This window comes from Streptomyces sp. NPDC088746, from assembly GCF_044751065.1.
Taxonomy (GTDB): domain Bacteria; phylum Actinomycetota; class Actinomycetes; order Streptomycetales; family Streptomycetaceae; genus Streptomyces.
In genome coordinates this window covers 181,707-239,377 of record NZ_JBIVLA010000005.1, presented here as the reverse complement: position 1 = coordinate 239,377, position 57,671 = coordinate 181,707, and the positions used below count along the sequence as shown (strand labels likewise).

Sequence of the window (57,671 nt, the reverse complement as noted above, 5' to 3'; positions counted from 1 at the left end):
AGGGGTCGGCCACCTGGCGCGCCCTGTGGGACCTGCGCGCGGTGCTGGAGAACTGACGGATGAGCGAGCCGACCACCCCCGAGACGCGGACCACCGCCGAGGCACGGACCACCCCCGAGACGCGGACCACCGCCGAGGCACGGACCACCCCCGAGACGCGGACCACCGCCGAGACGCGGACGGCACCCGAGACGTGGTCCACCCCCGAGGTGTCGCCCACCGCCGGTGCGCCGGCCGCTTCCCCGGCGCAGGGCCCGGCGGCCGGGGGCACCACCCCGGAAGCCGCGGTGGCGGCCCTCGCGGCGACCGGGCCCGGGTCACCGTTCCTGATCGGGGTGCGTCACCACGCGCCTTCGCTGGCGGCCGCCCTCCCGGCACTGCTGGACGCGGCGGCCCCCGACGTCCTCCTCGTCGAACTGCCCGCCGAGTTCCAGCCCTGGCTGGGCTGGCTCGCCCACGAGGAGACCGAGGCCCCGGTGGCGCTGGCCGCCGTGCCCGCCGACGGGGCAGCCTCCGCGGGCGAACGGGGGCCGGCCTTCTACCCGTTCGCGGACTTCTCGCCCGAACTGGTCGCTCTGCGCTGGGCGGCGGAGAACGGGGTCCCGGCCGTGGCCTGCGATCTGCCGCTGGCCGACCGCGCGTGGGCCGGGGGCGGTCCGGACACCCCCGCCCCTGTCCCGGGCGCCGACTCCGCACCCGTGCCGGGGGAGGGGCACGGGCTGTCCGCCGCGCTCCGGTCCCGGCTCACCGGCCGGGACGGTGACGACCTGTGGGACCGGCTGGTGGAGGCCCTCGCGCCCGGTTCGCCACCCGAGGCACTCCGCCGTGCCGCCCTGCTCACCGGCTGGGCGCTGCGGCACGAGGCCGAGGCGCGGGGCGGGGTGAGCGGCACGGACCTGGCGCGCGAGGCATGCATGCGCGGGCATGTCGCCGAGACCCTGGCGAGCGGCCGGCGGCCCGCCGTGGTGGTGGGAGCCTTCCACACCCCGGCGCTGCTGCCGTCCGCCGCCGGGGGCCCCGCACCGTACGCGCCAGGCGGCGCGTACGGTGCCCCGGCCGAGCAGGGCGCGGACGGCCACATGAACGGCGCTGCCGGGACGGCCGCGTGCACGGTCTCCCTGGTCCCGTACACCTACCCGCTGCTGGACTCACGGTCCGGCTACCCGGCCGGCATCAGGGACCCGGAGTGGCAGCACACCGTGCTGGACGCCGCCGGGGACCCGGCCGCGCTGCACGAGGCGCTGATCCGCACCGCGGTCCGCGTCTGCGCCGCCCTGCGCGAACAGGGCCACCCGTACGGCCCGGCGGACGGCCGGGAGGTCGTCCGGGTGGCCGGTGACCTGGCCCGCCTGCGCGACCTGCCCGCACCCGGCCGCGGTGAACTCCTGGAAGCCGTGCAGACGGTGCTCGGGCGCGGCGAGACCTACGGGACAGGCCGCGCCGTCGCCCAGGCCCTCGAACGCGTACTCGTCGGAGCCCGCACCGGACGGCCCGCGCCCGCCGCTCCGCGCAGCGGACTGGGCCCTGCCGTCGAGGCCGAGACCGCGGCGCTCTCCCTCCCCGGCCCGGAGGACGCGTACGAGAAGACACCGCGCGACCTCCGGCTCGACCCCGCCCGCTCCACCCTGGACCGGAGACGCGAACTGCTGCTGCGCAGGCTGACGGTGTGCGGCATCCCTTACGCGCGGGAGCAGGGGGTGACCGGTGCTGCGGGCTCGGAAGGGCTCACCACGCGCTGGCAGGTGCGGTGGACCCCGGCGACGGCCGCGATGCTCACCGCGGCGGGCGCCCGCGGCGTCACCCCGGCCCAGGCGGCCGAGGGCGTGCTGCGGCAGCGGCACGCGGCCGAGCGCGCGGAGGGCGGCCCGACGGCGGCCCAGGTCGTCCGCGGACTCACGGAGGCCGCCGGGTGCGGGCTCCCCGCCCTGGCCGGCGAACGGCTGACGGAACTGGCGGCCGTGCTCCCCGCGAGCGGCAGCCTTCCCGAACTCCTCACCGGACTCGACCTGCTGGACCGCATCGACGCAGGCCACCTCCCGGGCCTGGCCGCGCCCGACGACCCCTCGGCCCCGGACCCCGCCGCCACCGCCCGTGCCGCCGACACCGCGCGCGCGGCCGAACTCCTGACCTCCGCCGCGGTCCGTCAGGTCGACGGCCTGACCGGCTCCGAGGAGCCCGAGGACGCCCGGGCGCTGCTCGAACTGGCCCAGCGCGCCGACCGGGTGGGCGGCATCCGGCTCACCGACGCCCTCGCCCGGCTGGCCGCCGACGGCACCCCGCTGATCGCCGCAGCCGCCGGTGGAGTCAGGGTGCTCACGGGTCACGAAGAGGCCGAGACCTTCGGAGGGCGCGTCGCCTCCTGGGTGGACGGAGCCGTGGACAGCGCCTCCCGGGCCGCGCTCACCGCCCGCCTCACCGGCGTCCTCACCGTGGCGGGCCCGCTCCTGACCGTCGGCGCCGGCGCCCTCGACCCGCTGCTGCACCGTGTCGTCGAGCTGGACGACACCGCGTTCCTGGCCCGGCTGCCTGCCCTGCGCGGTGGCTTCGACACGCTGAGCCCGGCCGCCCGGGACCGGCTGCTGGACACCGTCGAGGAGCGGCTGGGCGAACGGGTGGACACCCTCGACGCGGACGATCCGGCCGAGCAGGCCCGTCGAACGGCCGCCGACCTCGCGGCCCGTGAACTCCTGGCCGGCCTCGGCCTGCCCGTACCCCCACCCGCGTACGACGACCGGTCCCCCTCACTGCCCGGCCACACCGCCGCCACGCGCCCCACCGCCGTACCCTCCACCGAGGCCACCTCCGCGCGGACCATCGCGCCCGCCGACCGGTGGCGGCTCGTGCTCGGCCGGCGCCCCGATCAACTGCCGTCCGGCGCCGCCCGCCTGGCGACGGCTCTGGACGAGCTCTACGGCGCGGGACACGGCGAGGGATCCCGCGGCGGCCTGCCCGGCCCCGGTCGCGGTGGCGGCGGCCGGGAACCGTCGTTCCCCGGCGTCCGCGAGTGGTCCGAGGAACTGGCCGCGCTGTTCGGCCCCGGCGTCCGCGAGGAGGTCCTCGCCGCCGCAGCCGCAACAGGGCGGCAGGACGTCCTCACCGCACTCGACCCGGCGGCCGTCACCCCCTCCGTGGAGCTGCTCCGTACGATCCTGAGGTACGCAGGCGGCCTCCCCGAAGCCCGCCTCGCGGCCCTCCGGCCCCTGGTCCGCCGGCTGGTCGACGAACTGACCCGGCAGCTCGCCACCCGGCTGCGGCCCGCCCTCACCGGCACGATGTCGGCCCGGCCCACCCGCCGCCCCGGCGGCCGGCTGGACCTGCCGCGCACGCTGCGCGCCAACCTCGCCACCGCACGCCGGACAGCAGACGGAACGGTCCAGGTGATCCCCGAGAAGCCGGTGTTCCGCAGTCGCGCACGCCGGTCGGCCGACTGGCGCCTGATCCTGGTCACCGACGTCTCCGGATCCATGGAAGCGTCCACCATCTGGTCCGCGCTGACCGCCTCCGTGCTCGCCGGGGTGCCGACCCTGAGCACCCATTTCCTGGCCTTGTCCACGGAGGTCGTCGACCTCACCGGCCATGTGCACGATCCTCTCTCCCTCCTGCTGGAGGTGAGCGTGGGCGGGGGTACGCACATCGCCGCCGGGCTGCGGCACGCCCGCAGCCTGATCGAGGTGCCCACCCGCACCCTCGTCGTCGTCATCAGCGACTTCGAGGAGGGCGCGCCGCTCGGCGGACTGCTGGCGGAGGTGCGGGCCCTGGTGAACACCGGCTGCCACGTCCTCGGGTGCGCGAGCCTCGACGACGCCGGCCGGCCCCGTTACTCGACGGGCGTCGCCGGGCAGCTCGTGGCCGCAGGCATGCCCGTAGCGGCCCTCAGTCCGCTCGAACTGGCCCGCTGGATAGGGGAGAAGACCGCATGAACGCCGACCGGTTGCCACCCGTCGCACCGGAGGTCACGGCCACGCTCGTGGAGGACCTCTCGCCCCGGCTCCGCAAGCGGCTGGACGCGGCGGTCACCAAGCTCGGAGCCCGCCCGACGCACCGCGACGGGGACACGGTGACGATCGCGGTGGACGACGACACCGAATTGCGCCTGCACGCCCCGGGCGGCGTGGTGGCGACGGCGGACGCCATCACCTGCGGTTGCCTCCTCGCCCCTGCATGCGTCCACCGCGCGGCCGCCGCCTGCGCGGCCCCCACGGCGGACCCGGCGCCGGAGCCCGCCGATGAGCCCACCCGGGCGTTCGCCGAACCCACCTCCGCGACGGACCCCACCTCCGCGACGGACCCCACCTCCGCGACGGACCCCACCTCCGCGACGGACCCCGCCTCCGCCCCGGACTCCGCCCCCGCCTCGGACCCCGCCCCCGCCCCGGACCCCGCCTCCTCGGCCGAGGTCGCGAGCCCGGCGCAGCGTGGAGCGGCCGCCGCCCTGTGGTCGGCGGGCGCCGCCGTGCTGGAGGCCGGCGTCGACGGGGCGGGCGCCGTCGCCCAGTCGGCACTCCTCCGCGCCGCGCACACCGCCCGGCTCCGGCAGCTGCCGCGCGCCGCGGGCACCGCGCTGTCCGTCGTCACGCTGCTGCGCGCGGCCCGCGCCGGCGACCCGTCCTACCGCACAGCCGACCTCGTCACGGCCCTGGCCGAACTCCTGGGCACAGCACACCGGGTCGGGACGACGTCCGGGGCGGAGCTGTCCGCCGTCAGGGGCCGCGTGCGCCGTCCGTACAGCCCGGACGGCTCGTTGCGCCTGTACGGCCTGTTCACCGAACCCGTGGTCACCGACTCGGGGCACGGGGGCGTCCGCACCTGGGTCGCCGGGGCCGACGGCCGTCTCTTCACGGTCGGCGACGTGGCACCCGGTGGCGTCGGGCGCGCCCTGGGCGTGGCCGACCGGGCCGTGCGCCTGGGGGACAGCGCGCTCACCCACCGGGAGCTGGGCCGGGCCGGCCTGGCGGTCTCGGGGGCGACGGTCTCGCCGGACGGCAGACTGGGCGCCGGAAAGGGCGTCAAGGCCGTCACCGCCCGGGGCGCGGTGTGGACGGAGCCGCCGCTCGCCGCCCTGTGGGAGACGCCGCCGTCCGAACAGGCCGCCCGCGCCCTGCGGTCCACCTCCCGTTACGCGGACCCGGACGGCGGCGGCAGTGACCTGCTCTTCCTGGACGTCGAACTCCTCGGAGCGGTACGGGAGCCGGGCGGCACCTGCTTGCTCGCGCTGTGCGAGGGTGGCATCCGCGTCCGGCTCACCGTCGCCGACGACGACCCCGCGCTGGCCCACCGCGACAATCTGATGCTGCTGGCCACGGCGCCGGGGACACGGCTGAGGATCGTCGGCCGCCTGGTGCCCGCACTCCACCCCCGGCTCACCCTCCTCGCCTGCTCGCACCCCACCGGCGAGGGCACGATCGACCTCGGCCTCGACCGCCTGCGCCGGGCCGACCTCCCGGACCCGGCTGCCCCCGTGACCTTCGCCCCGCCACAGCCCGGAGAGTCCGGAGCGCACGCGCCCCTGTACCTCCTGGAGCGCCGGGTCGAACAGACGGTCCCGGCGGGCCGCGTCGCCCTCGGCATGCTGGGCGACGTCACCGCCGACGCCCGCCGCATCCGCCGCGCGGGACTTCCCACGGCCGCCGGACTCCTCACCGCCCTGTGCGCCTCGGCGGCCCGACGCGATCGCGACCTCTTCGGCCGGCTCCTCCCTGCCGACACCGACGGCTTCGCCGCCCACTGGCTCGCGGCCGCCCGTTACACGGCCGCCGTGGCCGAGTCCCTCTGTGCGGCGGCCTGGGAGCCGGCGCAGGACGCGGTGCCGGCCCGCGGGCTCAGCTGAGGCCGGCGACCAGCAGGGCGAAGGCCGCGATGATGACGGCGACGCGGACGTAGTGGAAGCGGTCCCAGCGGTTCATCTGCTGCTTCCAGTCGGCGGGCCGGTTCTCAGGGGTCCACGTCTTGCCCCGGTTGTTGATCGGGACGAGCAGCAGGACCGACATGATCACGCTGATGAGCAGCAGCACGCCGGCGGTGACGACGAGTCCGGCGCCGTGGTGCTGCCATCCCGCGACTGCCCATATCGCGACGAGGACGAGCGAGGTGATGTACCAGACCGGCATCACGGCGCCGAGCATCCGGCCCCCGTGGGCGCGGCCGAGCTGGCCGCTGTCGTCGGGGAGCGCGTTGAAGATCCGGTTCATGACGAAGGCGACGGAGAACTCCACCCCCACCATCACGCCGACGACCACGGTGGTGAAGACCTCGAGTGCGTTGAGCATGGGATGATCCCTCCCGGTATCTAGCATTGATAGCTGATGTGGCAACGCTAGACCTACTGCCGCTCAGTTGTCTAGCGGTGCTAGAATCGAGCCATGTCGGTACAGGAACGCAAGGAGCGCGACCGGGCGGCCCGCGAGCGCCTCATCTTGGCGACGGCCCGCGAACTCGCCGAGCAGCAGGGCTGGGACGCGGTCACCACCCGCCGGCTCGCCGAGCGGATCGAATACAGCCAGCCCGTCCTCTACAGCCACTTCCGCGGCAAACGGGAGATCATCGGCGCCGTCGCCCTCGAAGGCGCCACCGAGATGGCTGCGGCGCTGAGAGCCGCGTCCCGTGCCGCGGACGGCCCGCGCGCCCGGGTCACCTCCCTGGCCCGCGCGTACCTCGACTTCGCCGAACACAACCCGGCGGTCTACGACGCGATGTTCCAGCTCGACGGCGGCCTGGCCTTCGCGAAGGAGGACACCCCCGAACCTCTGAAGGACGCCTTCGCCGCCCTGCTGGAGAGTCTCGGCGAGGTCGCCGGGGACGGCGTCCACCCGGGGCTGTTCACCGAGGTGTTCTGGGCGGCCCTGCACGGCCTCGCGACCCTGGCCCGGGCGGGGCGGCTGCCTCCCGAGGACACCGACCGGAGGATGGAGTTGCTGGTGGACCGGCTCGCCATGGTCTGACGTTCCGCCCGGCGGGCACGCAGCCGGAGCCCTTGGCCCGGCCGGCTGCGCTCGGGATGCGGTGCGTGCCGGGAGCCGGTATCGCTGAGTGTCCCGATCCGGTTCCGTGTGGCGCGGAATGATGTGGAAGGACCACGGCATGGATGACTATCCGCTGCTGAATCTGTTCCTCACGATGCTGTACTTCTTCCTGTGGGTGATGTGGTTCTTCCTGCTCTTCAAGGTGATCACGGACCTGTTCCGGGACCACTCGTTGAGCGGATGGGGCAAGGCGGCCTGGCTGATCGCCGTCCTGGTCCTGCCCTACCTCGGCGTTCTTCTCTACCTCGTCCTGCGGGGGCGGAGCATGCGGGACCGGGACATCACCGAGGCGAAGGAGCAGGAGAAGGCGTTCCGTTCGTACGTGAGGAAGGCCGCCGGGCCGGGCGGCAGCGAGCATGTGGAGGAGCTGGCCACGCTCGCCGAGATGAAACGGAACGGGGATCTGAGCCCGGAGGAGTACGAGAGGGCGAAGGCGAAGGTCCTCGCCTGAGTCCGGACCGCCCGTCGACGGGGCCGGCACAGACACGCTGGACCTACGGGCGACGTCCCGTTCCCCCGCCTCGCTACGGACGCAGGTCCAGGGATATGTGCGGGGACAGGGCGCGGAGGAAGTCGGGTGCGTCGAAGATCTCTCCTGCTGATACGACGCCGACCGCGCGGGTCCGGCCCGTCAGTACGCGTCCGAGCGCTTCCACCACGAGGGGCGCGGTGACCGCGTAGATGTCCTGGCCGCGGGCCACGGCGCGGCGTTCGGCGTCGCCCGAGCGCACCACGACGTCGACGAGGAAGGTCTGGCCGGACCGTCCGTGTTCGTCGACCGCGGTCGGTGTCGGGGTGTCCGGCGCGGCGATGTCGCGGGCCGCTTCGACTGTCATGTAGGTGCACACGTCCGGGATGGACAGGTGGCTGGGGATGGTCACCACATCGGCCATCGTGAACTCCCCGACGACGGACCGGGGGCCCATCGGGTCAGGGAACTCCCAGTCCAGGAGCGGCGGGTCGTCGTGGCGGTACTCCAACTGTCCGCCCGCGTAGCGGAGACGCCGGCCCTCCCGCCGCTGCCGCGAGACCGCGCCTGCCGTGCGCGTCCCGGTGGTGGGGTGCCAGTGGTTCAGCCCGTAGGCGATGTGCGCCTGGTCGGCCTCGGTCCAGTCGCCCATCGCCGCGGTGGCCAGCAGGTCGCCGAAGCCGCCGAAGAAGGCCATCGCCGGCACGATCACCGCTCCGGCGTCCCGGGCCCGGTCGGCGAAGTGCGCGAAGGTGTCGAGGTTGGCCTCGATCTCGGCCGCCACGTCCAGGTAGGGGATCCCGGCGCGCAGAGCCGCCTCGATCACCGGGGCGGCCGTCGCCGCGAAGGGCCCGGCGCAGTTGATCACGGCTGCGGCGTCGGCCAGCAGGCGGTCGAGCGAGCTCGAGTCCTCGACCGTGGCGGGGATGGCGTCCAGCCCGGTCTCGTGCGCCAGTGCCTTGAGCTTGTCGGCGTCACGGCCGGAGAGGAGCGGGATGAACCCGCGATCCCTCAGCTCCGCGACCACGAACCGTCCGGTGTGTCCGTAGGCGCCGAACACCGCCACCGTCCGAGTCGATCTCATGTGTCTTCTCCTGCGTTCGAACGTTCTGTTTGATCTGTCACGGACATACTCGCGAAGGCCGGAACCCTCTCGCGAGTGTCTGGAACGCCACGCCTCGTACACTTCCGGACATGACTACGGTTGCACTGGCTGTCACCGACGGCATGCTGCACTTCGAACTGGCTCTGGCGTGCGAGGTCTTCGGACCTGGCGTGACGGGAACGGCGAACCCCTGGTACCGGCTCCGGATATGCGGACCACACGCTGTGCGCGCAGGCCGCTTCAGCCTGGAGCCCGATCACGGGCTCGACCACCTCGCGGACGCAGACACCGTGATCGTCCCGGGCTGGGCCGACATCGACCAGGCCCCTCCGGCCGAGTTGGTCGACGCGGTCCGCGCGGCGCACGAGGCCGGCGCACGCGTGGCCTCCCTGTGTACGGGCGCGTTCGTGCTGGCCGCCGCAGGACTGCTGGACGGCAAGCGCGCGACCACCCACTGGGCGCACACACGGGAACTCGCCGAGCGTCACCCACGGGTGACGGTGGACCCGGATGTCCTGTACGTGGACAACGGCAGCGTGCTCACCTCCGCGGGCAAAGCGGCCGCCATGGACCTGTGCCTGCACCTCGTCCGCCTGGATCACGGTGCGTCGACCGCCAACACGCTCGCCCGGCGCCTGGTCGTACCGCCCCACCGCGACGGCGGCCAGGCCCAGTTCGTGACCACCCCTGTACCGGCTCCGACGAACCACCCCCTCGCCGACCTCTTTCCCTGGGTGATCCAGCGGCTCGATCAACCGCTCACGGTGGAGGACCTGGCCCGCCGGGCACGAATGAGCTCGCGCCACCTCGGCCGCCACTTCAGGTCGGTGACGGGCACCACCCCCCTGCAGTGGCTACTCACTCAACGCATCCGCCACGCGCAGGAGTTGCTGGAGACCACCGACGAGACCATCGATGCCATCGCGGCGGCGACCGGCATGGGCACCGCCACGACGCTGCGCCGTCACTTCAACCGCACGGTCGGCGTGCCACCGGACGCCTACCGCCGCACCTTCCACGCACGAATCGGCCCAGCTCGGCACCAAGGCGGGGCCTGACGGCCCACGGCACGAAGACCCCCGAGCCGGAGCCAGGGGTTCGCCGCGTGCCGAGCGGCGAAGTGTGCAGGGCCGGTGACCGGTCACCCGGTCGCGGTCCGGCTGTTCAGGGGCGGGCCGCCGCATAGAGGACGTCGCGCAGTTCGGGCTGGGCCTCACGGTCCTTGCTCCACACGAGACGCAGGCTGAGGTCGGGTACGGGGAGGGCGAGCTGGACGAGGGTGCCGGCGCGGAGGCTGTCGGTGACGGCGAAGCGGGGCAGCAGGGTGACACCGAGGCCGTGTTCGGCCCATGCGCGCATCACAGGGACGCCGCCGGCTCGGACGCGTTGGGGACCGGTGCCGAGGAGGTGCTTTCCGGCCAGCCAGAAGGAGCATTCCGGGACGTTCACCAAGAGCCGTTCGTCATCGAGGTCGGCGGGGGTCAACGTGGGGCGGGCGGCCAGGGAATGGGTCGGGGCCGCGACGAGGGCCAGGGGCACGGGGTCGAGGTCGAGGAAGGCGAGAAGTTCGGCGGGGGCGGGGAAGCCCAGCCCGCCGAGGGCTTCCCCGGCGTCCAGGAGGAGGGCCGCGTCGAGGCGCCCATCCGCGACATCGGTGAAAAGCCCTTGGCGTGTGCGGTCGGAGTGGACGTCGACCGTGATGTCGGGGCGGCGTTCGGCCAGCCGGGCAAGGACGAGCGGAACGTGGGAGCCCGCGAGGGTCTCCAGGGCGCCGAGCCGTAGCCGCCGGTGCTCTTCGCGGACATCGTGGACGGCTTGTTCAGCGGTGTCGAGCAGGGTGCGTGCCCAGCGGCGTAGGCGCTCCCCGGCGGGAGTCAGCTCCATGCCTTTGGGGCCTCGGGTGAACAGCGCGACGGCGAGGCCGGTTTCAAGGGTGCGGATCTGCTGTGAGACGGAGGAGGGGGCGAGGCCGAGGGCGACGGCAGCGTCCGTGACCGTGCGGTGCCGGATCACGGCCTCGAAGGTGACGAGTTGGCGTAGTTCCACGTACGCGCCCAACACCGCATGAGCGTTCGGAAATTCCGAATGCAGGGTGAGACTGTGCCGGTGGAGTGCCCTGACCGGTCGGACCGATGGTGGGTGGCGTGATCGATCTGGCTGCTCACCGGAGGCTTCCTCTTCCATGGCTGTCGTGAATCCTGTCGCGTCGCCGTCGCCCGCTCCGTCCCGGGCGAGGCGCACCGGCGCGCTGACCGGCGTGTCGCTGGGCTATTTCATGGTGTTGCTCGACACCACCGTGCTGTCCGTCGCCGAACCTGATCTGGCCGCGTCGCTGCACACGTCGATGGCCGGTCTGCAGTGGGCCACCACCGGGTACACCGTGGTGTTCGCGGCTCTGCTGCTGTCGGCGGGGGCGGCGGCCGACCGGTTCGGCGCCGACCGAGTCTTCCGGACCGGCACGAGCGTGTTCGCGCTCGCGTCCCTGCTCAGCGCCCTGGCCCCGAACCTGGGTGCGCTGCTGGTCCTGCGGGCCGTGTCCGGGGCGGCAGCGGCCGCGTGCGTGCCGGCCTCGATGGCACTGATCGCCCGCCTGTACCCACAGCCTGCGGCGCGGGCCCGCGCGATCTCGGTGTGGGCCGCGGTCAGCGGGGCGGCCGTCGCGGCCGGCCCGATCGCCGGGGGTGCTCTGGTGGAGGCGGCCGGATGGCGGGCCGTGTTCCTGGTCAACGTGCCCCTCGGGCTGCTCGTACTGGCTCTGACCTGGGGACGGGCGGTGCGCTGCCCGCGCGGCGCCAACCCTGTCGACTGGCCGGCGCAGGCCGCGGCTGTCGTGGTGCTGGCACTGCTCACGGACGTCCTGATCGCTGCCGGCGCGGGCGCATGGGTCCGCACCGCGTGGTCGGCGGGCGGGTTCGTCATCGCGGTGACTGTGTTCACCGTGCTCGAACGACGCAGCCGGGCCCCGGTCGTGAACCGGACGCTGTTGCGGTCGGCACCGGTACGGGCCGGTCTGCTGGCGGGCGCGGTCACCAACTTCGCCCTGTCCGGCGCCCTGTTCGTACTGCCTCTGCTGCTGCAGCGCGAACGTCACCTGAGCGCCCTGGAAACGGGGCTGGCATTCCTGCCGCTGACCGTCCCCTTCGCCGCGAATCCGCCACTGACCGGCAGGATCGTCGCCCGCACCGGCCCCCGGCCCCCGATTCTCGGCGGCCTGGCACTCCTGACCGCCGGAGGCACGATCCTGGCCGGCACGGTGTTCGCGGAATGCGCCTACGTCTGGCTCGCGGCGGGCCTGCTACTCACCGGCTTCGGCATATCGTTCATCCTGCCGGCCCTCGTCGCGGCCATCATCGGCGCCGCCCCGCCCGGTACGGCCGGCTCGGTCGGTGGCCTGCTCAACGCCATCCGCCAGATCGGCGCCACCTTCGGTGTCGCCCTCATGGGCGCCGCCGCGACCGCCGGCACGGGATGGTCACTGCTGCTGTCGGGCGGCCTCTGCGCCCTCGCCTGGCTGGTCTTCGTGCTGACGCCCGGGGATGCACCCCAGTAGTCAGCAGTTGGATCTGTGCGCTCACTCGAGATGACATCCAAGACGACGGCCTCACCCTGCGACTGCGCCTTGGCACGCACCCGGTCCGCGAGCTGGTGTGTCTCCGGCCGGCAAGGCCCTCGCCTCGAACCCGACCCGAACCGCTGGCTGTTCCCGGAGGCCCGGGCGTACCGGCCGATGGAGCCTGCAAATAGTTCAATATTTCGAGACTGGATCTCTTTGTACGGAATCACCCCGGGCCTGCCACAAGTCTGGCACCGGTATTTCCTCGGGGCCCCAGGAGATGCAAACGTCCCCTCTGGATCTACCTTGAGCGCACGGTAGATCGCATCGATACACTCAACTCAGCGTCCTGGCTTTCCTTTGCGATGGGCACTCTCATTTTTGCCATCGATCGAGATTTTCCGTGGGTTCGCAGATTCTGAAGGCGGGCGCGACGAACCCACGGTGCCAGGAGAGCAGTTCGCCGGAATGAAGACAGCTCCTCAGAGCTTGCTTCAGGTCGCGGCGAGACCTGGGGAGCTCACTCCAGAGCCGTAGAAGCCTGTCGTCGGGAGAGGGCCAGCCTGCGTCGATCTCGGTCGATCTCTGTGACGACGACCGTGATCTCGTCGCCGACTTGAACGACCGCCTCTGGAGCCTCGACAGGCGGCCAGGTGAGCTCTTGCAGATGGACAAGTCCCTCGATGTCGTCGGTGACCTGCACGAATACTCCGAACGGGGCCAGCTTGGTGACCTGCCCCCGCAGCGTCTGCCCCACCGTGGTGGCCTCGGCGAAGGTCTGGAATGGGTCAGGCTGCGTCGCTCGCAGGGACAGCCTGGCCTCTCCGTTCGTTGTGTCGAACTGGAGGAACTCGCAGGAGACCCGCTGTCCCACCTGAACGACGTCCGAAGCTGTCTCGAAGCGTCGCCAGGACAATTCGGGGATCGTGATGAACCCGACGCCGGGGAAGACCGGATGGTCTGGGCCGTTGTCCAGCGCCACGAACACTCCGAACCGTTCGATCGCGCCGATCTGGCCCGAAAGAAGTTCTCCGGCGCGGAGGGATTTCAGGAATGCCCAGAGCCCGGGGTTCTCCGTGGCGGCCGTGGACATCCAAGCTCTACCTTGCTCCAGGTCGACGGCGGTCACCTCGGCGGTGATCCGGTGGCCGACCTCCACCGCCGCTGCCGAGAACCGAACCCAGGACAGATCCAGCGACCCCACGAACCCCAGCGGACGGGCGGTGAAACCGTCCAGGATGACTGACACACCTCGTCGAGATACCTCTGCCACGATCCCGCTGTAGACATCACCGACCTGGATCGCAGCCAGAAACTTCCGGAAAAACTCCTCGTCCGACGCCCCGCCCATAGTGCCCAGCCTCTCACGGGCCATCCGGGACCACCTGCGACGGCGCGGAGTACGGGCGGTGATCCCGCAACCTGCCGACCAGATCGCCAACGCAAGCGCCGAGGCCGCAGCGGCAGGCGCCCGCCCGGATTCGACCGCGAGGCATACAAGCAACGCAATCGCGAGGCATACAAGCAACGCAATACCGTCGAACGCTGCATCAATCGCCTCAAGCAGTGGCGTGGTCTGGCCACCCGCTACGAGAAAACCGCCACGGTCTACCGCGCGGGCCTCCTCGTAGCGGCCATCTTCCTCTGTTTTCCGGCCCCCTGAAATGACAGCTCACGGCCGGAGGCACTCTCTCTGCGGATCGAAGCAGATGAGCCCATGCTCGCGAGCCAGCGAAGCTGCGTACTCGGACACCTCCTCAGCCTTGCCGTAAGACAGGAGCAGGTACACGATCGGGCCCGATGCCTCATCGATGACCGGTGGCGACGCCCATACGACACTGCGGTCGATGTCATCCGGGTATCGCGCGACGAGGGCTTCCACGTACGCCGTGACGTGGGGCACCGGGGGCACGAGTGCGTCATCCGCCTCCAGGTAGCGCTCGTAGAGCTCGTCGTAGGTCGAGCCCGCTTGATGGTTGTCGAATGGACGGTCGCCGTCCCACACAGCGAGGTCATAGCTCACAGGCGCATCGTCGCAGGCAGCAGTTCTGCCGGCGCCAGCAGGCCCTGCGATCGAACCTCCACCGGAGTGATCCGTAAGAGACCCCCTAGTCGTCCACGTTCTCCTCGCGGCGGATCGTCCGCCACGCGGCCCGCGCGCGCTGCGTCCAGGTTGGACCGAAGCTCTTGTCGGGGCCGAAGTGCTGGCCCTTTGACAGCGGGCGCCTCGACGCCGCCGGCCTCCGGGCGGGGTCGGCACCCGGTCATTGGGAGATTGGCGACACGCATAACGCCCATGTCGGGCGCGATTCTGTCCGCCGCTTCACAATGACACGGCGGGCCTCCGGCGCACGGGCCGCGCGCGCCGGGGTCAGTTGGGGGTCTCGGCGCCGGTGTGGTTCAGGATCGCTGCGGTCAGTGGCGTGAGCACTTCCCGGGGGAGTGCGTGCCCCATGCCCGGGATCTCGACCGTGCGTGCCCCGCGGATCACCTGGGCGAGATGCTGCGGGTGCGGGGGAGGGAAGACCGGTTCGGCCGGGGCCGAGATCACGAGGGTGGGCACGTCGGTGCTCGCCAGTTCCTCGGTGCGCAGCATGCCGGAGGTGTCGGCGCGGCCGTGCGCGGTGCTGGAGGCGTGGTGGCCCGTGTGCTCGATGATCCTCCGCTCCAGTTCGCGGGCGCTCTCCGCGTCGAACGGGAGCTGCTCGCCCGCCAGGGCGCGCCAGTGTGCGACGCGGGCGTCGAGCTCGCCCTCCGGGCCGCGCTCCTCGGCCGGGCGGGACCAGATCTCCAGTACGTGGGGTGCGATGCCGGGGAGTTCCTCCGGCGGGACGCGTGTGCCGTCCGGCCGCACGTACGGGGTGGTGCTGAGCGCGGACGTCCCGATCAGGGTCGCGCTGAGCAGGCGGTCCGGGTGGTCGGCGATGAGCAGTTGGGCGAGCATTCCGCCGAGGGACATGCCCACGACGTGGGCGCGTTCGATGCCCAGGCCGTCCAGAACCGTGATCGCGTCTTCGGCGAGGTCCGTGACGGCGTACGGCTGCTGGTCGAACGCCCAGGTGGACCGGCCGGTGTCGCGGTGGTCGTAGCGGACCACCCTGTGGTGCGCGGCGAGTGTGTCCACCAAGGCGTCCGGCCAGCCGAGGCCGGACGCTGCCGCGCCCATGATCAGCAGGAGGGGAGGGGCGTCGGCGGAGCCCCGCTCCTCCGCCCACAGGCGCACGCCGGGTGCCGCACCGATGTAGTGGTCCATGGTGTTCCTCCTGTGACGGGCTTCAGGCGAGACGAGACGAGGCGAGACGGGCGAGACGAGGCGAGACGTATCGTCTCGTGTCTACTGTAGCGCAGGTGTCGCCCGCTTGGTGTGGGACCGGGGAGCTTGGGGCGTCTTATGTCACCGGCGGGGGAGGGGGTGTGTGGGTGGTGGTGTCCGGTGCGGGTGGGCGTCCGGCCGCCCGGGACGTGAACGGGTGGCGCGTCGATGTGCCGGTCAGCTCGCCCATACCGGGGTGTGCCGGGGGTTATCCGGAGTGCGGGTTCTCCCGTGTCCGGGCCTGGTGCCGGCGGGCTTTGAGCCGGTTCCCGCAGGTCTTCATGGAGCACCATCGTGCCGTGTTGGCGCGACTGCGGTCCAGGAGGAACAGTCGGCATTCAGGGTTCTCGCACGGCCGCAGGCGGCCGGGCATGCGCTCCTCGACGTCCGCCCACGCGAGCACGAGTTCCACGGCCAGCCTGCGCTCCGGCGGTACGTCCAGGTGCCACTCGATGCCTGATGCGCTGAGCTGCGGGACCTTGTGGACGTCGGCGAGGACCCGGTGCAGGTGAGGCTCCGGTGCTGCGCCGGAACTCACCGCCTGGAGCGCGTCCCGGGTGGTGCGCAGCCACCGGCGCTCGTCCTTGTCGCCGCCGAGGCCTCCGTGCTCCCGCGCCCACCGATCCACCACGCGGTCGTCGCTCCACAGGTCCTGGCGGCGGCCGTCCGTGACGGGGGTGCTGTTCAGGGCCTGCATCAGCGCCTGGTCGTCCAGCATGGGCCACACCTTCTCAGCTAACTCCATCAAGCCGTTTGACAGGTTACCTCAAGGCCGGTCTACTGAGGGCCGAGAGGTAACCCGCATGATAAGGCGAAGGGGTTAGTCATGGTCGAGATTCTTCACCGTTACGCGACGGTCCGGGGACACCGCGTCTTCTATCGCGAGGCGGGAGCCCGCGAAGCGCCCACGCTCGTACTCCTGCACGGGTTCCCCACCAGCTCACGCATGTTCCGCCACCTCATCCCGGAGCTGGCCGACCGATTCCACGTCATCGCCCCCGACCACCTCGGCTTCGGCAACTCCGATGCCCCGCCGGTGGACGCGTTCACGTACACCTTCGACTCCCTGACCGACATCACCGAAGCGCTACTGGCCCAACTCGGCGTCACGCGCTACGCCTTGTACGTCCAGGACTACGGCGCACCCATCGGCTGGCGGCTGGCCCTGCGCACCCCGGACGCGATCAGCGCGGTGATCACGCAGAGCGGCAACGCCTACGAGGACGGCTTCGTGCCGGACTTCTGGAAGCCCGTATGGGCGTACTGCGAGAATCCGGGCCCCCGCACCGAACCCGCCGTCCGGTCCGCCCTCTCGTTCGACGCCATCCGTCGTCAGTATCTGCACGGAGTGGACCGGCCCGAGCTGGTCGACCCCGACACCTGGGCCGCTGACCACCGCGAGGTCAACCGGCCGGGCAACGACCTCGTGCAGCTCGCTCTGTTCCGCGACTACGCGACCAATCCACCCCTCTACCCCGGGGTGCACGCCTACTTCCGGGAGCGCCAGGTTCCGCTCCTCGCGGTCTGGGGCGCGGGCGACGAGATCTTCGGCCCGGACGGAGCACGCGCCTTCACGCGGGACCTGCCGGACGCGGAGATCCACCTGATTCCCGGCGGCGGACACTTCCTGCTCGAAAGCCACCTGGACACCGTGGCCGGGTACATCCGTGGCTTCCTGATAGCCACTGCCCCGCCCGCCTGAGCCGGCCCCGCCCGGCTACTGTGCGGCCGTCATCCACAGTTCGACGTCGGAGATGATCAGGCGGCCCGGCCGCTGGGTGGCGCTGTCGGGGACGACGGCTCGCACCAGCGGCTGGTCGCCCTTCTCCACGGTCACCTTCGTGCCGTCGAACTTCGGTGACTCGGCGCTGACGACCGCCCGGAGGTCGGACTCCAGTCTGCCGGCCGCCGCGTCGTCCTTGACCACGAAGCAGAGGATCTCGGTGTTCTCGGCAGCCGAGGACGCCTGCTGGCCCAGGGCCGCCAGGCGCACCGGGCTGGAGGAGCTGAGCGGGTTGAAGTCCGCGCGGTAGACGTCACCCAGGCACTCTGCCGCCCGGCGGAACTCCCTGTCGTCCGCCAGGGAGGAGCCCTCCTCCGGATCGACGGCGGCCATGGGGTCGGCGTCCCGGGTGGAGTAGGAGATCTCGTCCTCGGAGACCTGGAGTGTCGCCCCGGTGTCACCGGGGTGCGCCCAGACCTTCCGGCCGTCCTTCTCGCTCTCCGTGTAGCCGTTGGACTTCAGCGACTCGGTGATCGCCGACGCGTCGAACGATCCCGACCAGTGTCCGGCCTCACCGGTGTCGATCGCGGTGTTGATCCGGGTGACCTTGAACTGCTGCCCCAGGAGACCGGGTTGGTACGGATTCAGCAGCGGGCTGGCCGGCTGCGACACCTGGGTGAACCGCTTGGCGTCGCCCTTGCTCAACTCCCGTACGCGAGCGGCGTCGACGAAGGTCACCTCCTTCGTGCCGCTGTCGTCGGCGAGGCTCCCGAGCGCTGTGAGCAGCTCGGAGCCGTCCTCACCGTCGGAGGGACCGGAGGACGAGCAACCGGTGACCGCGGCGAGCAGAAGAGTGACGAGAGCGGTGGCGCCGGCGGCCGGCCCGCGTGCTGGTATGCGCATGATCAGGCAGCGTATACCGGTGCCCGGCGAGGGTACACGTGCGACGAAAGGCCCTGCGGCCAGTGGTGGTCCGGCGGGCCGGGACCCGTCCCCGCGAGCACGGCATCCCGCAGGAGGCACGGTGGCCGGCCGCGCCGCGACTACGCGCGAAGGAGTCCGATCATGGCCCTGGTGCAACTCGATCTCCCCGACCCGATGGCGTTGCGCGGGCGTTGGGCGGCTCTCGCCGCCGTGCAGGCCGCCTCGGGGCACGGCGAGCGGTGCCGGGCGCTCTGGCCCTTGTGGCATTACGACGACGGGCATGGCAGCTGGGCCGACCTGCACCACCTCGACGAGGGCCGTGCGGTGTTGCTCGGACAGGACCGGAACGACTCCGAGACCTATTACGCCGAGGCGTCCGACTTCTTCGAGGAGAAGGAGACCGACCTGCTGGCCGGTGCGCCCGAGTGGTGGGAGCCGCCCGTCCGCCGGGTCCGGGACGCGGAGCTCTTCCTCGGATTCGTGTACGGCTTCGACGGCAGGGCCTGGTACCGCGCCGAGTACGAACTCGACGACGGCTTCGAGAGCTTGGGGCTGCCCGTGCTGGCCACAGCCCTGACCAGGGGGAAGATCGTCGCCACCGTCCAGCGTATGCCGGACTCCGAGGGAGGCAGGCCCGCCTACGAGGCGATCGACGCGCTGATCGCCGCCGACGGCGAGGCCGATGCCGGCCTGGTGGCCGCTGTCGCCCCTTCCACGGGCTGGGACGCTGAAGCCGGGGCGGCGGCGGCGCGGGCGTTCCTCGCGGTCTGACCGGCGGTGGGTTCGCAGAACCACGGACGGTGGGTCCGGCCGGGCGCGCTGCCCGGCCGGACCGTGTTCACCGGGTCACCAGGCCCGGAAGGTGGCTTCGGCCCGGTCCGCTGTGGTGACGTGCTCGGCGTACAGCAGCGCGTCGCGGTGCCGCAGGTAGTGGCCGGGTGCGCTGTAGGACTCGAAGGACACCAGGGACCGGTCCGAGAGTCCGGGCACGCGACGCCACGTCGCGTCCGCCCGGAAGCCGGCGTCGTCCGTGCGCGTGTCGATCCACACCTCTCCGTCCCGCTGCCTCAGGAAGCTGCCGGGGAAGTTGACCGACTCCAGTGAGACCGCCGACGGGCCGGCCGGACCGGGGACGGCCTTCCACTCCATGTCGGCGTACGGCGCGACGTGGGGGTCGACCCGGCCTCGGCTCCAGGCGTGCCGGACGAACTGGTTCGGGGCGTCGGCCGCCTCGAAGTTGAACACGTTGCTGCGGATCGAGACGTTGTCGAAGCGTGCGAGGGCCTTGGCCGGTGCCGCCGTACCGGTTTTCGGCGACAGCATGGTGGCGCGTACGCCGTTGGCGCCGGAGGTGAAGCCGGAGTCCGTCGTGCTGATCTTCGGCTCGGCCATGTCGTCGACGTAGACCTTGAGGGACGAGCCGATCGCCTCGATCCTCACCCGGTGGGGCTTTCCGACCGCTCCCGTCAGGGGCGCTTTCGCCATCGGGGTCCGTTCGTCCCCGGTCGCCTTGCCGAGGACCAGTCCGTTCCGGCTGATATCGGCGTAGTAGCCGTGGAAGCCCTCTGTGCCGGTGCCCGGTTGTGTGACGCGGAAGGCGAGGCCCGCTTCGCCGCGGCCGTGGCGCAGGGTCACGTCGGCCTCGTAGATCAGGTCCGAGAAGTTGGTGTCCTGGAGGGCAGAGCCGCTGGAGGCGGCCGTGGCGGAGTAGGCGCCGCTCTCCGGCGACCAGTCTGCGTCGCCGTAAGTGCGCCACCCGACCGCGTTGCCGTCGTCGAAGTTGTCCTTGACCTTCATGGTGACCGGCCGGATCGTGCCGTCCTCGTTGAAGTGGATCCGGTCGTAAGCCAGGGCCCGGTGGTTGCCGTCGGTCTCGCTCAGCGGGCGGCGGTGGTAGACGATGTACCAGATGTCGGTGCCCGGAACGTTCACGACCGAGTTGTGCCCGGAGCCACGGGCGACGGCAGGGTCCTGGGCCAGCACCCTGTCGATCTTCTTGAACGGGCCGGTGGGGGAGTCCGACATGGCGTACGACACGGAGTAGTCCGGGCCGGTCCAGCCGCCCTCGGACCACATCATGTAGTACGTGCCGCCGCGCTTGAACATGAAGGAGCCCTCGGTGTAGTTCTCCGGGGTGATCTCCTTGTAGACCGACCCGTCGGGGAAGGTGCCGAGGCTGGTCATGTCCGCGTTCAGTTTGACGACGTTCGCGTGGCCCCAGCCGCCGTAGTACATGTACGCCTGGCCGTCGTCGTCGATGAAGACGTCCTGGTCGATCGGCTGGGCGCCGTTGTGGAACGCGTCGATGAGGGGACCGCCGATGGCGTCCTTGTACGGGCCCTCCGGGCGGTCGGCGACGGCGACGCCGATCCCGCCGAGCTCGGAGTCGTCCTGGATGTCGTTGGCGGCGAAGTACAGGTAGTACTTCCCGTCACGGAAGACCGGCGCGGGCGCCCAGAGCGCGTACTTCGCCCATGACACATCGGCGATGTCGAGCACCTTGGGGTGTTTGGTCCAGTGCACCATGTCCGTCGACGAGAACGCGTCCATGAAGGTCTGTTCGCTGTAACCGCGGGACGTGGTCGGGTAGATCCAGAAGCGGTCGCCGTAGACCGCGACATCCGGGTCGGCGTACCAACCGTCGACGATCGGGTTCCCCGCCTCGGCCGTACTCGGTGCCGGTGGGGCGACGGCCCGGGGCGCGGCCGGTTGCCCGGCACCCGCGGGGGAGGGCCCGAAGCCGAGCAGCAGCGCGGCGGCGGCCAGGACGACGGAGAGCTTGCGGAAGGTGCGCACCATGAGGACGGAGGGCCTTTCTCGTGTGCGACAACGTTGTCGGGCGAGGTCCGTGGCAAAACGTCGGGCGTTCTCAGGGGGCGTGCGAGACGGAGGTGAGGAGCCGTCACTTCGGGGCGGGCCCACTTCTACTACGTTGGAAACTGAAGCGACGTGCAGCATAAGAACATGGGTGTGGGGCGCTGTCCACCCCGCGCGTGACGGAAACCCGGGGCCTCGTGGCCGGGCTTCGCCGGGGAAGATCAGGGTCGGCGTCCTCAAGGCGCACAGAGGTCCCGCCCGCCCTCCTGCCGGCCGGTACAGCGGGAGCCGCCGCCGTCCTTGCGTCCTCCCGGCGGCCACGTCGGCCTCCCGTGCGCGGTGGTCGGTCGTGAAGGACCGGCGGTCTGATCGGTGCCCAAAGCTTCACTCAACCTCCCTATAGTGGTGCCGCGTTGATCGTATGGCCGCAACGCGCGAAGCCGTCTCCCTGGAGTCCGTACGATGACGACCCCCTCCTTATCCGCCGCGTCCGCACCCGGCGGCGGCTGCCCCGCGCACCCCGCCACCACGCCCGTGCCGCTCAGCGGGCCGGCGTTCCACACCGAACCGCAGGCCCTCTACCGGACGATGCGCCACTCCTACGGGCCCGTCGTGCCGGTCGAGCTCCCCGGCGGGTTCCCGGCCTGGCTGGTCGTCGGATACCGCGAGCTCCACCAGGTCACCAGTGACGGCGAACTCTTCCCCCGGGACGTCGGGCTGTGGAACCAGTGGGAGCACATACCCGAGGACTGGCCGCTGCTCCCGATGGTGGGACGGCCCATGCCGTCCATCTACTTCACCGCGGGCGCCGAGCACCGGCGCCATTCCGAGCTGGTGGTACCCGCGCTCGAGGCCGCGGACCCGTTCGAGACACGGGGGCACTGCGAGCAGCTGGCCGACCGGCTCGTCGACGGCATCTGCTCCCGAGGCACCGCCGATCTCGTCGCCGACTTCGCCGAGCCGCTCCCGGTGCTCGTCCTCGCCCGCCTCGTCGGCTTCCCCGACGCGGAGGGTACGGACATCGCCCGGGTCCTCAAGGACCTTGCCGACGGAGGCCCCGGCGCCCAGGAGGCCTACACCCGCTTCGGCGAGCACATGCGGCGGCTGGTGGAGGCCAAGCGGGCGGTGCCCGGCGACGACATCACGTCCCGGATGCTCGCGGACCCGGCGCCCTTCACGGACGAGGAGTACGCCCTCGACCTCATGGCCGTCACCGCGGCCGGGCACCTCACCACCGCCGACTGGATCAGCAACTCCCTGCGGCTGATGCTCACCGAGGACCAGTTCGCCGACTCCCTCGCCGGCGGGCGGCGCAGCGTCCCGGACGCGATGAACGAGGTCCTCTGGGAGGAGAGCCCGACCCAGATCCTCGCGGGCCGCTGGGCGGTGCGCGACACACAGCTCGGCGGCCGCACCATCCGCGCCGGCGACATGCTCCTGCTCGGCCTGGGGGCGGCCAACACCGACCCGCTGATACGCCAGGAGGCGGTTTCCGGGGGTGGGGGGCACCACGCGGCCAACGGGGCGCACCTGGCGTTCAGCCACGGGGAGTACCGCTGCCCCTTCCCGGCGCAGGAGATAGCGGAGACCATCGCCCGTACCGCGATCGAGGTCCTCCTCGACCGGCTGCCCGACCTCGAACTCGCCGTACCCGCCCAGGAACTCGTCAGGCGGCCCTCCGCCTTCCTGCGGGGCATGAACGCGCTGCCCGTCCGGTTCGCTCCCGTACACATGACAGGAGACCCGCTGTGAACTGCCCGCACGCGACCGTGGTGATCGACCCCATGGTCCAGGACCTCGACGGTGAGACGGAGACGCTGCGGGCTTCCGCCCCGCTCGCGCGCATCGAGCTCCTCGGCGTCCCCGCATGGACCGTCACCCGCCATGCCGAAGCGCGCCAACTCCTCGTCGACACACGCCTGGTGAAGGACCTGGACGCCTGGAGTCTCTGGCGGAGCGGGGAGGTCACCCACGCCTGGCCGCTCATCGGCATGATCGACGCCGGACGTTCCATGTTCACCGTGGACGGCGCCGAGCACCGCCGGCTGCGGACGAAGACCTCCCAGGCACTCACCCCGCGCCGCCTGGAGGCCATCCGCCCGGCCATCGAGAAGTTCACCGAGGAACTGCTGGACGTCCTCGCCGCGCGGGGCGAGGACGAGGTCATCGACCTCAAGGCCGTGTACGCCCAGCCGCTCCCGATGAAGGTCGTCGGTCTGCTGATGGGGGTGGACGAGGCGTTGCACCCCATGCTGACCCGGCAGTACAAGGCCTTCTTCTCGATGCTCACCCCGCAGGAGGACCGGCTGGCGCTGATTGCCGAGCTCGATGTCTTCTACGCCGAACTGGTCCGGGAGAAGACCGCCCACCCCACGGACGACCTCACCAGCGCGCTGATCCTCGCCGACGAGGGCGGGGAACCGCTCACCGAGGCGGAGGTCGTCGGCAACCTCAAGGCGATGGTGGCCGCCGGGCACGAGACCACGATCGGCCTCATCCTCAACGCCGTACGCGCGCTTCTCGCCCACCCCGACCAGCTCCGCAAGGTGCTGGACGGGGAGATACCGTGGGACACGGTCATCGAGGAGACGCTGCGCTGGGACACCCCCACCACCCACCTGCTGATGCGGTTCGCCACCGAGGACATCCAGATCGGCGACCAGGTGATAGCCAAGGGGGAGGGCGTGGTGATCTCCTACCGGGCCATCGGCCGTGACGTCACCCAGCACGGCGACGACGCCGATGCCTTCGACGTCACCCGGCCGACGCCGATCCGGCACATGACCTTCGGCCACGGGCCGCACATCTGCCCCGGTGCCGCACTGTCCCGGGTCGAGGCCGGGATCGCGCTGCCCGCGCTGTTCGGGCGGTTCCCGGAGCTGAAGCTCGCCATCGCCGACGACGAGATCCGCAAGCTGCCCGTCATGACACAGAACGACATGGAGGCCTTCCCCGTGCTGCTCCACGGCTGACGGCGGCGGGGGAGAGCTCCAGGCCGGACGCGCGCCCGGAGGGGCGGGCGTCCGGCCGTACAACTCCGCCCATCCATAACGGTGTTCGGGATCTCGGACGGCGTGCGGTTCTTCGAAGAAAGTGGGTGGCGCGCGGCAACCGATGCGGTGCGGGCGGCGACTGCGGGGTGCACCCCCATCCCCGACCCCGAAGGAGTTTCCTCGTGAGCCGCACTCTGAGGAGAAGCCTCGCCGTACTCCCCGCCGCGCTCCTGCTCGCCCTCGTGCCGGGCAGCGCCTCCGCCTACCCCAACCCGGGCGTCGTCAACGGTGACATCGTCGTCCACGACCCCAGCATGATCCGCAGCTCGTCCGGCCAGTACCTGCTCTACTCGACCGGTGAGGGCCTCCAGCTCCGCACCTCCACCGACCGCACCGCCTTCGGCCGCTCCGGGAACGCCTTCACCACCAAGCCGAGCTGGTGGAAGAACTACTCCTCGGCGTCCGACCCCTGGGCCCCGGACATCTCGTACCAGGGCGGCAAGTACCTGATGTACTACGCCGTCTCGTCCCTCGGCTCCAACACCTCCGCCATCGGCCTGGCGGCCTCCACTACGGGCCAGGCCGGCAGCTGGAGCGACTACGGGATCGTCTACACCTCGAACTCTTCGAGCGACTTCAACGCCATCGACCCGAACCTGTTCGTCGACGACGACGGCAAGTGGTGGCTGTCCTTCGGCTCCTGGTGGACCGGGATCAAGATGATCCGGATCGACCCGTCGACGGGCAAGCAGTACGCCGGGGACACCGCCCGCCGCTCGCTCGCCTCCCGGCCCACCGGGACGAAGGCCGTCGAGGCGCCCTCCATCGTCAAGCGCAACGGCTACTACTACCTCTTCGCCTCGTACGACACGTGCTGCGCCGGCACCAGCTCCACCTACAAGATCAAGGTGGGCCGGGCCACCAGCGTCACCGGCCCGTACAAGGACAGGAACGGCGTCAGCATGCTCAGCAACGGCGGCACGCCCGTCATGGAGTCGCACGGGCGCTACATCGGCCCGGGCGGCCAGTCGATCATGGCGGACTCCGACGGCGACCTGCTCGTCTACCACTACTACGACGGTCAGGACAACGGCACCCCGAAGCTCGGCGTCAACCTTCTGAACTGGAGCAGCGGATGGCCCGTCGCCTACTGACCCTGCTGAGCGCCCTCCTGCTGGCGCTGGCGCTGGGGCAGCCGACGTCCGCGTCCGCCGCCGAGGGCCGCCCCTACACCAACCCGGTCAAGGCGCAGAAGGGCGCCGATCCCTGGATCTCGTACCACGACGGCAACTACTACCTGGTGTCGACGAGTTGGACCGACGTCATCACCATGCGGAAGTCACCGACGCTGGCCGGACTCTCCACCGCGCCGAGCGTGCAGGTGTGGCAGGGCGACGCCGCCTCGCGCTGCTGCAACATCTGGGCACCCGAACTGCACTACTCGGGTGGCCGCTGGTACCTGTACTACGTGGCCGGCCAGAACATCACCGACTACAACCCCACGCAGCGCGTCCACGTGCTGCAGAGCGCGGGCCCGGACCCCATGGGGCCCTATACGTACAGGAACCAGCTGGGCAGCACCTGGATGCTGGACCCGAGCGTGCTCACGGTCAACGGGTCCATGTACCTGCTGGGCAGCGCGAGCGGCGGCGGAACGCAGAATCTCGTCATCGCGCCGATGTCCAACCCGTACACGCTCGGCGGGTCGTTCTCGACGATCTCCACACCCACCCACGACTGGGAGAAGTCCGGGGGCCCGGTCAACGAGGGGGCGGAGGTGCTCCAGCGGGGCGGGAAGACGTTCATCGTCTACTCCGCCAGCGGCTGCTGGACCCCCGACTACACGCTGGGGCAGCTCACGCTGACCGGGTCCAACCCGCTCTCGGCGTCCTCCTGGACCAAGAGATCCAGTCCGGTCTTCCAGCGGAACGACGCCGCCGGGGTCTACGGACCAGGGCACAACGGCTTCTTCACCTCGCCGGACGGCACGGAGAGCTGGATCGTCTACCACGCCAACGACTCGGCGTCCGACGGCTGCGACAACGGGCGTACGACGCGTGCGCAGAAGTTCAGCTGGAACTCCGACGGAACACCGGATCTGGGCACCCCCGTCGCCCTCGGCACGACACTGGCGGGGCCCTCCGGCGAGACGGCGGCCACCCCGACCGCGTACACCGTGGTCAACCGGGCCACCGGGAAGTGCCTCGACGTGAGTGGTGCGTCGACCGCCGACGGGGCGAACGTCCAGCAGTGGACGTGCGACGGCAGCGCGAAACAGCGCTGGCGCATCGACGACCGGGGAGACGACACGAGCAGGCTGGTGAGCGTCGCGTCGGGCAAGGTGCTCGACACCGCGGACTGTTCGGCTGCCGACGGCGCCGACCTGCGGCAGTGGTCCTGGCTCGACAACACCTGCCAGCGCTTCCGCTTCGTCACCGCCGAGGCCGGGGGATGGGTGCGCATCGTCAACCAGGCCACCGGGAAGGTAGCCGACGTGGCGGACTGCTCGACGGCCGACGGCGCCGACGTACGGCAGTGGACCTGGCTGAACAACACCTGCCAGCAGTTCGAGCTCGTCCCGGTGAGCTGAGCGACAGCGGGCCCGGATCCAGATCCGGGCCCGCGACTCGCGAGCCTTTTGAGGTCACGGCAACCTTTCGCGCGGCTCGCGGCGACTACTTCCCGGAATTCCCACCTCTTCCCCTCCCCGACCGAATGGATCACGCCATGGCAGCGAATCGACGACGTAGCAGCCTCCGGCCCGGACCACGGAGGGCGCTGAACGCGGGGGCGGCCGCCTTACTGTCCGTCGCCGCCCTCCAGACGTTCGCCACCGCGTCCGGCGCGGCGGCGGCGACCACCGTCACCGTCGCCAAGGACGGCAGCGGGCAGTACTCCACCGTGCAGGCGGCGGTGGACGCGATCCCCGCCGGCAACACCGCAAGGGTCGTCGTCTCCATCAAGCCGGGCACCTATCGCGAGCCGGTGAAGATCCCCTCCACCAAGCAGAACGTCACGCTCCAGGGCAGTGGTTCCAGCCGCAACGACACCGTCATCGTCTACGACAACGCCTCCGGTACCCGGAAGCCCGACGGCTCCGGCACCTACGGGACCAGCGGCAGCGCGACCGTCGCGGCCGAGGCCAACGGCTTCCAGGCCCGTAACCTCACGATCTCCAACGACTTCGACGAAGCCGCCAACCAGAACATGAGCGGGCTCCAGGCCGTGGCCCTGCGCACCGCCGCGGACAAGGTCTTCCTCGACTCCGTGATCGTCACCGGCGACCAGGACACCCTGCTGCTGGACACCGCCTCCAAGGCGACACTCGGCCGCGTCTACATGAAGGACTCCTACGTCGTCGGCAACGTCGACTTCATCTTCGGACGCGCCACCGCGGTGATCGACGCATCCGTCATCACGCTGAAGAAGCGCTGGGACGGCAGCTCCGCCGGCTACATCGCCGCACCCAGCACGGCCGCCGGCCGCAAGGGCTTCCTGATCACCGGATCCACCGTCAACGGCGATGTCTCGGCGTCGTCCTTCCACCTCGGCCGGCCGTGGCACGCGGGCGGGGACGCCTCGCTCGACCCGATGGCCACCTTCCGTGACACGACACTCAGCTCGGCGATCAGGTCCGCCCCGTGGACGGACATGAGCGGGTTCTCCTGGAAGGACGACCGCTTCGCCGAATTCAGGAACACCGGGCCCGGATCCGGCTCGGCGAGCAGCGACCGGCCGCAGCTCTCCGTCGCCCAGGCCGCGGAGCAGGAGACGGCCGACTGGCTGGCAGGCTGGACACCCTCGGCGTCCTGAGCCACGGTGGGTGGCAGCGAACCGCTGCCGACGATGCGGTCGAAGCGCTTCGACTCCACTCTGGACAGTCCCTGTGAGCGAGTCTAGGCTCCACGGTGTCTGAGCATGTCAGAGTGCGAAGGGGAGCACAGCACGGCGCTGTCGAAGCGCTTCACCGGCTCTCCCCTCCGGTCGCCATCTGTAGGGGAGAAGCCGAATGGTCACGCTTGCCGAGGTCGCCCAGCACGCCGGAGTCTCCGCGAGCACGGTGAGCTACGTCCTCAGCGGCAAGCGGTCGATCTCGGCCGCCACCCGGGAACGGGTGGAACACAGCATCCAGCAGCTGGGGTACCACCCCAACGCCGGTGCGCGCGCCCTCGCCAGCAGCAGGTCCAACATCGTCGCACTGATGGTGCCCCTGCGTACGGACATGTATGTGCCGGTGATGATGGAGATCGCCATCGCCGTCGCCACCAGCGCACGCACACACGGTTACGACGTCCTCCTGCTCACCGGGGAGGAGGGGCCGGCGGCCGTCCGGCGGATCGCGGGCAGTTCGCTGGCCGACGCGATGATCCTGATGGACGTCGAACTGCACGACGAACGGCTGCCGTTGCTCCGTGACTCGGGCCGGACCGCCGTCCTCATCGGCCTGCCCGCAGACACCTCCGGGCTGACCTGTGTGGATCTCGACTTCGAGGCCACCGGGGCGCTCTGTGTGGACCACCTCGCCGGCCTCGGCCACCGCGAGGTGGCGGTGATCGGTGAAGCGGCCGCCGTCTACGAGCGGCACACCGGGTTCGCCGAACGGACGGTGGACGGCATACGGGCCAAGGCGCAGGAGACCGGGATACGGATCCTGCACCGCCCCTGCGAGGGCGGTTACGCCGCGATGGCTGGCACCCTGGGCCGGATCTTCGACGAGCGGCCGGGGACGACCGGCTTCATCGTCCAGAACGAGGCCGCCGTCGAGCCGCTGCTCAACCTGCTCCAGCAGCAGGGGCGGGCCGTGCCGGAGGACGTGTCCGTCGTGGCCATCTGCCCGGAACAGGTGGCCACACAGGCGTCGGTGCGGCTCACCTCCGTGGCCATTCCGGCGCAGGAGATGGGGCGCCGGGCGGTGGAACAGGTGGTGGCGAAGCTCGCGGGCCGGGGTACGGACGAAGTGGAGCTTCTGGAGCCCGTCCTGACGGTGCGTGCGAGCTCGGGACCGGCGCCGGTGTGATTGGCGAGGGGCGCCGCTCACCCGTCCGGGTGGAGTGTCTCCGGGCGCCCCGCCACGGGCCTGGCAGGGCACGGCGGGTGTGTGTCACAGGTGGTCAACAGGGCCTGTAGTGAACCTGGTTGCTGAAGATCCGGCGTGATAGCTTCGCGATCTGTCATGAAGGTGGTACCGGCTCTACGGGGGTGGTCGGTGGTGGGGAACGGGCTGTCCGGAGGGGATGGGCCGGGCGAGGCCAGGACGCGGCTCATCGTCGCGCTGGTCGACTTCCTGTGCGAGCAGGACTTCGTGACCGACCGCGACCAGTGCGGGCAGTTCATCGCCTTCGCCGCCGAGCACGTCGGTGTGGAGATCGTCTACCGACGGCAGAACCCGCGGACCGACATGCTGTCCTTCCTCCGGGAACTGCTGAAGCACGAGAAGGGTCTCGAGGCGCTGGTCTCCGCCGTGCGCGCGATCGCCGGCCACGAGTGTGCGGCCCAGCTGACACGGATCGTGGAAGCCGCCCTGTCGGCCGAGGAGTTCACCCCCGAGGCGGTGCGGGAGGCCCACCGGCTGCTCGGCGAGGTGTGGCGCGTCGAGGAGGCCCGCCTGCACACGATCCTGGGTCACGAACTCGGCGCCGACGTGCCGTTCGGCCGGACGCCGGTCCAGCTCTTCGACCACCTGTGCGCCGTGAACACCCAGGCCGACGGTCTGCCTCCGGCGCTGGTGCTCGTCGAGGCCACCGCGTCCCTGGCCCAGCCGGTGCTCCGCGAGGAGCTCAGGGACTGGTCCGACGCGTGGGCCCGTGAAGCCGGCCCGGACACCGTGCGGGCGCTGGAGGAGCGGAGGCGCGCGATGGCGGCCCGGCCGGCGGCCGACCCCTACGTGTCACGTTGTCTCGTCGTGATGGTGGAGCCCGCAGACGACAGTTCGGCTGATGTCTACGTACGTCACTGGGTCAATGCCGCGCCGGGGTACTGGGAGCCCGTGGCGGGAGACATCGAACGCACCAGCCTCGACGCCCTGGCCGGCGCGGTCGAACGGGCGATCAGTCAGGGCGCCTCACGCTGGGCGGATGTCTCGGAGAGCGAGAACGATCCCCCGGTGCAGATCGAGTTCGTCCTCCCCCTCCAATTCCTGAATCACGACATGGCGGGCATCAAACTGGGTACGCGGTCTCATGTCCGGATGCCCATCGCCCTTCGCTACCATGTCCATCTGCGGAGCCTGGAGCGCATGAGGGCCCGTGACACGGTGGAGCTCGGCCGGTGGCGGGCCCGGTGGACACAGCTCAAGAGGGTCGGCGTGGCGGAGACCCACCGGTGGCACGGGCAGCAGGGTGACCGTCTGGAGCACTGGCATGCCAGACTCGCGGGGAACCCGCGTCTGACCGCGGTCATACTCGATGTTCCCGCCCTGCCGGGCCACGGTATGGACGCGCTCAGCATCGCCATCGAGCAGGGGGTCGGACTCGCAGCCTGGGACCGCAGACCGGACAGCCCGGACCTGTCCGGCCAGGTGCTGACCCTTTTGCTCGCGCATCCGCCGGCCCAGCTCCCGTCGAAAGTCAGTCAGATCCGTCAGGAGGCCGAGGAGTTGGGGCGTGACAGCCTTTCCGTGGGTAAGTACATGGCGTTCTTCTGGGACGACCCGTACCGCCTGGTCGACTGCGAGGAGTTGACAGCATGACCGAGCAGGCCTCGGCAGCGCAGTCCGTCACGCCACCCTCCTGGAGGGTGTTCCACGCAACGGGGCAGCCCCCGGCCGGTGACCCGCCGGAGCTGCCGCAGCCGCCGCCCTGGCGGGTGTTCGCCGGAAGCCCGCTGCAGCAGGCCCCCCCGGACGACGCGCAGTCCGCGCTGCGCCGGCTCGGCACCGTGCAGGAGGGCCCGCAGTTACGCGAGGAGGAGATCAACGCGGTCAACGCCGCACTTCTGCTGCGGCGCCCCCTGCTGATCACCGGGCCGCCCGGCGTGGGCAAGTCCACCCTCGCGTATCTGATCGCCCAGGAACTGGGGCTCGGCCGGGTCCTGCCCTGGAGCATCGTCAGCCGCACCACGCTGCGCGGCGGGCTCTACGAGTACGACGCCATCGGGCGTGCCCAGGCCATCGCCGCATGGCGTGCCGGTGGCACCGTGGAGGCGGAGAGCGGCACGGGCAGCGCCCCCGACCTGGGGGACTTCGTGACCCTCGGCCCACTCGGCACGGCCCTGCTCGCCTACGAACGCCCCAGGGTGCTGCTCGTCGACGAGCTCGACAAGAGTGACATCGACCTGCCCAACGACCTGCTCCACGTCCTGGAGAACGGCAGCTACGAGATCCCGGAACTGGTACGTGCCGGCGTGGCCGAGCTGTCCGTCTTCACCGACGACCCCCAGGGCCGGGCCGTCATCGAGGCCGGCCGGGTCGAGTGCGCGGAGTTCCCGGTGGTCGTGATCACGAGCAACGGCGAACGTGAGTTCCCGGCCGCCTTCCGGCGCCGGTGCCTGCCGCTGGAGATGCGCCCGCCCAGCCGCGAACACCTCGTGTCCATCGTCATCAGCCACCTGGGCCGGCGCCCCGAAGGCGTCGACGGCCTCGTGGACGACTTCGTCAGGCGCCTGGAAGGCGGAGGCACCCAGTCCGTCGACCAGCTGCTGAACGCCGTCCAACTCACCACGGCCCACGGATTCCGGGACGACAGTGACGGGCGTAAGCTCATCGAGATGCTTCTCCGCGACCTCTCGAAAGGCCGCTGATGAACGGCTCGCCACGGGAACGCGCCCCGGACACGACGCCCGCGCCGAGCGGCGGCGACCTCCACGATACCGACGGCGAGGCGAGCTGGCAGGACCTCGCCGACGCCGTCTGGCTCGCGGCGGCCTGGCACCGTGCGGGCCGTGGAGCGGACGGGGGGACCGACCCGGACCCCGCGCCCTTACCGGACGGCATGGAGAGTGACTTCCCCGAGGTCGCGGCTCCTCCGTTCGAGCAGGGCGCGCAGGACACGGTGCCGGCGGCGAGCCACCCGGGCGTCGATCCACGGGACATCGAAGTGCTCGACGCCCACCCTTCACGGCAGGGCCGGCCCGACGCCCTCGCTCCGGACGACGCTCGCCCCACGCGGCGTGTCGTGCCGCTGCCTCTGGCCAAGGCCCTGCGAGGCCTGGGCCGACGCGTGCCCTCGCGCCACGAGAGCCGGCTGGACGAGGCCCGCACCGCCGAGAACGGTGTGATCGACGGACTGTGGATCCCCTACCTCGACCCGGTCCAGGAACGCGCCTTCGACCTGATGCTGCTCGTGGACAGGGCGCCCACCATGCCCGTCTGGGACAGCTCCTTACGCCGGCTGACCGACGAGGCGGTCCGCAGCGGTGCCTTCCGGGACGTCCGTACGGTCGACGTCCTGCTGCCCGGTGCGGCACCGCCCGAGCTGCGCTGGCCCGGTAACAGGCGGGCCGACCCGGCCGAACTCCTGGACGGCAGGGGGACACGGCTGTTCCTCGTCGTGACCGACGGGCTGGCACCCGGATGGGCCGAGGGCGGCGCCGACGAGCTGCTGGGGCGGCTCTCGGCGGCCGGGCCGACGGCGCTCGTCCATCTGCTGCCGCCGTACCTGCGCCACCGCTCCTCGGTCTACCCCTTCCGGGCGCGGCTCGACGCCGCCGGATTCGGGGCGCTCAACCGCCACTTCCTCTGCCACCCGCCGCACGGAGTACCGGAACACGCGCACATCCTGCCCGACACGGGTGACGGATCCGTGGCCGTACCGGTCCTCAGTCTGCGCCCCGGCTCGTTCCGCGCCTGGGCGGACCTGGTCACCGGCGAGCGCGGCGTACGCCGGACGCTGCCCGTGGTCCTGGCCGGTGCGATGGCGAAGGGAGTGGCCGCGGCCGGGCTGCGGGCGCCGAGGATCGAGGGCCCCCGCGCGGCAGCCGACGCCGTCCGCAGATTCGTCGCGCTGGCCAGCCCGCTCGCACGGCACCTCGCCGTCCTGCTGGCGGTGGCGCCCCTGCGCTTCGACGTCATCGAGGAACTGCGCGCCCGCGCCTTCCCCGAGTCCCGCCCCGAGCACCTCGCCGAGGTGATGATGGGCGGCCTGATCGACTGGGAGCGGGACGGAGAAGGCGGTCCCGACTTCGCCGACGGCATTCGTGAGGCACTGCTGGCCACCGGGAACCGCACCCAACTCGCCCGCGCCGTAGGCCTGCTAGCGGAATCGCGGGCCAGCCGGGCACAGGGCGTACGGCTGCGCGCCGCGCTGCGCGATCCGGCGCAGGCCGCGCTTCCGGACCCGGGGGGCGGCCCCGCGTGGCTGCGCATCGAACTGGCCGTGCTCCGCGCCCTCGGAGGCATGCCGTACCGGAGGCGCGCGGCGCGCGTCAACAGCGAGCTGTTGCACGGCGTGGGGGCGTCGGCGGGGGCGACAATAGATGATAAAGAGGCATCTGATGTGAATGAGACCGGCCCCGCTTCCCCGTCGCATTCGACGGTTCCACCAGGAGGATCTGTGTCGTCGACGACACCACCCGTAGACACCGAGCAGGATCGGGTCGAGGCGGGCACGCACACCCTTGCACCGGAGCTCCGGTTCGTCCGTACGGGCCAGCCGAAGATCATGGGCAACGTGCCACCGAAGAACCCGAACTTCACCGGGCGGGAAAGCCTTCTGGCGGCGGTGGAGCGGCAGTTGCGGGAGGACGAGACCACGGCCGTCCTCCCGCACGCACTGCACGGCATGGGCGGCGTCGGGAAATCGCAGATCGCCGTTGAATACGTGTACCGCCACAGCGGTGAGTTCAACGTGATCTGGTGGATCCCCTCGGAACAGGAGAACCTGATCCTGGGTGCTCTCGCCGACCTGGCCCGCAGCCTCGGCCTGGAGGTGGGACCGCAGGCCAACGCCGCCGTGCCCGCCGTGCGCGAAGCCCTCCGTACGGGCAAGCCGTTCGACAACTGGCTGCTCGTCTTCGACAACGCCGAGGACATCGAGGCCGTACGCTCCTACTTCCCCAACGGCGGGCCGGGGAAGATCATCGTGACCTCACGCAACCGCGAGTGGGAACGCGTCGCCACCCCCCTGAGCGTGGACGTCTTCGACCGTGAGGAGAGCATCGCACTCCTGCAGCGCCGCGCCCGCGGCCTCGGCTCCGGTGACGCGGACCGGCTCGCCGCCGCGCTGGGCGACCTGCCCCTCGCGGTCGAGCAGGCGGGCGCCTGGCACGCCGCCACCGGCATGCCGGTGGACGAATACCTGACCCTGCTGGACGAACGCCGACCCGAGATCCTCGAGCTCGACCCGTCGCCCGACTACCCGCTCCCCGTCGCGGCGGTCTGGGACATCTCCCTCGGGCGCCTCTCGCAGGACAACCCGGCGGCACGTCAACTTCTGGAGATCTGCGCCTGCATGGCGCCGGAGCCCATCCCGCTCAACCTCTTCAGGGGCGGACGCAACGTCGAGGTCACCCCCGAGCTCGACCCGGTCCTGCGTGACCCCCTGCTGCTGGCCCGCGCCACCCGTGACCTGAGCAAGCTGTCGCTGGTGAGGCTGGACCACAAGACCGCCACCCTGCAGATGCACCGGCTGATGCAGAACGTGATCGTGGCCAGGATGGACCCCGAGGAGCGGGCCAGGATGACGCGGGCGGCCCACCTGCTGCTCACGACGGCCAAGCCCGGAGCACCCGCCTCGCCGGACCAGTGGCCCGCCTACCAGGCGATCCTCCCGCACGTGATCGCGTCCGGGGCGGTGGAGAGCTCCGACGCGTGGGTCCGTGACCTCGTCTATGACATGGTGTTCTTCCTCTACTACTGGGGCGCGCACGAATCGGGCGCCGCCCAGGCGCGGCTGGCCTGGTCCGCGTGGCGTGCCCAGTCGGGTGACGAGGACCTGCACGTCATCAGGATCACCAAGCTCCTCGGGTTCTATCTGCGGCTGCTCGGGCGACCCGACGAGGCGATCGTGCACAACGAGCGGGCTCTCGCGATCTCGCGCGGCGCGCAGATTCCCGATGAGGAACTCATCGACTCCATGTGGCAGATGGCCGGGGCCCTGCGACACCGAGGTGAGTTCCAGCAGGCACGTGAGCTGGCCGAGGAGGCGTTCACCAGGGCGAGTGACCTGTTCGGGCCGGAGGACCCCACGACGCTGAGCGCGGCACACGACTTCTGCGTGACCCTGAGGCTGAACGGGCGTTTCGCCTCGGCGCGCGGGATCGACGAGGAGACGGCGCGGCAACGCGAACTGCTCTACGGCCCGGCGAGTGCTCTTACACTCAACACGTTGAGCGCACTGACACTCGACATCCGTGAGGCAGGCGACTACCTCGGCGCGCGTGTCCTGCAGGAGTCCAACTACCTCACCTATGTCACGAATTTCGGTGAGACCAACGCGGCGACCATCCGCGCCGCCCTGAACCTGGCCGTGTGCCGACGCAGGGCGGGTGTGGTGGAAGGGGGCGCGGCCCTCGCGGAGCAGACACTTGAGCGGTTCACCACCCGATACGGCCTGAACAACACCGACGCGCTCGGTGCCGCTGTCCATGCCATGGTCGAACGTCGGCTGCATGGTGACCTCATCGGGTCCCGGGAACTGGGCGAGCAGACGTTGACCGCTTACCGCCAGGTGCTCCGCGAGCATCACCCGTACACACAGTTCGCCAAGGTGAATCTCGCGGCGACGCTGCGGGCACAGGGAGACATCGACAGGGCCGAGGCTCTGGACACCGAGGCACTCCAGCACCTGGAGGCATCCCTGGGGGGTACGCACCTGAACACGCTGACCACGGCGATGGGCAGGGCCAACGACCATTACGCCCGGCTGGACTTCACACAGGCCGGCGCCGTCGACTCGACGGTCCTCCCCAAGCTCACGGAGACGGCGGGGGCCGACCACCCGCTGACCCTGGCCTGCACGGCCAACCTCTCCCTGGATCAGCGTGGACTGGGTAATTCGCAGGCGGCGGACCGGCTCAACTCGCAGGCTGTGGCCGGGCTCTCGCGAGTGCTCGGGGACGACCACCCCTGGCACACCGCGGCGAGGCTTCATCAGCGCATCGAGTTCGACATCGCACCGCTGCCGATGTGACGTCGAGGACGGCCGGGTGATCGTCAGCCCCGGCCGTCGCCCTCGTGGGTGACGGACGGGGCCGCAGCGAGAGTAACGGGGGCGTACGCATGACCACGGTGGTCTTCACACACGGCACTGGTGTGCGGGAGCCGCACCTGACCGCGCTGCTCACACGTGTCACATCGGGCCTCGCAGTAATCGCTCCGGATGCACGTGTGGTCGCCTACGACTGGGGCGGGCCGTACGGGGCGGCACTCGCGGCGGGCGGTGCCAGCATCCCGGCCGCCCCCGGCGCCGGGACCGGCCGGAGCACCGGAGAACCCGACGGCCTTGACGAGACCGATGAGTGGGCCCGGCTGTACGAGGACCCCTCCGCCGAACTGGCCACGGCCTCGGCCGGGTCCGGCCCGCACGTCACGCCGCCCGGTGCGGCGTTTCCGGACGAACGTCCGAGGTCGCTCCTGCGCGCGATCGCGGCACAGGGCGAGCCCCAGGCGGACGCGCTCGGTCCCGGACTCCGGGAGGCGGCATCGGAGTTGGTACGCAGCCCCCTGCTCCGTCCCGCCGCCGAGGCCCTGGATCAGGAAGCCCTGGCGTGGGTGCTGGCCCGGGCGCTGGCCGCCACCGTGATCGCCTCCGAACTCGTCGCAGACCGCCCCGCGTTGGCCGGTGGCGACATGAGGGACGCAGCCGTCGCCGCGTTGGCCGTCCGCCTGGGCGCCGCACCGGCGGGCACCGGCCGCGGCCCGCTGCTCCGGATGGCGGGACGGCCGCTCGTACGCCTCGGATCCCGCTACGCCGTACGGCGCCGGCGTGCACTCACGGACGCCGCGCACCCCGCCGCCGGCGACATCCTCAAATACCTCGCCCGGGGTGAGGACATGCGCCAGGGTCTGCGTGACCTTGTGGCCGCGCTGGACCCACCCGTCGTCCTGCTCGGCCACAGCCTCGGCGGCATCGTCTCGCTCGACACCCTCATATCCGGCCCGCTGCCCGGAGTCGAACTCCTCATAACCGTCGGCTCGCAGGGCCCCTTCCTGTACGAGACGGGGGCACTTCCCTCGCTCGCCCATCCGGATCCGCTGCCCGACCACGTACCGCCGTGGCTGAATCTCTACGACCGCCGCGACCTGCTGGGCTACGCCGCCGAACCGCTCTTCCCCGGCCGGGCCCAGGACGTCGCCACCGACAGCCGGCAGCCCTTCCCCGTGGCGCACAGCGCCTACTGGACCGACCCGGCCGTCTACCGTGCGATCGGGGAGCGGCTGCCGTGAACCGCGGAACGATCCGACCGGACCGAATCTTCGCCCTGGTCGTCGGAATCGAGCAGTACGCCGCCGGCTCCGGCTGGGACCTCCCGGGCCCCGCCCGGGACGCCCTGCGCTTCCGCGACTGGCTGCTGGCCCGCGGAGTGCCGGGCACCAGCATCCAGCTCCATCTCGCACCTCTGCCGGGCAACGCTCCCGACGTGCCGTTCCGGCAGGCCGACCACGACTCCCTGAGGCGCGCCCTCATCAAGGACGCCCCGGACAGCGGGGCGCAGGCGCTGTGGGTGTGGTGGGGCGGCCACGGCGTGCTGGACACGAACGAGAACACAGCGCTCTACACAGCCGACGCCACCCTCACCGACCGGCGCGCCATAGACGTCGATTCCGCGCTCACACGGTTGAGGAGCGATGCGACGCCGGGCCTCGGAGTGCAGATGTGGATGGTCGACGCCTGCCGCACCTTCGACGAGCAGCACCACTTCCCCCAGTCGCCGTCCACCGAGCGCTTTCCCACCGGGGCACGGATGGCCGCGCACGAGCAGACACTGCTGTTCGCCGCGGGCCGCGGGCAGCGGGCGGGCAATGATCCGGAGCGTCGGCTCGGCTTGTTCTCGGACATCGTTCTGCGCGAGCTGGAAGACGACGTGCTCCCGGAACCACTGCCGCTCTTCGGCGCGGTGAAGGCGAGGATGAGCGCGCTCCGGGAGGCGGGGCTCACCGACCAGACCCCCTCCCTGCGCCTGGAGGCGCCGGGGTACTCCGAACGCGTTCCACCGCTCCCGCCCGTCGGCCGGGCCCCTTCCGGCAGACCCGCGGAGCCTCCGGCCGCCAGGATCGTCACGGCACTGATGGCGTATCCGCTGATGAGTGACCGTGACGAACGGCAGACGCTGGTCAACGAGTTGCCCGCCGCCATCGTCGCCCGGATGCCGAGGCACCTCGTGCCGCGCACGGATGTGATCGGGATCTTCCGCGCCCTCAAGGCGCATCCGGACGGTCTCCAGCGCCTGTACGAGGCGGTGACGCTGATCGATGACGACCCCGTCCGTGCGGCCGAACTCAAGGCATGCATACAGGACTTCCTTGCGAACCAGGGGCCTGGAACCTGACCTGCTGGCGTGATCACACGGGTTTCGGGAAGGGGTCTCAGTCGTCATGATGGAGTAAACGGTGGCATCCTGTGCCACCGCTCGCGAAGGGGGAGCGCGCTTTGTATCAGCCGGTACTCGCCGAGGGCACATCTGATCACCTCGAGTCCGACCTCATGGATCTGGCCACGGTGCGCGTCGCTGATCTGCGCCGCCTTCCGGCCGCCCACGCCGGCCCTAGGCTGCTCGCGGAGCTGAGGCGCGCGCGCAGCAACGCCATGGGAGGCGGTGGAGAGCCGGGGAGGGCCGAATGAGCCGCCGCGAAGAATTCCGTCCACGACAGGGAGCGAGATGTACGCCCCGATCCGTATGCCCGGCACCCTGTTCGACGAGATCGCCACGGGCGGCGGCTCGCCCGAGGCCGTCGCGTTCCTGGTCCGGGGCGAGCGTACGCGTCGTCTCCTGCTCCTGCGTGAACTCTTCGACCTCTTCGACGCGGACCCCCGCATTCTCGGCCCCCTGGACGCACGGACGGTCTGGCCCACGCTGGAGGCCGCCGCGGACCGTGCCCCCGAGCCGGTCGAGACACTCCTGCTGACGCCCCAGGTCGGCAGCTGGCTCGCCCACACGCTCCGCCGGCTGCACGGTACGGCCTCCGGGCCGCCGCTGTGGGCCGACGCCGGGCAGATCGCCGCGGTGGCCGCGGCGGCCGCCGTACACGCGGGCACGGACGCCGAACTCCTCCTGCCCGCGCGGGGCGGAACCCTGGGACTGCCCGCCCTGGGCATGGTCCGGCTGCCCGGGCCGGACGAGGGCGATTACCACCCGGTGCGGGTCACGGTGTCCGGCGGAACCCTCACCGTACGGGCCGGGCACGGGCCGGACATCGTCGTCCGACCGCTCACCGGGCAGGAATCGCCGCACTGGCTTCCGGTGCACCGGCTGGACACCGCTCCGGGGGCGCCCACCGTCCAGCTCGACGACCTCGATCCCTATCGCGACCTGGACGAGCCGATAGCCCCCGGCCGTCTCGAACCGGCTGAACTGCGCTCCTGGCAGCGGCTGTTCCGCGACGCCGTCGCCATCCTGGGCCGGAGCGCGACGGCCGGGCCCGGCGGGCTGCGGCCCGAGGAGATCAGCCGCATCGTGCCCTGGAACGCCAAGCACGGTGACGTGCAGCTCCCCGTGCCCGCCGAGGGGCTCAGCGCCTCCACCGGTGACGCCTTCGCCTCCATGGTGATCGCCCGGCCGCCGGACGGTCTCGCCCTCGCGGAAACCCTCGTCCACGAATTCCAGCACAGCAAACTCGGCGCCCTGCTCCACCTCTTCCCCCTCCTCGACGACGACCGGACCGAGCGCCACTACGCGCCCTGGCGCGCCGATCCCCGGCATCTGCCCGGCCTCCTCCACGGTGCGTACGCCTTCGTCGGCGTCACCGGATTCTGGCGGCAGCGGATCGGGGACACCGGGGCGGACCCGCACGGGCGGGCGCCGTACCTCTTCGCCCTGCGCCGGCTCCAGACCCGTATGGTCCTGCGCACGCTTGCGACACAGGCCCGGCTCACGGAACCCGGTCTGCGGCTGGTCACCCGGCTCTCCGAGACGGTCGACGGCTGGCTGGGGGAACCGCTGGAACCCGCGACCGTGGCCAGGGCGCGGGCGTGCGCCGTCAGCCACCGGGTGGAGTGGCGGCTGCGCAACCTGCGGTGCGGCGAGGACGACCGGGGGACACTCCTCAAGGCGCTGCGCGCGGGCGCCGCCCACGTGCCGGGTGGTGAGGCGCTGGTCGTGCGGGAGCCGGGCCGTGCGTACTGGCAGGACGACCGCGCCCGTCTCTACCAGCTTCGGGAGTTCGAGCCAGGCCGGTCACCGTCGGCCGACGAGCTGCTGGTCGCGGGGGACGCGGAAGCGGCACGTGCGGCGTACGCCGTGCAGCTGCGCGGACCGGGCCCGCTCGATCCGCACGCGCTGTCCGGCTGGCTCCTGGCGCACACGGCACTGCACCCGCGCGACCGCCGGCTGCTGGCCCGTCCCGAGCGGTTCGCGGCGCTGGCGGAGGGGACCACGCCCGACGACTGGACTCGCACCGCGCGCTGGCTGGCAGGCGGCCCCGAAGCGCATTGACGCCGTTGCCCCTGCGCGCGCCGGCGCCGGTTACGGACGCGCGCGCCCCGTCTCACCGCGTTCGCGGAGGTACGCCTCCAGCTCCGCCGCCCCGGTCAGCATCGCCCGTCCCCGGGCGGACAGCCGCCCGTGCCAGTCGCGCAGCGTGGCCTCCAGCGGTTCCGGGCCCCCCGCCGCCCGCATTCGCGCGATCAGCGGGGCGATCTGCTCCAGCAGGTAGCCGCCGCGCCTCAGTTGGTGGGTGATTCCGGCGTCCTGTACGGCGGCCTCGTCGTAGACGCGGTACCCGGTCCGCGGGTCGCGGCGCGGGTGCACCAGCCCGGCGCTCTCCCACTTGCGGAGTGTCGCGGGCCGGATGCCGAGCTTCCCAGCCAGCGGACCGATGAACGTGCCGCCGGGCCCGGACGCCGCGGCCGGCCCGGCCACCACGGTAGGACCAGCCCCTGCGGCGGGCTCCAGGTCACGGAGGGCGCTCTCCACCGCTCGGAGCGTCCGCCGGTCGTCGAGGAGCTGGGCGTGGCTCTCGTCGATGAGGCGGAACGCGTCCTCGGCCGCGTCCTCGTTCACTGCCCGCATGATCGACGTCGCCGTGCGGTGACCGTGGGCAGGCACCAGGGCCAGGAACGCGCGCAGCGCCCCTACGTGCAGGGGCGTGTAGGCGCGGTAGCCGTGGGGCGTGCGGTCGGCCGCCGGAAGAATGCCGGCCTCCTCGTAGTTCCTCACCGCCTGCGTCGACAGACCGTGCCCGCGCGCCAGATCGACCGGCCTGAGCCGCGCACCGCTTTTAAGGTTTTGCCCCATGAGGCCGACGATACCGCGTGAAAGTTTCCACCGAAGGTTCAAAGATAGCGTTGAGGGCATGGCTACTGACATCCAGGACACCGTTCATGCCGCCGAGGCCGCCGCTCTGCTGGGACTGCTCCCCGTCCGGCCCCGGCTCCTCGCCCTGGGCGAGCCCACCCACGGCGAGGAGACCCTGCTCGACCTGCGTAACGAGCTGTTCCGGCAGCTCGTCGAGCAGGAGGGCTACCGGACGATCGCGATCGAGAGCGACTGCATGGCGGGTCTGCTCGTCGACGACTACGTCACCTCGGGCACCGGCACGCTCGACGAGGTCGTGGAGCACGGGATCAGCCACGGCTGGGGCACCTCCGCCGCCAACCGCGAGCTCGTGCGCTGGATGCGCGCCCACAACGACGGCCGGCCCGCGTCCGAGCAGCTCCGCTTCGCGGGGTTCGACGGCCCGCTGGAGATCACCGCCGCCGCGAGCCCCCGCGAGGCCCTCACCGCGCTCCACCGCTACCTCGCGGCCCAGGTGGACACGGAACTGCTCCCGTGCACCGCCGAAGCGCTCGACGGTCTGCTCGGGGCCGACGACCGCTGGACCGATCCAGCCGCGATGACGGACCCGACACGGTCCGTGGGGCAGTCGGCCGACGCCGGCCGGCTGCGGCTCCTCGCCGACGACCTGGTGGTGCTGCTCGACACGCAGACGCCGCACCTGGTCACGGCGACCTCGCGGGACGACCTGGACCGGGCGCGCCTGTACGGCCGGACCGCCACCGGCCTGCTGCGCTACCACCACTGGATGGCCGACACCTCGCCGGCCCGCATGACCCGGCTGTGCGCGCTGCGGGACGGGATGATGGCCGACAACCTCCTCGCCGTCGCCGCGCGCGGACCGGCATTCGTCCACGCCCACAACTCCCATCTCCAGCGGGAGAAGAGCACGATGCGGATGTGGCAGGGGCCGGTCGAGTGGTGGAGCGCCGGTGCGCTGGTCAGCGCCCGGATGGGCCAGGAGTACGCCTTCGTGGCCACGGCCCTCGGCACGATCCGGCACCAGGGAGTGGACACCCCGCCCCGGGACACCGTCGAAGGGATCCTGTACGGGCTACCGGAGGACAGCTGCGTCATCGACGCCCCGCGGTTGGCCACCGTCCTCGGGGAGACCCTGCCGGCGCCCCGCGAATCCCCCTGGTTCGGCTACGCCCCGCTCGACCCGGCCCACCTGGCGGCAGGCGACGGCCTCGTGTTCGTCAGGGACGTCCCGCCGAGCCGGTGACACGGGCCCGGGAGACGGGCCGGGGGAGACGGGCCAGGGGCCCCCGGCCCGTCCCGAACACATCAGCCGGACGAGACGTCGAACTCGTTGGTCACGAAGTCCAGTCCGCCGGACGACGACGTGATCTCGTAGCCGAACTGGACGTCACCGATGGTCTCGTCGCCCCACCAGCCCTTCGTGTCCTTGATCCACTTCAGGATCGGCAGGATGGCCACGGTGCCGGCGGACGAGTCCGAGGTCCGCAGGAACGAGAAGACCTCGTTGGCGCCGTTGTCGCCCTTGTAGACGGCCCAGGTGTGGCCACCGAGGGTGACGGTTCCCTGGGAGGTGCCGAGCGGTCCGACGGCACCGTTGTAGTTCACCCAGAGCATGACCTCGTAGTCGTAATCGGTGTCCCAGATGTCGTACGACGTGTTGTACGCGCCGGACGACGGGACGGTCACGTCGTAGTCACTGGCCAGCGAAGACAGCGACGTGATCGTCCTGTTCACGATCTTCTTGGCGTTCGGGTACGACTTGATGCCACCGGTGTCCGGGTGGTTCGCCGTCACGCCCCAGTTGCTCGACGAGTTGGCCCAGATGGTCTGGGTGCCCGCTCCGGAACCCCAGATGTTGTTGTAGAGGATGTAGTTGTCGGACGTGGTGTAGTTGCCCCACTGCTCCGACGAGGTCCAGATCGCGGCGTGGGCCGGAGCAGCCGCGAAGCCGATCAGAGCGGCCACGGCCGCCGTCGGCGCCAGGAGCCTCCTGGTCAGGGTGGATCGTGCCATGGGGTGTTCCTTCCATGTGGGGATGGAGGACTGCTACCGCGCCCCCAGGGTGAGGACGCGGTCCACGCCGGCCGTCAGCTCCAGCGGAGCCGGGGGGTTTCCGGCGGAGGTCTCGGTGAGGTCGAACCCGTCGCCCGTACGCAGATCGACGCGGGCGTCGCGGGTGGGACGCAGCACGGCGGTGGCGCCGTCCTCCGACCACCGCAGGTCCAGGTGCGCGCCGAACCGCGTGCGGACGCCCCGGAGTTCGCCCGCCAGGTACGCCGCGGGCGGGGCCGGCAGCAGCACCAGGCGGCCGGGCGCCGACTGGACGAGTGACTCGATCACGGCCGCGGGCAGGGTGTGCGCCGCGTCCGCGTTGTAGACGTTCCGGGACGGGTAGTGCGCGCTCATCAGGGAGTCGTGGAAGAAGTCGCCGCCCAGCACGGCGTCCAGAGCCGCCGACACCCGGGACGGGTCCCGCAACCGGGCCGCGATCAGCGCGTGGTGCAGATGGCCGTGCGCGGAGTCGTTCTCCGAACCGCGCAGCTCCAGAGCGCGGTGTGCGGCCGCGGCCAGCTCCGGGGTGTCGTACGGATTGATCCCGTCCAGCGGCCACACCGGGTAGAGGTGGCTCAGGTGGCGGTGGTCGTACGTCTCGCGCAGACCCGGCCACGCCCACTCGGCGAGCGCCCCGTCCTCGTTCACCAGGTACGCCGGGAGCCTGGCCGCGAGCGACCGCCAGAGTCCGGCCGACGGGTGACCGGGGGCGTGCTCGGCGGCCGTCGTCAGAGCGTGGCGGGCGGCCGCGATGTCCATCGTGGCGTTGACCGTGCCCCAGCTCGCGTTGGCCGGCCGGTTCTCCGGGGAGTACGAGGGCACGACGGCCACGTTCCCGTCCGGGTCCTCGCGGCTGAGGAAGTCCTCGTAGAACAGCGCCGCTTCGACGAGAGCAGCGGTCAGAGCGGCGTCCGGGGAGCCCGTCGTCACCTCGGCGTGCTCCAGCAACGGCTGCAGCAGCCAGTCCGCACCGGCCGTCCACAGGTGCAGCGGATAGGCGCGCTGGAAGTGCCGGGTATGGCCCGAGGCCCCGTCCGTGTGGGACGGCGCGACGATGCCCCGCGCTCCGAAGAGCGCCCGGGCGTTGTCCCGCCAGTCGGTCAACTGCCCCTGGACCAGAGCGGAGTGGGCCTCGGTGACCTCCGGGAGGGCGGCTGTCGCGGCGGAGGAGATCTGCAGGTTGAGGTTGGCGTTCGTGGTGAAGGCTCCGGACCAGGCGGTGTCCCAGTCGCCGGTCCACAGACCGGTCAGCCGGGGCGGCAGCACCCCTGAGGAGGACAGCAGGTGATAGCGGCCCGCCGCGAACAGCCGCTCCAGGAGCGCGGGGGACTTCGGGGCGCGCAGCAGCTCGCTGCCGGACAGCTCCCGCTCAGGCGCCGCGTCCCGCAGCACGAGGGACGCCCGGCCGTACGCGGCCCGGTGCAGCGGCCGGTGGCGGTCCAGGAGCGTGGCGTAGTCCTCGCGGGGCAGCGCGGCCCACAGCTCCCCGGGGTCCGGACGGCCGGGCCCCCTGACGACCCGGGTCGTCAGGGTGAGGCTCTGCGCCCCCTCGATGCGGATCCCCTCGCCGGCCACCGACACCCGGCCGCCGTCCACCCGCGCCACCGTGACGCCCGTGTACCCGAGCTCGCTGCCCGGATAGCCGACCCGCAGAGCCAGGTGCGCGCCCTCCGGAGTCAGCACGGTGGAGCGGCCGACCGCCAGATGCGCCGGGGCGCCCGGCAGCGAGTGGTCCAGGACGAGGTCGGCGGTCAGCCCGAGATCGGTGACGTGCTGCACGATCACGTCGTCGGCCCGCGACACGAACACGCTGCTGCGCCACGCCTCGTACGACGCGGTCACCTCACCCGTCGTGAAGTCGACCTCGCGCCTGTATCCGGCGACCGCCTCGTGCAGCCCCCGGGCCCGCCGCACACGCGACCGGAACGCCGGGTGGAACGGCTGCACCCACACCAGCGGCCGGCCCGCGCCGAAGTCCTCGGCCGCGGTCGTCTCCCCGGCCAGGAGCGCGTCCTGGAGACGCCCGAGCCCGTCGGCGAGCTCCGGCGGGCGCAGGTCCTCGCTGCCGTTGGGCCGCACCAGGCCGTGGTGGTTCACGATCACCCGGTCGTCCGCGGGATCGCCGTACACTATCGCCCCATGACGGCCGTTGCCACTGAGGAACGCGTCCTCCCAGCGGGTGGCGGGGCAGGGCTCCCACGTGCCGTCGATCACGCGGACGCGTCTCTGAGCACGGCCACGCCGTAACGCTCCAGCTCGACGACGCCGTCGGACTCGGCCCCCGTGAGCAGATCGACGTGGCGGCCCGGCAGCTTCACCCCGGCCGGGGAGCGGCCGTGGTTCAGGAGGAACAGCAGCTCACCGCGCCGCACCGCCTCGACACCGGCCGGAAGCTCCTCCAGCACCGGGCGCACTCCGGCCCCGGCCGCCACCCGGCCGAGCAGGCCGCGCAGCGCCTCGGGCTCGGGCAGCGTCGAGACGTACCACGCGGTGCCCTTGCGGAGGACGGCCGGAAGCCCGTCCAGCTCCCCGCCGCGGTACGCGGACACCGTCTCCGCGCTGCCGTCGGGTTCCAGCTCCTCCGACCACAGGGTGGAGCGGAAGCCGTCGCACTCCACCGTCGCGCCCTCGTCCAGGGGCCACCACTCGTGCACCGTACGGATACCGAACAGCTCACGCAGCCGGCTGTCCATGCCACCCGGCCTGATCCGGTCGTCCACGTCCGCGACGCCGGTGAAGAACCCGCACACCAGCGTGCCGCCACCCCGCACATAGGCGACCAGATTGTCCGTCGCCGCGTCGGAGAGGAGCTGGAGCTGCGGCACGAGCACCATGCGGTACGCGCTCAGATCGGCGTCGGGCCGGGCGAACTCCGTGCTGATCCCGCCCTCCCACAAACCTCGGTGCCACGCCTGGACCAGCTCCGTGTACGAGACGAGGGAGGACGGCCGCCCCTCCTGGGTGCTGGACCACCAGGCGTCCCAGTCGTGCAGCACGGCGACCTCGGCGGGGACCTCGGTGCCGCTGACCTCCCCGCCGATCAGGGCGAGTTCGGCGCCGATGCGCTTGACCTCGCGGAAGGTGCGGCCGTGCTCACCGGCATGGCTCAGCATCCCGGAGTGGAACTTCTCGGCGCCCTGCCGGGACTGCCGCCACTGGAAGTAGCAGAGGGCGTCCGCGCCCCTGGCCACCGCCTGCATCGACCAGAGCCGGTTGAGACCGGCCGGCTTCGGGTGGTTGACGACGCGCCAGTTGACCGGCCCGGCCGCCTGTTCCATCACCATCCACGGCCCACGGGCCTGCGAGCGGGTCATGTCGGCGAGCATCGCGTTGTACTGCCCGCCCCGCGGGTCCGTCGGATCCGGGTAGACGTCGACGGAGACGATGTCCTCCTGCTCCGCCCAGGCCCAGGCGTCCTGGCCCGACCACAGCGGCATGAAGTTGGTCGTCACCGGGATGTGCGGGGTGTGCCGGGCGACGATGTCGCGCTCGGCGGTGTAGCACTCCATCAGGGCGTCGGACGTGAACCTCTTGAAGTCCAGCTCCTGCGCCGGATTGCGCATGTACTGCGCCCGGCGCGGCGGCAGGATCTCGGCCCAGGAGTCGTAGCGCTGACTCCAGAACGCCGTGCCCCAGGCGTCGTTCAGCGCGTCCAGGGTGCCGTACCGGGAGGCCAGCCGGCGGCGGAAGTGGGCGGCGGTCTCGTCGCACCAGCAGTGGGTGCAGTACTCGTTGTTGATGTGCCAGACGGTCAGCGCCGGATGGTCCGCGTACCGTGCCGCGAGGTCCTCGGTGAGGGCCGCGGCGTAGCGCCGGTACACCGGCGAGCTCGGGCAGAAGTGCTGCCGGGAACCGTAGTTGACGACCAGGCCGTCCTCGGTGCGCGGCAGCGTCTCCGGGTGGAGCGCTCCCATCCACGGCGGCGGCGACGACGTGGGGGTGGCGAGCACGACGCCGACGCCGTGGGCGTGCAGCAGGTCCAGCAGCCGGTCGAGCCAGCCGAACTCGCGCGCCCCCGGGCGCGGTTCGATCACCGCCCAGGAGAAGACCCCGACCGTGACGGAGTTGACCCCGGCCTCCCTCATCAGTCGTACGTCTTCGGCCCACACCTCCTCGGGCCACTGCTCGGGGTTGTAGTCGCCTCCGAAGAGGACGCGGCCACGGGTGGCGTCGTGCAGGGACGGCATGGACGTCTCGTTCCTCTACTGGGGGTCTGCGTACTGGATGCCGCGGCCGTTGGTGCCCAGATAGACACGGCCGTGGACGCGGGGGTCGCCGGTGACGACCTCACCGGTCCACCCCCAGCGGTGGGCGTCGTCGTTGATGCGGACCCACGTCGCGCCCGCGTCGTCGGAGCGGAGCACGGCCACACCGTCGTACGTCGCCGAGACCCGTCCGGTCTGGAAGACCGCCGGGTATCCGGCCCTGCCCTTCCTCGGGGCGGCCTTGCCGAAGCCGAGGGCGTACGAGGCCTGGCAGCCGGCCACCGGGGCGAACGTGCGGCCGCCGTCCGTGGAGCGCAGCAGCCCGCCTTCCTTGGCCGACAGCCACAGGTCGCCGGAGCGCCCCGGGGCCGCCGCGATGCGGAACTGCACATCGCCCGAGGGGAGCCCCTTCGCGCCCTCGGTGAAGGTCGCGCCCTTGTCGGTGGAGAGGAAGACCGCGCCCGTGTCCGTGTCGTAGACGTAGAAGCGTGCCGGGTCGAGCGGATCGGCGACCGGTGTGCCGCCCTTGGGGAAGGTGGCCACCTCGGCCCACGTGGCCCCGCCGTCCGTGGAGCGGTGCGCGGCGTACTTGGTGCCGTCCCAGTGGACGAACGACCACAGCAGCGTCGCCCCGTCGGCGGAGACCGCCACCGGGCCGGGAGCCGAGGGCGCGATCGCCGGCTGGGAGACGAAGGGCTGCCAGGTCGCCCCGCCGTCGTGGGAGTACGCCCCTGCCGAGCCGGATCCCGAGGGCCAGCCCGTCCGCACGACGTACGACGGCTTCAGCGTCGCCAGGGCCAGGCCGGTCGCCGTGCCGAAGACCGGGTTCGACGCCATGCCGCGCGACGGGGAGGCCGTCAGGGAGTCATGGCGCATCACCCCGATATCCCCCAGGCCGCTTAGCAGCCGGGCACCCGAGGGCGGTGCGACGAGCTGGCGTACCGCCGACTCCTCCAGGCCTCGGATCTCCGGGGCCCAGTGCACCAGGTCACGCGTGCCGAAGATCGTGGCGCCGGTGCCGTACACGATGTGCTCCGAGTCGTACGGGTCGACGGCCACGGCCTGGATGCACCAGCCGAACTTGGGCTCCCCGCCCCACTTCAGATACGGGGTCTCCGAGATGTCCAGCACCGCCGTGTCCTTGAGGGAGGTCCAGCTCGCCCCGCCGTCCGTGGAACGGAACAGGGTGTCCACGGGGCCCCAGCGGTTGTTCGTGGAGACCACGACGGTGCCGGTGCGGGACGCGTCCACGGCCACTCCGCCGTACCCGAACGCGTCGCCGTCGCCCGGGACCACCGGGGTCACGTCGGTCCAGGATCCGGTCACCGTGTCGAGGCGGTGCACCGAGCCGTCGGACTGGTTGTTCGGGCCCGGTCCGTCCGCGTAACTCACGTACAGCGCACGGCTGCCCGCGTCGTACGCCGCGCGGACCGGTACCTTCGTCGATGCTCCGGCGGACGGCTGTCCGGGGACGGCCTCCCAGCCGCCGGAGCCGTCTCTCCGGTAGAGGGCGGTGCCGCCGTCGCCCCAGCCCGCGTACACCGTCCGGCCGGCCGCCACCAGCAGGGTGACGCCCTGGCCGCCCGCCGACGGGGCTGCGGGGAAGGAGCCGTCGGCGGCCCAGGTGGCGCCCCGGTCCGTGGAGCGCATCAGCCCGTCGTGGCGTGTGCCGAGCCAGAGGGTCCCGCTGTCGCGGGGATCGACGAGGAGCCGTTCGCCGCAGCCCCGGCCGTCCTCGTTGGCCCCCAGCCGCACGGTGAGATCCGTGCGCGCCCAGGTCGTGCCACGGTCCTCGGACCTGAGCACCGCGCCCGGCGAGGCGTACGCCTGTGTGTACGTGCCCAGGGCCAGATACAGCCGGTCGGGGTGTGCCGGGTCGACGGCCATCGCCTCGACCCCCATCAGGTTCCAGTCGTCCCAGCCGATGTGGTCGACGAGCGCCGTCCACCGGGACCTGCGGTCGTCCCAACGGTAGGCGCCGCCGATGTCCGTACGGGCGTAGGCGAGGCCGCGCACGGCGGGATGGAACAGGATGCCCGTCACGAAGCCCGTACCGCCGATGGCGGCGGTACGCCAGCGGTGCGGCTGGGTCTTCGCGGGCCGCCGGGAGGCCTCGGCCGCACCCGCGGCCGGCAGCACGGTGACCGCGGCCACCGCCGCACCGGCCAGGACGGTCCGGCGGCGGGGACGCGGTGCGGGTTCTGGCTGCGGGACGGGCGAAGCGCGCATGACGAAGACCCTCCGGAGGGGAGTGACGGGCGAATGCGGTGCGGGGGACGGGCTCAGCCCTTGACGGCGCCGGTGAGCATGCCTTCCTTGAAGTGCTTCTGGACGAACGGCGACAGGAAGGCGACCGGGATCAGGGCCAGCACCATGACCGCCATCTGGATGGCGAGCGGTGACAGATGGCCGGTGTTGATGGCCTGGGCGAGGCCGGTGGGGCGCTCCTGCTTGAGGACCAGCTGGTTCATCACGTTCTGCAGCGGCAGCATCTGCGGGTCGCTGATGTAGATGGACGCGTTGAACCAGGCGCTCCAGTAGCCGACCGCGTAGAACAGCGTGATCACGGCGATGACCGCGCGGGACAGCGGCATGACGATCTGCCACAGGATGCGGAAGTCGCCGGCCCCGTCGATCCGGGCGCTCTCGATGAGCTCCTGGGCCGTACTCATGAAGAAGGCGCGCAGGACCAGGATGTTGAAGACGTTCAGCGCGCTCGGCAGGATCAGCGCCAGGTAGGAGTCCGTGAGACCGAGCCCCTGGACCACCAGGTAGGTGGGGATGAGGCCCGCGCCGAAGAACATCGTGGCGAGCATGAACAGCAGCAGCGGCCGGTGCAGCACGGACCCGGTACGCGAGAGGCCGTACGCGCACATGATGGACACCGCCATGCTGAAGAGCGTCCCGACCACCGTCACGCAGAGGCTGATCACGGTGGCCCGGGTGACCTGGCCGCCGCCGAGGAGCTCCTGGTAGGCGACGAAGGTGACGCCGCGCGGGATCACCACAAGACCGCCGGCCTCGGTGATGGTCCTCACCGAGGACAGACTCGTGACGATCACGACCCAGAGCGGGAAGAGGACCGCCAGACAGATCAGGACCATGACCACGCCCTTGGAGGCGAGACCCGTCCTCGACGGTTCCTCCTCCCAGGCGGGACGCAGACGGCCTCGGGTTCCCGGCTTCACACCGGCCAAACCGGTCAGTCCGGAGAGCAGGCTGCTCACTTCTTGTACACCCCCTGCTCACCCATGAGGTGGGCGACCTTGTTGGCCCCGAGGACCAGCAGCAGACCGAAGATTCCCTTGACGATCCCGACGGCCGCCGCGTAGCTGAATCCGCCGTTGGTGATACCGACGTTCCAGACGTAGGTGTCGAGCACCTCCGAGGCGCCCGGTCCGACCGCCGTGCGCTGGAGCAGGATCTGCTCGAAGCCGACGGTCAGCGCGTTGCCGACCTGGAGCACCAGCAGCAGGGCCACGACGGGGCGCAGGGCGGGCAGGGTGATGTGCCACATCCGGCGCCAGCGGTTCGCACCGTCCATGGCGCTCGCCTCGTAGAGGTCGGGACTGACCGCCGCCAGGGCGGCGAGGAAGACGATGACGCCCCAGCCGGCGTCCTTCCAGATCATCTCGAAGGTGATCAGGAACTTGAACAGACCGGGGTCGGTCATCAGGTCGAAGCCCTCGTGACCGTGCTCCCGCAGCGTCTGCGCGATGAGCCCGGCCCCGCCGAACATCTGCTGGAACACGGTCACGACCAGGACCCAGGAGAAGAAGTGCGGCAGGTAGAGGATCGCCTGCGCCACCGCCCGGACCCGGGGCCGCACGAAGCTGTTGATGAACAGCGCGAGCAGGATCGGCACCGGGAAGAACAGGGTCAGCTGAAGGAGGAAGATCGTCAGCGTGTTCCTCAGCGCGGACCAGAACAGCCGGTCGTTCACCATCTGCTGGAACCACTCGAACCCGACCCAGGGGCTCTGCGCGACGGCCTGGAACGCGTTGTCCGCGATGTACGGGTCGTAGTCCTGGAAGGCGACGACGTTGCCCGCCAGCGGGACGTAGGCGAAGACCAGCAACAGCAGCATCGCCGGCAGGGTCATCAGCAGCAGCGTGCGGTCCCTGCGCAGCCGGTGCCGCAGGGGCATCTTCGTGGCGACGGGCCCGCCGCCGGCCGCCCGTGTCTTGACCGGCGGCGTCCCCGACTCCTGCGCGCGCCGGTCTTCTGTGCTCAGCGACATGTCAGGAAGCCGACTCGCCGGTCTCGTCGAGCAGCTTCTTGTACCAGTCGCGGAGCTTGTCGCCGCCCTTGGTCTTCCAGTCGGACACCGCCTGCTGCATGTCGCCGACCTTCTTGCGGCCCCGCACGATGTCCTTCTCCAGGTCCTCGAACTGCGCGTTGAGCTCGGTGTAGCGGGTCGGCTCCTGGATCTGCATGCCGTGGAAGAGGGGCTTCTTCAGGTGCGCGCCCTGACGCTGCTGCCACTCGATGACACCCTTCACCACGTCGGGGTGGTCGGGGTAGGCCCGGAAGGGCGCCGAGGTGGCGACGTACTCGTAGGTGGCGAAGACCTGGTTGTTGCCCTTCTCCGTCTTGGTGAGCACACCGTCCTTGAGGGTGTGGTGGGTGCCCTCGAGACCGTACGCCTTCAGGCGCTGCTCCTTGGTGCCGTAGGGAGCGGCGGTGTAGTTGGCGAGGGCGAGGATGTCCTCGACCGTCTTCTTGTCCGCGTCCTTGTTGACGAAGCACCAGATGTTGGAGGGCGAGGCCTCGTAGATGACCGGGTCGCCGCCGCCGTGGGCGAAGAAGTCCATCGCCCCCATCCGGAACTCCGGCTTGTCCAGCCGCTGGATCGCGGTGGCGGCGTACCAGTCGGAGATGTCCGCGTTGTACATGAGGGCGTTGCCGGACGAGAAGGTCGTCCGCATGTCACCCGTCTCGGCCTTGGCGTCGGGGTGCACGAAGCCGGCCGAGTACAGGGAGCGCGACCACTCCAGGGCCTCGAGGTACTCGTCGGTCTCGTAGCGGTTGACCAGTTTGTCGTCGACGAGCTTCCAGTAGTACGGCTTCTCCGGAAGCACCCCGAAGAACACGAACGCCGACCACGTCATGTCGCCGCACGCCCACACCTTGCTCCGCGGGGCGTTGATCTCCTTGCAGAGGTCGTAGAACTCCTGCGTGGTGGCCGGGACCTCGTATCCCTTCTCCTCGAAGATGTCCGCGCGGTAGAAGGGGGTGATGTTCGGGGTCGACTCGGCCGGCATGGGCAGGCCGCGGAGCTTCTCGGCGAAGACCCCGCGCTGCCAGGCGCCGGTGGGTATGGCGGCCAGGTTCGGGTAGGCCTTGACCTTGTCGCCCGAGAGGTAGGGGCCGAGGTCGGCGAACTTGTTGGCGATGGCGGACGGGATCTTGCCGCCCAACTCCCAGCCGGGGACGACGACGGCGTCCGGGATGCTGCTGGAGGCGAGCACCGCGCCGAGCTTCTGGCCGTAGACGTTGCCGTCCTGGTTCTGCCACTTGACCTTGACACCGACGGCCTCGTCCATGGCCGTCCAGTACGGGTTGCCCTCACCCGGCGAGGTGCCCCACAGCGGCGCCATGATCGTGAGCTCGCTGCCCTTGCCCAGCTTCTTCGGCACCGACACCGCCAGCTGGCCGGCCGGGAGCGCGGTGGTGAATCCGATCGCGGAGCCGTTCTTGCTGGGAAGGTCCGGGGTGACCGCCTTCGACGGCACATAGGCGGGAAGCAGGTCCTTCAGCTTCTTGCCCGTGGTCGTGCCCTCGTTCTTCGCACCGCCGGAACCGCCGCCGCAGGCGGCGAGGAGCGGCATCCCGCCGCCCACGGCTGCCGCGACAACCACGGAGGAGGCGAGGAATCGTCTCCGGCTGGGAGCGGAGGGGGAGTTCGGCGTCATGGGGTCAACCCTTCGTGGTGCAACAGGACGGCCCGCGGCGGCGATTGCCGCTCGGCCCTGTGTCTGAGGTAGGGGGCGTTACCGACCGAGCCGGTGGCACTGCACCGGCTGAGCTGAAGCGGTCAACGGACTGCCTCGTCGAAGCGCTTCGATGTTGCAGCGAGGTTAAGTGAAGGGTCCCGGCCACACAAGAGTTCGTTTCGAGATTCCTCCGACCTGTTTCCGAACCGTTTCCCGCCACGGCGCGGCTCCGGTGTGCCCGGAAGGGCTCTCCGATGCGGTAACGCCCTTGACACCTGCGGGGTCGGCCGCAGAGCATCGAAGCGCTTCGAAAGATCTTCTCCTTGCGTCGAAGGACCACTCGGCGCCCGCAGAGACCGAAAACCTCCCACCTCTCCAAGGGGACCCGCACGTGACGGACCATCCGTTTCCCTTCCGCGACCCGCAGCTGTCCTTCTCCCGGCGCACCGACGATCTGCTCGGACGGCTCACGCTCGACGAGCGGATCGCGATGCTGCACCAGTTCGCCCCCGCGGTGGAGCGGCTGGGCCTCGGCCCGTTCCGTACCGGGCAGGAGGCCCTGCACGGGGTCGCCTGGATGGGGCCCGCCACCGTCTTCCCGCAGGCCGTCGGTCTCGGTGCCACCTGGAACGACGACCTGGTACGCCGGATCGGCGAGGCCGTCGGCGAAGAGGTGCGTGTCAAGCGCGCCCAGGACGACCGCGTCGGGCTCAACGTCTGGGCGCCGACGGTGAATCTGCTCCGCCACCCGTTGTGGGGCCGCGGCGAGGAGGGGTACTCCGAGGATCCGGCGCTGACCTCCGCCATCGCCGTCGCCTACACCCGGGGACTGCGCGGGGACGACCCCCACTACTGGCGCACCGCGCCCGTGCTCAAGCACTGGCTCGCACACAACAACGAGACCGACCGCGACACCGCCTCCTCCTCGGTCCGTCCGCGCGTCCTGCACGAGTACGACCTGCGCGCCTTCCGCGACGCCGTACGCGCCGGGGCGGTGGCCGGGGTCATGCCGGCCTACAACCTCGTCAACGGCCGCCCCAACCACGTCTCGCCACTCCTCGGTCAGCACCTGCGGCGCTGGACCGACCAGCCGCTCGTCGTCTGCTCGGACGCGGGAGCGCCCTCCAACCTGGTCGACTCCGAGCACTACTTCGACACCCACGAGGAGGCCACCGCGGCCTCCCTGAAGGCGGGCGTCGACAGCTTCACCGACCACGGCACGGACTCCACGGTCATGACCGGCCGCATCCGCGACGCGCTCGCCAAGGGACTCGTCGACGAGAGCGACATCGACACGGCGGTCCGCCGGCTGCTCACCATGCGCTTCGCGCTCGGCGAGTTCGACCCGGAGCTCGATCCGTACGCGAACGTGGACGCCCTGGACACCGAGGAGCACCGGGCACTCGCCCGGGAGGCCGCGGAACAGGCCGTCGTCCTCCTGAAGAACGACGGCCTGCTGCCCCTGGAGCCGAGGCGCGGCCGGACCGTCGCCGTCGTCGGGCTTCTCGGCGACGCCTGCAAACTCGACTGGTACAGCGGGACGCTCATGCACCGCTCGTCGCCGCTCGACGGGATCCGCGAGCGGTACGGCGCCGAGAACGTCCTCTTCGCGGAGGGCGTGGACCGGATCAGACTGAAGTGCTCCGACGGCTGGCTCCAGGTGCCCGCGGCCGAAGGGGCGGCGGACGGAGAGGCGCGGGGTGCGGAAGGCGCCCTCGACCCGGCTCTCCTCGCCGGACGTACCGACCTGCCCCCGCTGACCTGCGGCTCGGAGGCCACCGAACTGGCCCTCGTCGACTGGGGCGACGGCGTTCTCACCCTGCGTACGGACGAAGGGCTGTACCTCTCGGTCGCCGACGACGGATACGTCAGGGCGTCCGCGGACGAGCCGGGCGGCTGGGTCGTCCAGGAGACGTTCCGCCTGGAAGCGGTGGAGGGGCACGACGGCGGGCACCGCCTTCTGCACATCGGGACCGGTGGGTACGTGTCTGTCGCCGCCGGCAGGGCGAAGGTTGCCGAGTCCGGCGAGAAGATTTCCCGGGACGCCGCCACGGTCTTCGAGCGGGAGACCGTCGAACACGGCGCCGACGCGGTGGCCCGGGCCGCCGCGTCGGCCGACACCGTCATCGTCGTCGCGGGCAACGACCCCCACATCAACGGCCGCGAGACCGAGGACCGCACGACCCTCGCCCTCCCCGCCCAGCAGGACCGGCTGTGGCGTGCCGCGCACGCCGCCAATCCGCGTACGGTCCTCGTCCTGACCTCCGCCTACCCGTACGCCGTCAACGACGCGGCGGACGAGCTCCCGGCCCTCCTCTGGACGGCGCACGGTGGCCAGGCCGCGGGCACCGCGCTCGCCCGCGTCCTCGCCGGCGACGTGTCCCCGGCAGGACGGCTCCCGCAGACCTGGTACGCGAGCGACGACGACCTGCCCGGACTGTTCGACTACGACATCATCGGCTCCCGGCAGACATACCTCTACTTCGACGGCACCCCGCTCTACCCCTTCGGACACGGCCTCGGCTACGCCGACTTCACCTACTCCGGACTGCGGGCGGAGGTGGACGGCGAGCGGCTGCGGGTGTCGCTGACCGTCACCAACGCCGGTGGACGCGCAGCCGACGAGGTGGCCCAGGTCTACGTGCGCGAGGCCGTGCCCGTGCAGCCGGACCCGCCCACGGAGCCCGCCACGGCCGGGGGCAGGCGCCTCGGCCGTCTGCTGCCCACCGGACCCGCGCACCCGGACCTGCCACGACTGAAGCTGGCCGCCCACCGACGGGTGCACCTCGCGCCGGGGGCCACGGAACAGCTCGAATTCGACGTCCCCGTCGAGGAGTTGGGGCACTGGAGCGTGGTCCACGGCCGGTGGGTCGTCGAGCCCGGCAGGTACGACGTCCTCGCCGCCGCGTCGAGCGCCGACATCCGGCTCACCGCCACGGTGGCCATCGAAGGCGAAGCGCAGGGCCCCCGCCCGGTGGCGACGCGCGGTCTGGAGGCCGCCGACTACGACTGGCAGCGGGGCACGGAGATCGTCGACCGCTCTAAGGCGGAGGGCGACGCCGTCGCGCCCGCCTCCGCCGACGAGGCGGGACGGCTCGTCTACCGGGCGTGTGACTTCGGTGAGGGTGTGGCCGGACTGAGGCTCCTGGTCTCGGGGGAAGGGCGCGTCGACGTGTCCGGGGGCGGACTCGGCACGGCGCTCCAGTTCCCGGACACCGGCGGCCCGTACGACTACCGGGCCATCGAGGTCGAGGCCGACCTCCGTGGGGTGGTGCGCGAGCTGTGCGTCGACCTCACGGGGCCCGTGCGTCTCGCCCGCATCGACGTCATTCCCGCTGAGGAGACCGCATGAGGTTCACCGACGGTTTCTGGCTGATGCGTGAGGGCGTCCGCGCCTCCTACGCGACCGAGATCCGTGATCTGCGGGTCGGCCCCGACCGGTTCACCGCCTACGCGTCGGTCAAGCGTGTCGCGGCGCGCGGTGACACGCTCAACACGCCGCTGATCACGGTCGAATGCTTCTCCCCGGCCGAGGGTGTCATCGGAGTACGCACCACCCATCACGCGGGCAAGGCCCGGCGCGGGCCGGACTTCGCCCTCCTGGAGGACGACACCACGGGGCCCGGGGCCCGCACCCACAGGGACGCCGCAGTCACCGAACTCACCAGCGGACCCCTGACGTTGCGCATGGACGGGGACGGGCCCTGGGGGATCACCTTCCTCGACGGCGACGGACGGCGCCTCACCGGAGTGGACCCGAAGGGCACCGCCTTCGCGACCACACCTGACGGCGGCCACCACATGATCGCCCAACTCGCCCTGGCGGTCGGCGAGAACATCTACGGCCTCGGTGAGCGGTTCACCCCGTACGTGAAGAACGGCCAGACCGTCGACATCTGGCAGGCGGACGGCGGTACCAGCAGTGAACTCGCCTACAAGAACATCCCGTTCTACCTTTCCTCACGTGGCTACGGCGTCTTCGTCAACCACCCCGGCAAGGTCTCCTTCGAGGTCGGCTCGGAGTCCGTCGGGCAGGTGCAGTTCAGCGTCGAGGACCAGACGCTGGAGTACTACGTCGTCGCCGGCCCGACGCCGAAGGACGTCCTGTCCCGCTACACGGCCCTGACCGGCAGGCCGGCGCTGCCGCCGGCCTGGTCGTTCGGCCTCTGGCTGACCACGTCGTTCTGCACGTCCTACGACGAGGAGACGGTCA

Annotated in this window: 42 protein-coding genes and 1 pseudogene (2 of these 43 cut by a window edge); 26 read left to right on the top strand and 17 right to left on the bottom strand. The window is 71.3% G+C overall.

The genetic code is table 11. The annotated features are described in order from the left end of the window. The 3 genes in view from ACIP63_RS23435 to ACIP63_RS23425 are tightly spaced (at most 3 nt apart) and all read left to right on the top strand, a layout consistent with a single transcriptional unit that may run on beyond the window. Positions 1–56 carry the final stretch of an AAA family ATPase gene (locus ACIP63_RS23435; protein ID WP_401518753.1) on the top strand. Its footprint begins 1,168 nt before the window's first position, so only the last 56 of its 1,224 coding nucleotides appear in the window; the start codon falls outside the window, past its left edge; it ends in the stop codon at positions 54–56. 3 nt (positions 57–59) lie between these two features. Continuing rightward, entirely contained in the window at positions 60–3,920 is a 3,861-nt protein-coding gene (locus tag ACIP63_RS23430; protein WP_401518750.1) for a DUF5682 family protein, read from the top strand. After that, entirely contained in the window at positions 3,917–5,827 is a 1,911-nt protein-coding gene (locus ACIP63_RS23425; RefSeq protein WP_401518747.1) for a hypothetical protein, read from the top strand. Before ACIP63_RS23430 ends, ACIP63_RS23425 begins: the two co-directional genes overlap by 4 nt. Here ACIP63_RS23425 and ACIP63_RS23420 read toward each other — a convergent pair. Continuing rightward, the gene (locus ACIP63_RS23420; protein WP_401518745.1) at positions 5,820–6,266 is read right to left on the bottom strand and encodes an anthrone oxygenase family protein; all 447 of its coding nucleotides are present in this window, start codon (positions 6,264–6,266) and stop codon (positions 5,820–5,822) included. The two genes, ACIP63_RS23425 and ACIP63_RS23420, sit on opposite strands and share 8 nt — an antisense overlap. Before the next feature lie 93 nt (positions 6,267–6,359). Here ACIP63_RS23420 and ACIP63_RS23415 point away from each other — a divergent pair, with 93 nt between their 5' ends. Both ACIP63_RS23415 and ACIP63_RS23410 read left to right on the top strand, forming a co-directional pair. After that, positions 6,360–6,938 carry a TetR/AcrR family transcriptional regulator gene (locus ACIP63_RS23415; protein ID WP_401518742.1) on the top strand — a complete coding sequence of 193 codons (579 nt, stop codon included), beginning with the start codon at positions 6,360–6,362 and terminating at the stop codon, positions 6,936–6,938. Between the two features lie 139 nt (positions 6,939–7,077). Further along, positions 7,078–7,470: an SHOCT domain-containing protein gene (locus ACIP63_RS23410; protein WP_401518741.1), complete on the top strand. Its 393-nt coding sequence runs from the start codon at positions 7,078–7,080 to the stop codon at positions 7,468–7,470. A gap of 73 nt (positions 7,471–7,543) precedes the next feature. On the opposite strand, the gene ACIP63_RS23405 is transcribed toward ACIP63_RS23410, so the two are convergent. Further along, the gene (locus ACIP63_RS23405; protein WP_401518738.1) at positions 7,544–8,572 is read right to left on the bottom strand and encodes a saccharopine dehydrogenase family protein; all 1,029 of its coding nucleotides are present in this window, start codon (positions 8,570–8,572) and stop codon (positions 7,544–7,546) included. 110 nt (positions 8,573–8,682) lie between these two features. Here ACIP63_RS23405 and ACIP63_RS23400 point away from each other — a divergent pair, with 110 nt between their 5' ends. Continuing rightward, positions 8,683–9,651 carry a helix-turn-helix domain-containing protein gene (locus tag ACIP63_RS23400; protein WP_401518736.1) on the top strand — a complete coding sequence of 323 codons (969 nt, stop codon included), beginning with the start codon at positions 8,683–8,685 and terminating at the stop codon, positions 9,649–9,651. A 106-nt stretch (positions 9,652–9,757) separates the two neighbouring features. Here ACIP63_RS23400 and ACIP63_RS23395 read toward each other — a convergent pair whose 3' ends face one another. After that, on the bottom strand, positions 9,758–10,654 hold the full coding sequence (locus ACIP63_RS23395; RefSeq protein ID WP_401518733.1) for a LysR family transcriptional regulator: 897 nt from the start codon (positions 10,652–10,654) through the stop codon (positions 9,758–9,760). A 130-nt stretch (positions 10,655–10,784) separates the two neighbouring features. Here ACIP63_RS23395 and ACIP63_RS23390 point away from each other — a divergent pair, with 130 nt between their 5' ends. Beyond that, on the top strand, positions 10,785–12,143 hold the full coding sequence (locus ACIP63_RS23390) for an MFS transporter (protein ID WP_401518730.1): 1,359 nt from the start codon (positions 10,785–10,787) through the stop codon (positions 12,141–12,143). Between the two features lie 523 nt (positions 12,144–12,666). Here ACIP63_RS23390 and ACIP63_RS23385 read toward each other — a convergent pair. Further along, positions 12,667–13,521, bottom strand: a complete 855-nt coding sequence (locus ACIP63_RS23385) for a S1 RNA-binding domain-containing protein (RefSeq protein ID WP_401518728.1) — start codon at positions 13,519–13,521, stop codon at positions 12,667–12,669. On the opposite strand from ACIP63_RS23385, the pseudogene ACIP63_RS23380 reads away from it, so the two are divergent. Beyond that, a pseudogene (locus ACIP63_RS23380) lies at positions 13,511–13,809 on the top strand (transposase); the annotation flags it as partial. The gene ACIP63_RS23385 and the pseudogene ACIP63_RS23380 overlap by 11 nt on opposite strands. A gap of 9 nt (positions 13,810–13,818) precedes the next feature. On the opposite strand, the gene ACIP63_RS23375 reads toward ACIP63_RS23380, so the two are convergent. The 3 genes from ACIP63_RS23375 to ACIP63_RS23365 all read right to left on the bottom strand — a co-directional run bounded on the left by ACIP63_RS23375 (position 13,819) and on the right by ACIP63_RS23365 (position 16,177). Then, entirely contained in the window at positions 13,819–14,169 is a 351-nt protein-coding gene (locus ACIP63_RS23375; RefSeq protein ID WP_401518726.1) for a hypothetical protein, read from the bottom strand. Positions 14,170–14,517: 348 nt separating this feature from the next. Then, on the bottom strand, positions 14,518–15,399 hold the full coding sequence (locus ACIP63_RS23370; RefSeq protein ID WP_401518723.1) for an alpha/beta fold hydrolase: 882 nt from the start codon (positions 15,397–15,399) through the stop codon (positions 14,518–14,520). A gap of 268 nt (positions 15,400–15,667) precedes the next feature. Then, positions 15,668–16,177 (bottom strand): CGNR zinc finger domain-containing protein, encoded by a 510-nt coding sequence (locus ACIP63_RS23365; RefSeq protein ID WP_401518720.1) that lies wholly within the window; start codon positions 16,175–16,177, stop codon positions 15,668–15,670. A 108-nt stretch (positions 16,178–16,285) separates the two neighbouring features. Here ACIP63_RS23365 and ACIP63_RS23360 point away from each other — a divergent pair, with 108 nt between their 5' ends. Further along, a complete protein-coding gene (locus tag ACIP63_RS23360; protein ID WP_401518717.1) occupies positions 16,286–17,161 on the top strand; it encodes an alpha/beta fold hydrolase in 876 nt (291 codons plus the stop codon). 15 nt (positions 17,162–17,176) lie between these two features. On the opposite strand, the gene ACIP63_RS23355 is transcribed toward ACIP63_RS23360, so the two are convergent. Beyond that, positions 17,177–18,085 carry a hypothetical protein gene (locus tag ACIP63_RS23355; protein WP_401518714.1) on the bottom strand — a complete coding sequence of 303 codons (909 nt, stop codon included), beginning with the start codon at positions 18,083–18,085 and terminating at the stop codon, positions 17,177–17,179. 162 nt (positions 18,086–18,247) lie between these two features. Here ACIP63_RS23355 and ACIP63_RS23350 point away from each other — a divergent pair, with 162 nt between their 5' ends. Beyond that, complete coding sequence (locus ACIP63_RS23350; protein ID WP_401518712.1) at positions 18,248–18,877, top strand: proteophosphoglycan 5; 630 nt, start codon at positions 18,248–18,250, stop codon at positions 18,875–18,877. A gap of 75 nt (positions 18,878–18,952) precedes the next feature. On the opposite strand, the gene ACIP63_RS23345 is transcribed toward ACIP63_RS23350, so the two are convergent. After that, the gene (locus ACIP63_RS23345) at positions 18,953–20,905 is read right to left on the bottom strand and encodes a family 43 glycosylhydrolase (RefSeq protein ID WP_401518710.1); all 1,953 of its coding nucleotides are present in this window, start codon (positions 20,903–20,905) and stop codon (positions 18,953–18,955) included. A gap of 480 nt (positions 20,906–21,385) precedes the next feature. On the opposite strand from ACIP63_RS23345, the gene ACIP63_RS23340 reads away from it, so the two are divergent. From ACIP63_RS23340 to ACIP63_RS23280, 13 genes are all read left to right on the top strand, one after another. After that, positions 21,386–22,675: a cytochrome P450 gene (locus ACIP63_RS23340; RefSeq protein ID WP_401518707.1), complete on the top strand. Its 1,290-nt coding sequence runs from the start codon at positions 21,386–21,388 to the stop codon at positions 22,673–22,675. Continuing rightward, positions 22,672–23,895 (top strand): cytochrome P450, encoded by a 1,224-nt coding sequence (locus tag ACIP63_RS23335; protein WP_401518704.1) that lies wholly within the window; start codon positions 22,672–22,674, stop codon positions 23,893–23,895. Before ACIP63_RS23340 ends, ACIP63_RS23335 begins: the two co-directional genes overlap by 4 nt. Positions 23,896–24,098: 203 nt before the next feature. Then, positions 24,099–25,070: an arabinan endo-1,5-alpha-L-arabinosidase gene (locus ACIP63_RS23330; RefSeq protein WP_401518702.1), complete on the top strand. Its 972-nt coding sequence runs from the start codon at positions 24,099–24,101 to the stop codon at positions 25,068–25,070. Next, the gene (locus ACIP63_RS23325; protein WP_401518700.1) at positions 25,052–26,506 is read left to right on the top strand and encodes a family 43 glycosylhydrolase; all 1,455 of its coding nucleotides are present in this window, start codon (positions 25,052–25,054) and stop codon (positions 26,504–26,506) included. Before ACIP63_RS23330 ends, ACIP63_RS23325 begins: the two co-directional genes overlap by 19 nt. A gap of 137 nt (positions 26,507–26,643) precedes the next feature. Next, entirely contained in the window at positions 26,644–27,729 is a 1,086-nt protein-coding gene (locus ACIP63_RS23320) for a pectinesterase family protein (RefSeq protein WP_401518697.1), read from the top strand. Between the two features lie 196 nt (positions 27,730–27,925). Further along, positions 27,926–28,933: a LacI family DNA-binding transcriptional regulator gene (locus ACIP63_RS23315; protein WP_401518694.1), complete on the top strand. Its 1,008-nt coding sequence runs from the start codon at positions 27,926–27,928 to the stop codon at positions 28,931–28,933. A gap of 156 nt (positions 28,934–29,089) precedes the next feature. Further along, positions 29,090–30,604: a hypothetical protein gene (locus ACIP63_RS23310; RefSeq protein WP_401518691.1), complete on the top strand. Its 1,515-nt coding sequence runs from the start codon at positions 29,090–29,092 to the stop codon at positions 30,602–30,604. Beyond that, positions 30,601–31,653, top strand: coding sequence for an AAA family ATPase (locus ACIP63_RS23305; RefSeq protein WP_401518689.1), 1,053 nt, complete (start codon positions 30,601–30,603; stop codon positions 31,651–31,653). The genes ACIP63_RS23310 and ACIP63_RS23305 overlap by 4 nt, the downstream gene beginning before the upstream one ends. Continuing rightward, positions 31,653–35,981: an FxSxx-COOH system tetratricopeptide repeat protein gene (gene fxsT, locus ACIP63_RS23300; RefSeq protein ID WP_401518686.1), complete on the top strand. Its 4,329-nt coding sequence runs from the start codon at positions 31,653–31,655 to the stop codon at positions 35,979–35,981. Before ACIP63_RS23305 ends, fxsT begins: the two co-directional genes overlap by 1 nt. A gap of 89 nt (positions 35,982–36,070) precedes the next feature. Beyond that, a complete protein-coding gene (locus tag ACIP63_RS23295) occupies positions 36,071–37,237 on the top strand; it encodes an alpha/beta fold hydrolase (RefSeq protein WP_401518683.1) in 1,167 nt (388 codons plus the stop codon). Next, the gene (locus ACIP63_RS23290) at positions 37,234–38,340 is read left to right on the top strand and encodes a caspase family protein (RefSeq protein WP_401518681.1); all 1,107 of its coding nucleotides are present in this window, start codon (positions 37,234–37,236) and stop codon (positions 38,338–38,340) included. Before ACIP63_RS23295 ends, ACIP63_RS23290 begins: the two co-directional genes overlap by 4 nt. A 101-nt stretch (positions 38,341–38,441) precedes the next feature. Beyond that, the gene (locus ACIP63_RS23285; protein ID WP_401518679.1) at positions 38,442–38,633 is read left to right on the top strand and encodes an aldo/keto reductase; all 192 of its coding nucleotides are present in this window, start codon (positions 38,442–38,444) and stop codon (positions 38,631–38,633) included. 37 nt (positions 38,634–38,670) lie between these two features. Then, positions 38,671–40,443: an HEXXH motif domain-containing protein gene (locus ACIP63_RS23280; protein WP_401518676.1), complete on the top strand. Its 1,773-nt coding sequence runs from the start codon at positions 38,671–38,673 to the stop codon at positions 40,441–40,443. A 30-nt stretch (positions 40,444–40,473) separates the two neighbouring features. On the opposite strand, the gene ACIP63_RS23275 is transcribed toward ACIP63_RS23280, so the two are convergent. Beyond that, positions 40,474–41,244: a TioE family transcriptional regulator gene (locus tag ACIP63_RS23275; RefSeq protein ID WP_401518673.1), complete on the bottom strand. Its 771-nt coding sequence runs from the start codon at positions 41,242–41,244 to the stop codon at positions 40,474–40,476. Between the two features lie 58 nt (positions 41,245–41,302). On the opposite strand from ACIP63_RS23275, the gene ACIP63_RS23270 reads away from it, so the two are divergent. After that, positions 41,303–42,508, top strand: a complete 1,206-nt coding sequence (locus tag ACIP63_RS23270; protein ID WP_401518670.1) for an erythromycin esterase family protein — start codon at positions 41,303–41,305, stop codon at positions 42,506–42,508. Positions 42,509–42,570: 62 nt separating this feature from the next. Here the strand turns inward: ACIP63_RS23270 and ACIP63_RS23265 are convergent, their stop codons facing one another. The 7 genes from ACIP63_RS23265 to ACIP63_RS23235 are packed head-to-tail and all read right to left on the bottom strand — an operon-like array spanning position 42,571 to position 53,437. Continuing rightward, positions 42,571–43,278, bottom strand: a complete 708-nt coding sequence (locus ACIP63_RS23265) for a hypothetical protein (protein ID WP_401518667.1) — start codon at positions 43,276–43,278, stop codon at positions 42,571–42,573. 33 nt (positions 43,279–43,311) lie between these two features. Next, on the bottom strand, positions 43,312–45,531 hold the full coding sequence (locus ACIP63_RS23260; protein WP_401518664.1) for a glycosyl hydrolase family 95 catalytic domain-containing protein: 2,220 nt from the start codon (positions 45,529–45,531) through the stop codon (positions 43,312–43,314). Beyond that, complete coding sequence (locus tag ACIP63_RS23255; protein WP_401518661.1) at positions 45,528–47,504, bottom strand: beta-galactosidase; 1,977 nt, start codon at positions 47,502–47,504, stop codon at positions 45,528–45,530. Before ACIP63_RS23255 ends, ACIP63_RS23260 begins: the two co-directional genes overlap by 4 nt. Before the next feature lie 15 nt (positions 47,505–47,519). Further along, entirely contained in the window at positions 47,520–49,751 is a 2,232-nt protein-coding gene (locus ACIP63_RS23250; RefSeq protein ID WP_401518659.1) for a 1,4-beta-glucanase, read from the bottom strand. A gap of 53 nt (positions 49,752–49,804) precedes the next feature. Continuing rightward, the gene (locus ACIP63_RS23245) at positions 49,805–50,740 is read right to left on the bottom strand and encodes a carbohydrate ABC transporter permease (protein WP_401519555.1); all 936 of its coding nucleotides are present in this window, start codon (positions 50,738–50,740) and stop codon (positions 49,805–49,807) included. 5 nt (positions 50,741–50,745) lie between these two features. After that, positions 50,746–51,762 (bottom strand): ABC transporter permease, encoded by a 1,017-nt coding sequence (locus ACIP63_RS23240; protein ID WP_401518657.1) that lies wholly within the window; start codon positions 51,760–51,762, stop codon positions 50,746–50,748. A 1-nt stretch (position 51,763) separates the two neighbouring features. Next, positions 51,764–53,437 carry an extracellular solute-binding protein gene (locus tag ACIP63_RS23235; RefSeq protein ID WP_401518654.1) on the bottom strand — a complete coding sequence of 558 codons (1,674 nt, stop codon included), beginning with the start codon at positions 53,435–53,437 and terminating at the stop codon, positions 51,764–51,766. A 412-nt stretch (positions 53,438–53,849) separates the two neighbouring features. Here ACIP63_RS23235 and ACIP63_RS23230 point away from each other — a divergent pair, with 412 nt between their 5' ends. Then, the gene (locus ACIP63_RS23230) at positions 53,850–56,810 is read left to right on the top strand and encodes a glycoside hydrolase family 3 C-terminal domain-containing protein (RefSeq protein WP_401518652.1); all 2,961 of its coding nucleotides are present in this window, start codon (positions 53,850–53,852) and stop codon (positions 56,808–56,810) included. Continuing rightward, positions 56,807–57,671, top strand: partial view of an alpha-xylosidase gene (yicI, locus tag ACIP63_RS23225; protein WP_401518650.1) — the 5' portion only. The gene runs 1,403 nt beyond the window's last position; 865 of the gene's 2,268 nt are visible here — the first part of the coding sequence; it begins with the start codon at positions 56,807–56,809; the stop codon falls past the right edge of the window. The genes ACIP63_RS23230 and yicI overlap by 4 nt, the downstream gene beginning before the upstream one ends.

Bases quoted from the DNA above. Each gene is read 5' to 3' on its own strand.
- ACIP63_RS23275 (WP_401518673.1), bottom strand. From the start codon at position 41,244: ATGGGGCAAAACCTTAAAAGCGGTGCGCGGCTCAGGCCGGTCGATCTG.
- ACIP63_RS23250 (WP_401518659.1), bottom strand. From the start codon at position 49,751: ATGCGCGCTTCGCCCGTCCCGCAGCCAGAACCCGCACCGCGTCCCCGC.
- ACIP63_RS23240 (WP_401518657.1), bottom strand. From the start codon at position 51,762: ATGTCGCTGAGCACAGAAGACCGGCGCGCGCAGGAGTCGGGGACGCCG.
- ACIP63_RS23235 (WP_401518654.1), bottom strand. From the start codon at position 53,437: ATGACGCCGAACTCCCCCTCCGCTCCCAGCCGGAGACGATTCCTCGCC.
- ACIP63_RS23405 (WP_401518738.1), bottom strand. From the start codon at position 8,572: ATGAGATCGACTCGGACGGTGGCGGTGTTCGGCGCCTACGGACACACC.
- ACIP63_RS23310 (WP_401518691.1), top strand. From the start codon at position 29,090: ATGAAGGTGGTACCGGCTCTACGGGGGTGGTCGGTGGTGGGGAACGGG.
- ACIP63_RS23355 (WP_401518714.1), bottom strand. From the start codon at position 18,085: ATGCGCATACCAGCACGCGGGCCGGCCGCCGGCGCCACCGCTCTCGTC.
- ACIP63_RS23345 (WP_401518710.1), bottom strand. From the start codon at position 20,905: ATGGTGCGCACCTTCCGCAAGCTCTCCGTCGTCCTGGCCGCCGCCGCG.
- ACIP63_RS23280 (WP_401518676.1), top strand. From the start codon at position 38,671: ATGTACGCCCCGATCCGTATGCCCGGCACCCTGTTCGACGAGATCGCC.
- ACIP63_RS23400 (WP_401518736.1), top strand. From the start codon at position 8,683: ATGACTACGGTTGCACTGGCTGTCACCGACGGCATGCTGCACTTCGAA.
- ACIP63_RS23425 (WP_401518747.1), top strand. From the start codon at position 3,917: ATGAACGCCGACCGGTTGCCACCCGTCGCACCGGAGGTCACGGCCACG.
- ACIP63_RS23420 (WP_401518745.1), bottom strand. From the start codon at position 6,266: ATGCTCAACGCACTCGAGGTCTTCACCACCGTGGTCGTCGGCGTGATG.
- ACIP63_RS23350 (WP_401518712.1), top strand. From the start codon at position 18,248: ATGGCCCTGGTGCAACTCGATCTCCCCGACCCGATGGCGTTGCGCGGG.
- ACIP63_RS23295 (WP_401518683.1), top strand. From the start codon at position 36,071: ATGACCACGGTGGTCTTCACACACGGCACTGGTGTGCGGGAGCCGCAC.
- ACIP63_RS23340 (WP_401518707.1), top strand. From the start codon at position 21,386: ATGACGACCCCCTCCTTATCCGCCGCGTCCGCACCCGGCGGCGGCTGC.
- ACIP63_RS23410 (WP_401518741.1), top strand. From the start codon at position 7,078: ATGGATGACTATCCGCTGCTGAATCTGTTCCTCACGATGCTGTACTTC.
- ACIP63_RS23360 (WP_401518717.1), top strand. From the start codon at position 16,286: ATGGTCGAGATTCTTCACCGTTACGCGACGGTCCGGGGACACCGCGTC.
- ACIP63_RS23315 (WP_401518694.1), top strand. From the start codon at position 27,926: ATGGTCACGCTTGCCGAGGTCGCCCAGCACGCCGGAGTCTCCGCGAGC.
- ACIP63_RS23265 (WP_401518667.1), bottom strand. From the start codon at position 43,278: ATGGCACGATCCACCCTGACCAGGAGGCTCCTGGCGCCGACGGCGGCC.
- ACIP63_RS23385 (WP_401518728.1), bottom strand. From the start codon at position 13,521: ATGGCCCGTGAGAGGCTGGGCACTATGGGCGGGGCGTCGGACGAGGAG.
- ACIP63_RS23320 (WP_401518697.1), top strand. From the start codon at position 26,644: ATGGCAGCGAATCGACGACGTAGCAGCCTCCGGCCCGGACCACGGAGG.
- ACIP63_RS23415 (WP_401518742.1), top strand. From the start codon at position 6,360: ATGTCGGTACAGGAACGCAAGGAGCGCGACCGGGCGGCCCGCGAGCGC.
- fxsT (WP_401518686.1), top strand. From the start codon at position 31,653: ATGAACGGCTCGCCACGGGAACGCGCCCCGGACACGACGCCCGCGCCG.
- ACIP63_RS23305 (WP_401518689.1), top strand. From the start codon at position 30,601: ATGACCGAGCAGGCCTCGGCAGCGCAGTCCGTCACGCCACCCTCCTGG.
- ACIP63_RS23325 (WP_401518700.1), top strand. From the start codon at position 25,052: ATGGCCCGTCGCCTACTGACCCTGCTGAGCGCCCTCCTGCTGGCGCTG.
- ACIP63_RS23270 (WP_401518670.1), top strand. From the start codon at position 41,303: ATGGCTACTGACATCCAGGACACCGTTCATGCCGCCGAGGCCGCCGCT.
- ACIP63_RS23430 (WP_401518750.1), top strand. From the start codon at position 60: ATGAGCGAGCCGACCACCCCCGAGACGCGGACCACCGCCGAGGCACGG.
- ACIP63_RS23255 (WP_401518661.1), bottom strand. From the start codon at position 47,504: ATGCCGTCCCTGCACGACGCCACCCGTGGCCGCGTCCTCTTCGGAGGC.
- ACIP63_RS23370 (WP_401518723.1), bottom strand. From the start codon at position 15,399: ATGGACCACTACATCGGTGCGGCACCCGGCGTGCGCCTGTGGGCGGAG.
- ACIP63_RS23365 (WP_401518720.1), bottom strand. From the start codon at position 16,177: ATGCTGGACGACCAGGCGCTGATGCAGGCCCTGAACAGCACCCCCGTC.